The sequence below is a fragment of the Streptomyces sp. NPDC093586 genome (assembly GCF_044764905.1).
In the GTDB taxonomy this organism is placed as follows: domain Bacteria; phylum Actinomycetota; class Actinomycetes; order Streptomycetales; family Streptomycetaceae; genus Streptomyces.
This window is the reverse complement of the sequence record NZ_JBIWJA010000026.1, coordinates 1-57,671: the sequence shown is the minus strand read 5'-3', so window position 1 is coordinate 57,671 and position 57,671 is coordinate 1. Positions and strand designations below refer to the sequence as shown.

The window sequence follows — 57,671 nt, the reverse complement described above, 5'->3', positions numbered from 1 at the left end:
GGCGGCGACGGCGGAGTCGACTCCGCCCGACATGGCGGCGAGGACGCGGAGGGGGCGGGTGCGCTGCGGGGTCTCAGTCATAACCCTTCCAGGGTACGGGGACGCGGGAACCGGATCGCGCGCGTGTGCGTTGGAGATCGCATGGGGGCGAAGAGCGGGTCCGCGGGCGGATCCAAGGACGCGGACCGGCACCTCGGGCGCCGGGCGCTGATCGTCGGCGGCACGGCGGCGGCCCTGGGCACGGCGGTGCTGGCGCGCGACGAGCTGGCGCGGCTGTGGTGGCGTACGCCGGGCGTGGAGAAGCCGCGCGAGGAGGGTGCCGTGGACTACGCGGGCGCCCGGTGGGTGGCGGCGTCGGACGCCAACTGGCGGCGTGCGGACCGGCCCGACGACTTCGGCATCGACATGGTGGTCGTCCACGTGACGCAGGGCAGCTTCGCGAGCGCGGTGAAGGCGTTCCAGGACCCGGGGCACAAGGCGGCCACGCACTACATCGTCGGCCAGGACGGGCACGTCACCCAGATGATCCGCGAGCTGGACGTGGCCTATCACGCGGGCAACCGGGACTACAACGAGCGCAGTGTCGGCATCGAGCACGAGGGCTTCGTGGACCGGCCGCGGGACTTCACGGACGCGATGTACGCCGCCTCGGCCCGGCTGACCGCCGGTGTCTGCGCGCGGTACGGGATACCCGTGGACCGCGAGCACATCATCGGGCACGTGGAGGTGCCGGGCACCGACCACACCGATCCGGGGCCGCACTGGGACTGGGACCGGTACCTGAAGCTGGTCCGGCGGGCGGCGACGAGCGGCCCGTCGTCCGGCCCCACGCCCGGGAAGGCCGGCCACACCGGCGTCTGACCCCGGGCCTCTCCTCTCGGGCTCCTGCTCCGGGCCCCCGTCCCCACCCCGGTGCTACGACAGCCCCGCCGCCCGCGCGCGTTCCACCGCCGGGCCGATCGCCGTGGCGAGCGCCTCGACGTCGGCCTTCGTGGAGGTGTGGCCGAGGGAGAAGCGCAGGGTGCCGCGGGCGAGGTCGGGGTCGGTGCCGGTGGCCAGCAGGACGTGGCTGGGCTGGGCGATGCCGGCGGTGCAGGCGGAACCGGTGGAGCACTCGATGCCCTGGGCGTCGAGCAGCAGGAGCAGGGAGTCGCCCTCGCAGCCGGGGAAGGTGAAGTGGGCGTTGGCCGGCAGCCGGTCCACCGGGTCGCCGCCCAGGACGGCGTCCGGAACGGCCGTGCGGACCGCGTCGACCAGGTCGTCGCGCAGGGCGCCGATCTCGCGGGCGAACCACTCGCGCTGCTCGGTGGCCAGGCGCCCGGCGACCGCGAAGGAGGCGATGGCGGGCACGTCGAGGGTGCCGGAGCGGACATGGCGTTCCTGGCCGCCGCCGTGCAGGACGGGCACGGGGGTGTACTCGCGGCCCAGCAGCAGCGCGCCGATGCCGTAGGGACCGCCGATCTTGTGGCTGGTGACCGTCATCGCGGCGAGCCCGGAGGCGGCGAAGTCGACCGGGAGCTGGCCGACGGCCTGGACCGCGTCGGCGTGCAGCGGAACGTCGAACTCGGCGGCCACATCGGCGAGTTCGCGGACCGGCATGACCGTGCCGATCTCGTTGTTGGCCCACATGACGGTGGCGAGGGCGACGTCGCCGGGGTCGCGGGCGATGGCCTCGCGCAGCGCCTCGGGGTGGACCCGGCCGTACGTGTCGACCGGCAGGTACTCGACGGTCGCGCCCTCGTGCTCGCCGAGCCAGTGGACGGCGTCCAGGACGGCGTGGTGCTCGACGGGGCTGGCCAGGACCCGGGTGCGGGCCGGGTCGGCGTCGCGGCGGGCCCAGTACAGGCCCTTGACGGCGAGGTTGTCGGCCTCGGTGCCGCCGGAGGTGTAGACGACCTCGCTGGGGCGGGCGCCGAGGGCGTCGGCGAGGGCCTCGCGGGCCTCCTCGACGGTGCGCCGGGCGCGGCGGCCGGACGCGTGGAGGGAGGAGGCGTTGCCGGTGGCGCCCACGTGCGCGGTGAGTGCCTCGACCGCCTCGGGGAGCATCGGGGTGGTCGCGGCGTGGTCGAGGTAAGCCATGGTGGGGCCGATTCTACGGGGCGGCACCACCCGGCCTCGGGTCAAGGGCCGCTTCGTCGGCGAACCGGGGCCCCGCTGTGCGGCGGGTGACTCACAGACTCCACGACATCGTGTTGTCCGCGGACATGAACGCCACCAGGACCACCAGGTCGGCGACGCCCAGGCCGAGGCCGAGCAGGGCCCGGCCGCGGCGGGCGGTGCCCCGCCACAGGGCGACGGCGGCCAGCACGATGGCGAGAGGGCCCAGGAAGACGTTGAGGACGAGCAGGCCGAGGAGTCCGAGGACGAAGGACGCGACGGCCATGCCGTCGGTGTCCCGGATACCGGTCCGGCGGGTGGCCGGTGCGGTGAGCTGCACGGTGTTCTCCTTACGGTGCGTCGGTGGACCGGACGGTGCGCCGGTGGGCCGGCGGCGGTCAGTGGGCGGAGCTGCTCCGGCGGCGGCCGTGCCGCTCGCGGATCGCGAAGACGCCGAGCCAGACGGCGATGACCAGGCCGACGGTGACGGAGAAGGTGAGCGGCGCGTGGGCGACGGTGCCCAGGAGGACGCCGAGGAGCAGAAGTGCGACGACGAGAAACAGCATGGTGCGGATCCCCCAACCTTCGGTGAACGATTGTAGTTACACTTGTTCACTGACTTCCCAGTCTAGCGCGCCCCATGGCTTTTCAATTCCAGAGAACAGTTGTTAACTACATGGCATGAGTCACACCCTCGGCGTCCGGCAGGCCCAGAAGCAGAAGACCCGTCAGGCGCTCCTGGACGCGGCGCTCGCGCTGCTGGAGGAGCAGAGCCTGAGCAGCCTGGGCCTGCGCGAGGTCACCCGCGCCGTCGGCGTCGCCCCGACCGCCTTCTACCGGCACTTCCGCTCCACGGCGGACCTCGGCGCGGCACTGGTCGAGGAGGCGCTGGGCAGCCTGCACCCGATGGTCCGGACGGCGGTGTCCACGGCGGACGACAGTGAGCAACGCATCGAGCGCGCCGTCGGACTGATCGCCCGTCACGTGGCCGAGTACCCCGCCCACGTCCGTTTCATCGCCCGGGAACGGCACGGCGGGGTACGGCCGGTGCGCGAGGCCATCCGCGAGCAACTGGGCAGGTTCGCCCACGAGGTGAAGGACGAGCTCGCCAAGGACCCCCAGGCGGTGGGCTGGAGCGACGACGACCTGCTCATGCTCGCGCATCTCTACGTCGACCAGATGCTGGTCACCGCCTCGCTCTTCCTCGAGGCCCTGGACGCCCCGCCGGCGGAGCGGAAGCGCGTCACCCGGCTGGCCGTCCGGCAGTTGCGATTGATCAACATCGGTCGGCAGCACTGGCCGGCCTGACGCTCAGGTCCCGGCCGCCCCCATCGACCCAGCCGTCCCAGTCGCCCTGGCCATCTCAGCCGTCCCGGCGGTCCCGGCCGTCCCGGCGGTCCCGGCCGCCGCGCCCTCGTCCCCGCGCCGGTACAGCTCCGCGACGGCGGCGGCCGCCGCCCGCAGCTCCGCGCGCGCCTCGGGCGGGGAGAGCACCTCCACCTGATCGGAGAAGCCGAGCAGTTGGCGGACCGCGCGGAGCACACCGTAGGACAGCCGCACGGTCACCCACTCGCCCTCCCCGTCGTCCTCGACCGGGGCGGCCAGCGACGCGGCGTGCATGCGCAGGAACATGTCGAGGCGGGCGCGGCGCACCCGGGCGGTGACCTCCAGGCCGTCGGGCCGTTCCTCGACCCGGCGGCGCAGAACCTCCCAGACATCGGCCAGTTCGACGCCCGGACGGCGCCGCACGGGGTCGTCCAGAAGCCGGGCCGAGTGCACCCGGTCGGCCCGGAACAGCCGCGGGCGCGCCCGCCGGTCGGCGACCAGGTACCAGACGCCCGCCTTGGCGACCAGGCCGTAGGGGTCGACGGTGTACGTCCGGGGCTCCCGCTCGCCACTGTGCCGGTAGCGCAGCCTGAGCCGCCGGTCGGCGAAGACCGCGTCGCGCAGCGCGTCGAGGTCGACGGCCCGCCCGGGGCCGCTCTTCCAGCGGGTGGCGTCCACCAGGATGCGCCGGCTGGTGGCCTCGGCGGCGGGGCGGTGCGGGGCGGGCAGCGCCGCCATCACCTTGCGCAGGGCCGAGCCGAGCGCCGCGTCCAGTCCGAGCGCGGCGTGCGCGCCCTGCGCGGCCAGGACGAACAGCGCCCGGGACTCGTCGGCGGTCAGGCCGGTGACGTCCGTGCGGAACCCGGCGAGCAGTTCGATGCCGCCGTACCGGCCCCGCTCGGCGTAGACCGGGACGCCGGAGGCCGACAGCGCCTCGACGTCGCGGTAGACGGTGCGCACCGACACCTCCAGCCGCTCGGCGAGTTCCCGGGCGGGCACGCGCCCGCGGGTCTGCAGGAGCAGCAGGATCGACAGCAGGCGGTCGGACTTCACGCCCCCAGCATCGCGCCCGCGGCGGACCCGGAACAAATGGTGACGGCAGGTGTCAGGTTTTCGGTCGATCCTCGGAGCATCACCGGGCCGGCGCCGTCAGGCGCACGGACCGGCACCGATGTCACCGGCACCGAGAAGAGGAAACGGATGAACACCATCGACCCCCGCCCCGTCTACGCCCGCGCCACCGAGCAGGCCGCCGCGCTGATCGCGACGGTGCGGCCCGAGCAGCTCACCGGACCGACGCCCTGTACCGAGTTCGACGTCCGCGGCCTGCTGGGCCATGTCGTCGGCGGCAGCCGGCGGATCGCGGTGGTCGGCGAGGGCGGCGACGGTCAGGCGGTGGACCCGTCCACGGCCGATGTCCCGGACGACGGCTGGCCCGCCGCCTACGAGGAGGTCCGCACCCGCGTGCTGAAGGCCTGGGAGAGCGACGAGCGCATGGCGGCGCCGGTGCGCGTGCCGTGGGGCGAGGTGCCCGGCCGCGCGGCCCTGTCCGGCTATGTGATGGAGCTGGTGACGCACACCTGGGACCTGAACGAGGCCCTCGGCCGTCCCCTCGGACTCGACCCGGAACTCGCCGAGTTCTCCCTCGCCACCGCCCGCCGGGTGCTGGCCGACCCGGAACGGGACGCGCAGACCCCCTTCGACTCCGCCCGGCCGGCCCCCGAGGGGGCCGGCGTGTACGAGCAGCTGGCGGCCTGGCTGGGCCGACGGCCCTTCAGCCGAGTCTGACCCGCGCGAGCTGACGGGACTGCGCCACCAGCCGGTCGGCGCTGTCCCACACCTCGGCGTCCTCCTCCAGGAAGCCGCCGGCGAGGTTGCGGGTGGTGATGGAGACCCGCAGCGGTCCCGGCGCCGGACGGCAACGCACGTGGACGGTCAGCTCGACGGTCGGCACCCAGCCCTTCAGCCCGAGCTCGAAGGCGGTCGGGGGCAGCGCGTCCACCGCGAGGAGCAGCGAGAGGGGGTCGGCGTCGCGGCCGTCGGCGAGCCCGAACCAGGCCCGCATCTCCCCCTTGCCCGAGGGCTGTCCGAGGGCCCACCCCAGGGTCGCCGGGTCGAGCTTGAGCATCAGCCGGTCGGCGATGGCGGAGCTGCCCTCCACGGGCGCGGGGCCGTCCTCCGGGCCGAAGCACTGCTCCGGGGGCGGGATCGCGGGCGGCTTCGCCGACGTGCGGACGTCGTCGGGCAGCGCGTCGAGGTCGCCGTAGGAGGCGAGGACGCGGATGCGCTCGACCTCGTTGCCCTCGTCGTCGTACTGGAAGAGGGACGCCTGGCCGGTGGAGAGCGTACGGCCGGTGCGGACCGTCTCCGTGCGGACGACCGCCGGGCCCGGCCGGGACGCGGTGAGGTAGTGCGCCGAGACGGTGAAGGGGTCGGGGTGCGGCAGGGCGTCCCCGAGGGCGCGGCCCAGGACGGCCAGCAGATAGCCGCCGTTGACGGCGCTGATGATCGTCCAGCCGGCGGAGAGGTCGATGTCGTAGACGCCGGGTGCGCGCCGGGTGACACTGGTGTCCCGGTCGAACTCGCTGTCGCCGATGGTGGCCCGGGTGGCCGGTGCGGAGGCTGCTTCTGGCATGGCTGCACGGTACAACAGGAAACTACTAAGCGGTAGCTTTTTCGGTGGCCCCGAGCAGACCCTCACTCCCCTTCGACGACCGTCGACCGCCGGTTCCACGCACGCGGCGCCCGCCAGTGAAAGCGCATCGCCAGCAGGCGCAGCACGAAGGCGGTGACCACCGCGAGGCCGCTGGTGAACGGGCCCAGGACGTCGAAGCGGATGCACAGGGCGACCATGGTGGCGCCGACGACGGCCGGGACGGCGTACAGGTCGCGGTCCCAGCGCAGCAGCGACGGCACCTCGTTGGCCAGCACGTCGCGCAGCACACCGCCGCCCACCGCGGTGGCCAGGCCCAGACAGGCGGAAGCGGTCAGGCCCAGCCCGTAGTCGTACGCCTTGGTCGTGCCGGCGACGCAGAACAGGCCGAGGCCGGCCGCGTCGAAGACGTTGACGCCGGTCTGGAGGCGCTCGACCTGCGGATGGAGGAAGAAGACCAGCACGGTGGCCAGCAGCGGGGTGAGGAAGTACCCGAGGTCCGTGAAGGCCGCGGGCGGCACCGCCCCGATGATCAGGTCCCGGAACAGCCCGCCGCCCAGCGCGGTGACCTGGGCGAGAACGGCTATGCCGAACACGTCGAAGTTCTTGCGGACGGCCAGCAGCGCACCCGAGATGGCGAAGACGAAGATGCCGATCAGGTCGAGCGTGTGCTGCACGGTCGGGCTGAAGAGTTGCTCGTACACCGTGACATTCTCACCTGCCGGTGAGCCCCCGCCTTACAGAGGAAGGCGGGGGCTCACCGGTGGGGGCGAGGTCACTTCTCCTTGGCGGGAGACTCCTTGCCGGCGCCCTTCGCGGCGGACTCGTCGGCGCCCTTCGCGGTGGGCTCGTCGGTGCCACCGGCCGCAGGCTTGTCGCCGCCCTCGGCCGCGGGCTCGTCGCCGTCCGCGACGTCCGCACCGCTGTCCGGGGTGCCTTCCGCGCCCTCGGCACCGGGCTCGTCGCCGTCCGCCGCACCCTCCGCGTCCGCGGCCTCGGCCTCGGCCTGCGCGGTCAACGCCGCCGAGGTCTCCGCCGACTCGGCCAGCGCCTCCTCGGACACCAGCTCCGCCGCCTCCTTGGCGTCGGACAGCAGGACGACGTCCTGCGGGGCCTGGTCCGCGAAGTTCTCCGGGTGGTGGCAGGCCACCCGCTGGCCGGGCCGCAGCTCCTTCAGCGGCGGCTCGGTCGTCCTGCAGATCTCCGTCGCCTTCCAGCACCGCGTGTGGAAGCGGCACCCGCTCGGCGGGGAGATCGGCGAGGGCACGTCGCCCTTGAGCAGGATGCGCTCGCTCTTGGTCGACTTGCGCGCCGGGTCCGGGATCGGCACCGCCGACATCAGCGCCTTGGTGTACGGGTGCATCGGCGTCTTGTAGAGCAGGTCGCGGTCGGCCAGCTCCACGATCTTGCCGAGGTACATCACCGCGATCCGGTCCGAGACGTGCCGGACGACGGACAGGTCGTGCGCGATGATCACGTACGTCAGGCCCAGTTCCTGCTGGAGGTCGTCGAGCAGGTTGACGACCTGGGCCTGGATCGACACGTCGAGCGCGGAGACCGGCTCGTCGGCCACGACCAGCTTGGGGTTCAGCGCGAGCGCGCGGGCGATGCCGATGCGCTGGCGCTGGCCGCCGGAGAACTCGTGCGGATAGCGGTTGTAGTGCTCGGGGTTGAGACCGACCACCGACAGCAGCCGCTGCACCTCCTTCTTGACCCCGCCCTCGGGCTCGACGCCCTGGAGCTTGAAGGGGGCGCTGACGATCGTGCCGATGGTGTGGCGCGGGTTCAGCGACGAGTACGGGTCCTGGAAGATCATCTGCACGTCGCGGCGCAGCGGACGCATCCCGCCGACCCCGAGGTGGGTGATGTCCTTGCCCTCGAACTCGATCCGGCCGGCCGTCGGTTCCAGCAGCCGGGTGATCAGCCGGCCCATGGTCGACTTGCCGCAGCCCGACTCGCCCACGACACCGAGGGTCTCACCGGACCGGACCTCGAAGTCGAGACCGTCGACGGCGCGCACCGCGCCGACCTGGCGCTGCAGCAGGCCCTTCTTGATCGGGAAGTGCTTCTGCAGCCCGGTCACCTTCAGCAGGGTCTCGCCGGGGGCGGCGTCCTGGGTGAGGGTGGCGGCACCGCTGCTCTGTGCCGGGATGGCCACTGCTTCGTCCTTGGCTTTTTCGTCCTTGGCCTTCGCGCTCTTGTCGCTCACAGCTTCGGCGCAATCTCTTCGGTCCAGATACGCTCCCGCTGCTCCTGCGACATGTGGCAGGCGGCCCAGTGCTTGCTGCCGACCTCGGTCAGCTCGGGGCGGACCGTGCGGGTGATGTCGTCCTTGGGGACGTCGGCGTACGGGCAGCGCGGGTTGAAGGCGCAGCCGGACGGCAGGTTGATGAGGGAGGGCGGGGAGCCCTTGACCGGGATGAGGCGTTCCTGCTGGTCGCGGTCGAGCCGCGGCATCGAGCCGAGCAGGCCCCAGGTGTAGGGATGCCGGGGCTCGTAGAACACCTTCTCCGCCGGGCCGCGCTCGACGCAGCGGCCGCCGTACATCACCAGGAGGTCGTCGGCGAGCTCGGCGACGACGCCCAGGTCGTGGGTGATGATGATGACCGCGGAGCCGAACTCCTTCTGCAGATCCCGGATCAGGTCGAGGATCTGCGCCTGCACGGTCACGTCCAGGGCCGTGGTCGGCTCGTCCGCGATGAGCAGTTCGGGGTTGTTGACCAGCGACATCGCGATCATCGCGCGCTGGCGCATACCGCCGGAGAACTCGTGCGGGTAGTTGTCCACCCGCTTGTCCGGCTGCGGGATGCCGACCCGGTCGAGCATCTCCACGGCACGGCGCTTGGCGGTCTTCTTGTCCACGTCGTGGTGGATGCGGTACGCCTCCACGATCTGCTGGCCGATCGTGTAGTACGGGTGCAGCGCCGACAGCGGGTCCTGGAAGATCATCGCCATCTGCCGCCCGCGCAGCTTGCGCACGTGGTCCGGGTCGGCGGACAGCAGCTCGGTGCCGTCCAGCCAGATCTCGCCCGATATCTGCGCCTTGCGCTTGCCGTACTGGCCGGCGGTGTGCAGCCCCATGATGCCGAGCGAGGTCACCGACTTGCCGGAGCCGGACTCGCCCACGATGCCGAGGGTCTTGCCCTTCTCCAGCTCGAAGCTGAGCCCGTCGACGGACTTGACCAGGCCGTCGTCGGTCGGGAAGTGCACCTTGAGGTCGCGGACCGCGAGGAACGCGTCGGGCACGTCCGAGGGCGAGCGCGTGGGCTCTCCCACGGCGGCTCCGCTCTTGCTGAGTTCGGTCATGTGAGCCTCACCCGGGGGTCGATCACGGCGTACAGGACGTCCACCACGAGGTTGGCGATCAGCACCGCGAGAGAAGTGATCAGGACGACGCCCAGGATAAAGGGCAGGTCCTGGTTCCTGATGGCGTCCAGCACCTTCTGGCCGAGGCCGGGGAGGCTGAACGTGGTCTCGGTCAGGATCGCGCCGCCCATGAGGGCGCCGAGGTCCATGCCGAGCATGGTCAGCAGCGGGGTCAGGGTCGACCGCATGGCGTGCTTGCGGATGACGACCTGCTCCTTGAGCCCCTTGGCGCGCGCGGTGCGGATGTAGTCCTCGCCGAGGATCTCCATCATGGTCGCCCGGGTGATCCGGGCGTACATCGCGGCGTAGAGGAAGGCCAGCGTGATCCAGGGGAGGATCATGCCGCCGAGCCAGCCGGTGAGGCTGTCCTCCAGGGGCACGAACTCGGCGTTGATCCAGCCCAGGCCGTGGGAGAAGATCGCCAGGCTGAGCAGACCGGTGAAGTAGATGGGGAGGGAGACACCCGACAGCGCCACGATCATCGCGCCGCGGTCCCACAGGGAGCCCCGCTTGAGCGCGGAGAGCACGCCGGCGGCGAGACCGAAGATCAGCCACAGGACGGCCGCACCGAGCGCGAGAGCCAGGGTCACCGGGAAACGCTCGGTCAGCACCGGCCAGACGGCCTGCTCGGTACGGAAGGAGTAGCCGAAGCACGGCGCGGAGCACTGGGTGACGTCGCCGCCGCCCGAGTAGGTCCGGCCCACGAAGATGCCCTTGAAGAACTCCCAGGCCTGGACGAAGACCGGGTCGCCCAGACCCAGCTTCTGCCGCACACCCTCGACGGCGGCGGGGTCCGCCTGCTTGCCGACGAAGTTCAGGGCGATGTCGACACCCGCCCACTTGGGGACGAGGAAGAAGATGCTGAAGACCACCAGGATGATGATCACCAGCATCACTGCGGCGGCGAACAGCCGCCTGATGAGGTAAGCGAGCACAGCTTACGGCCCGCTGCGGACCGCGGGCCGCCGGAGGTCTTCCGGCGGCCCGCCATCACGCCGCGCCGGCCTTCACCTGCCTTTCGTGCCGTACGGCGGGTGTACCGGTTACTTCGTGGACTTCAGACCGAGGTTGACGAAGTCGTACATACCGCTGTACGCGTCGGTCGTGTACACGTTCGCCAGTCGGTTGGAGCGCCAGTTGATGAACTTCTCGAAGACGAAGGGCAGGTAGTAACCGCCCTCCATGACCTTGTGGTTGATCTCCGAGGCGACCTTGGTCTTGCCGGCGTCGTCCTTCTGGACGAGGTACTGGGCGAACAGGCCGTCGATCGTCTTGTCGTTGATCATCGCGAAGTTGTTGTTCGCGCTGTCGAGGATGTACTTGCTGTGCCACAGCGGCAGACCGTAGCCCTGCACGGACGGGAAGTCCGGGCCCCAGCCCATGATGATGATGCCGAAGCCCTTCTTCTGCACGTTCGAGGGGCTGCCGATGACGCTGGAGGTCTGCGAACCGTCGTACTGGGAGATCTCGACGTCGATGTTGATCTTCTTCAGCGACGCCTGGAGGGACTCCGCGGTGGCCACCTCGACCGGCTTGTTGTTGCGGACGGCGATGGTGGTCTTGAAGCCGTCGGGCTTGCCGCAGGCCTTCAGTTCTTCCTTGGCCTTCTCGATGTTGCCGTTCTTGTTGGCACCGGCCATCTCGTACGGGTCGTACTTCTGGCCCTCGGCGCCCGGGACGGCCGGCGGCAGCATGTTGGTGCCGATGTCGCCACCGGCGACCGGGCCGCCGCGCGCCGTCTGCAGCGAGACGTGGTCGGCCCCGTAGATCACGGCCTTGCGGCAGTGGATGTTGTCGAAGGGCTTGACGGTCTGCGGGAAGACCGCGTACCGGATGTAACCGGAGACCGGGTTGTCCAGGTTCCCCTTGTGCTCCTTCAGGGCGGTGGTGCGGCCCTGCGGCGACAGGCCGGTCTGCCCCAGGTCCAGGTCGTAGTCACCGGAGAGCAGACGGGCGTCCATCTCGTTGGCGTTGGAGAAGAACTTGATCGTGATCTTGTCCGGGTACGCCTTGCGGACCGGGTCCGACTCCTGCTTCCACTCGGTGTTGCGGACCAGGGTGAGGTCCTTGCCCGGGTTGTAGGACTCGAACTTGTACGGGCCCGAGGAGAACGGGTGCAGCGCGTACTTGGCCTTGGTGTCCTTGTCCTGGCGGACGGGGGACGCCGAGGTCAGCGCGAGCATCTCCTCGAAGTCGGAGTTGGCCTGCGGCAGGTGGAAGACGATGGTCTTGTCGTCCGGCGTCTCGATCGCCTTCAGGCCGAGCTTGTCCTTGTCCGTGTCCTTGTACGGGCCCTTGTACTCGCCCTTGGGGTCGAGCACCTCCTTGAGGTACGTCGGACCGCCGGACAGCACGTCCTGCGCCCAGACGCGCTCGATGCCGTACTTGACGTCCTTGGAGGTGATCGGCTTGCCGTCCTCCCACGTGATGCCGTCACGCAGGGTGTACGTGTAGGTCTTGCCGTCGGGCGAGACCTTGGCGAGCCCCGCGGCGAGGTCGGGGGTGACACCGGCACCGGCCTTGCCCGGCTCGGTCTTGTTCGTGACGAGCTGGCGGCTGTAGTAGCGGGAGAAGTTCCACATGAAGCCGTAGTAACCGCGGGTGGTGTCCCACGAGTCGGCGTCCTGCGCGCTGGCGAACTTCAGGGTCCCGCCCTTCTTGGCCTCGGAGGCCTGGGCGACCTTGTTGTTCGCGGCGTCGAAGCCGGCCGCGCCGTTCTTCGAACCGCTGCCGCTGCCGCCGTCATCACCGCCGCCGCCGCACGCCGCCGTGGTCAGCAGCGCGGCGACCACTGCGGCAGCGGCCAAAGCCTGCTTGCGCCGCCCTGAGGTGCGTTGGGTAGTCACGATCTCGGATCCTCCGGATTAGATGAGATACCCCGTGCAGGTGCCACGGGTCGCTTTGCGGTACGGCAGGGTCAGCGGGAGCCCTTCGGGTCCAGCGCGTCGCGTACGCCGTCACCGAAGAGATTGAAGGCAAGAACGGTGATGAAGATCGCCACACCCGGGATCACCATGTACATGGGATCCGACTTGTAGTAGTCGATCGCGTTCGACAGCATCTGTCCCCAGGAGGAGGTGGGCGGCTTGACGCCCACGCCCAGGAAGCTGAGCGCCGCCTCGGTGAGGATGTTGGTGGGGATCATCATCGTCGTGTAGACGATGATCGGCGCCACCAGGTTGGGCAGCAGTTCCTTGAACAGGATGTAGAACCGTCCGGCTCCCAGGGACCGGGCCGCCTCGACGTACTCCCGTTCACGCATCGAGAGCGTCTGGCCGCGGACCACGCGACCGATGTAGGGCCAGCCGAAGAAGCCGATGACCAGGATCATCATCAGCAGCCGCACGCCCGTGCCGCCCAGTCCCAGCATGTTGTCGGGCATCACGGAGACCAGCGCGATGATGAAGAGCAGCTGGGGGAAGGCCAGCAGGCCGTCCATGACCCGGCTGATGAGGGAGTCGACCCAGCCGCCGAAGAAGCCCGCCAGGACGCCCAGGACGGTGCCGATGACGACGGCGACCAGCGCGGACAGGAAGCCGACGAGCAGCGAGATGCGGGCGCCGTGGACGACGCGGGCGAAGATGTCGCGGCCGTTCACCGGCTCGACCCCCAGCCAGTGGTCGCCGCTCATGCCGCCCAGCGACCCCTTGGGGGTGCCGAACAGCGGGTCGATCATGCCTTCGTTGTAGGCGTCGGGCTCCTGCCCGTAGAGGGAGGTGATCAGGGGCGCGAGCACCGCGATCAGGATGAGGACGAGCACCACGACGCCGCCCGTCAGGGCGAGCTTGTCCCGTTTCAGGCGCTCCCAGGCGATCCGGCCCAGGGAACGCCCCTGCACCGCCTTGGTCTCGGCGCCGGCAACCGCCGCTTCCTCGGCCGCACTCGGGGCCGCTTCCGCGGTCGGCTCGTGCAATGGTGCCGTCATCTGGCAGGGACCCCTCTCAACCGGCGGTAGCCGGCCCGCACTTGCCGCTGTAGCGGCGTGATCAGTCCGTCGTACACAGGGGTGAACATTCCGCCCCTTGTTGCGGGGAGTCTTCAACGCTTTGGCGACCCGTAGCCAGACTTGACGGGGAAAGGATGCGCAACCGTGATGCTGTTCGAGGTGTTCCGTTATCCGGACGCCGGGTAACGGGGGCCGGACGCGGGCGAGTTGGACATCACGGACGGAGCACCTCTTACCCCCTCCTCTACGCGCGAAGAAATGTGTTCGCCCGGTGGAGGCGGGAGAACACCGTCGGCACATCCGACGGAAGTCCGCCGGTTCGTCAGTAACCCCCGCGGGCCGGCGGGTAGCCGTACCCGGCGGCGGGCGCCTGGGCGGGGGCCGCGTGGGCCTCGCGGTCGTAGAAGGGGCGGGCATGGGCACGCATCCACAGGGCGACCGGATCGTGCGCGTCGGTCATCGCCACCGTCGACACCGGCAGCCCCTCCGGCACCGCGCCGACGGACTGCTGCATCATCGCGCGCACCGCGTCCACGGCCGGCGGCGACGTGTCGTACACGTCCAGGCCGATGGCGAGATAGGGCGCGCCCAGCGACGGCTGCACCCAGGCGCGGCGCAGCGCGCGGACCACCGGGGTGCGGTGGGCGTTCTGCGCGAGCAGGGCGTAGAACTGCGGGATCTCGATGGCCGGTTCGGACAGGCGCAGCGGTCCGGCGGGCTGGCGGTCCAGGCCGGAGGCGATGCGGCGCAGGTCGAGCCAGGGGATGCCGACGCCGCCGCCGGGGGCGTGCGGATTGAGCCAGAGACCGTAGTGGTCCGGGTAGAGGGCCCGGGCCACTTCCAGGCCGTCGACCACCTCGTACGACCGGCTCCAGCCGCTGGCGGAGAGCTCCTGGGCGGAGGTGACGCAGGGCGCGTAGCCGTAGCCGTCGACCTCCATGCTCCCGTACTGGGCGTCCGGGGAGCCGGCCTGGCCGTGCCACAGCAGCATCCAGACCTGGCCGGTGGCGGGGGTGGCGAGCGCGCGCAGCAGGGCCTCGTAGGCGTCGTAGCGCCCGGGCGTCACCTGGCGCAGCATGTGCTCGACCTGCCCGGCCGCGGCGGTACCGCTCGCGCTCACCTTTTACCGACCCTTCGAGAATCGTCCCCTGTTGAGGAACCAGCTTAGGGCTCCGCCCCGAGCGGCGGCCCCGGTGTCCGCCGACGGATGCGGGGGCGCCGTGGCGTGTCGCGCCCACGCGGCTCGGCCGCGTGCCGTCACGGGCCCGCGCCCCTTGCCGGCCTCGCTCACACGTCCTTCGTGTAGAACGGCCGGACGTGATCCCTCATCCAGTCGCAGACCGGGTCCTGGGCCGCTTCCAGGAGGACCAGGTTGACCGGCCATTCGACCGGGACCGCGCCGAGGGCGCGGCCGAGGGCGTCCAGGGGGAGCGCGCGGGCGTCGCCCTCCCAGTGGGACAGTTCCACGCCGACGAACATCACCGGGTCGGCGGTCTCGACGGCGGCCAGGCAGCGGCGGGCGGTGCGGACGACGCCGACGGCGGCGAACTCGGCACGGGCCGCGGCCAGGAAGTCGACCGGGTCGTCCTGCCAGTCGGGTTCGAACAGGCGGACCCGGCCGCCGGACGCGGACCCGTCCAGCGGGGTGCGTCCGGCCCGGCACAGCTCGGCCACGGCGGCCGGCGGCAGCGGGACGCCGACCACACCGTCGGGGTTCACGGCGATGCCGACCTGCGGGGGAAGGCCGCGGGCGAACTCGACGGCGGGGGCGATGGTGTACCCCATGTGGGGGCCGGCGACCCGGCGGAGCTGCTCCTCGGAGCTGAACACCGGCACGTACGCCTGGCCTTCCATCTCCACCGTGGGCAGGTCGAGGGGGCCGGTGCCCGGGCCGCCGCCGTTGGGGAGCGGGACCCAGACGAAGCTGCGGCCGAGCACCTCGACGATCCGGCCGCCGGCGCCCGGCACGCCGAGGGAGGCGGACAGCACCTCCTCCAGCTCGTTGCCGGGCCATCCACCGTGCGGGTGGGGATGCGCCTGCGTCGGGAACCCCGGTGAGAGGTCCGCCGGGAAGTCCGCTGGGAAGTCCATCTGCCTACCGCCTGCCTGGGTACCGCTGCTGTGGCTGAAAAGGCTAACCCGTTCGGCCCCACCGGCCCACGGACCGTCACCTCAGCCGGTGAAGGCGATCCGGCGCAGCGTGTCCGCCGCCGCCCGGTCGAGGAGGACCGCCGAGGCGCAGCCGGCGGGCAGGGTGCCCTCGGAGACGGAGGCCAGCAGGCGCCCGGTCGCCGCGCGGTGCCGCAGGAAGGCGTACCGCGAGACGCCCCGGCCGCGCTCTCGCTGGCCCGCCAGGGCGTCGTCGGCGCCGACGTCGAGGAGCAGCAGGTGCAGGGCGCCGCCGCGACGGCGGGCCCCGCGGGCCAGCCAGCCGCGCACCCAGGCCTGCGTGCCGCAGTCGTGCACGACGAGGCCCTCGCCGGAGCGCAGGGCGCGGCGCAGTCCGGCGTAGTGGGCGAGGCGGACGAGGGGCCGGTAGAGGGCGTACGGGAGGAGGCGCGGCATGCGGCGGTCCCAGCGGTCGCGGGTGTCCTGGGAGTCGACGCGCAGGCCGCGCACGGTGCGCCGCATCAGGGTGGACTTGCCGCTGCCGGGCAGGCCGGTGATCACCACCACGTCGCGGGGCCCGAAGAGCAGGGCGTGCGGGCTGCGGCCGTCGCGGTCGCGCAGGTCGCGGACGACGGGTGCGGGCAGTCCGGCACACGCCTCCCCGGCCGGGGCGGGCCGCTTCGGCAGTGCGATGCCCGAGGTCGTTGCGTAAGCCGTGGTCCTGTTCACCGTGATCGTCCTCCCCTGGGGCGGTTCACGAGTTCCCGTCCCCGTCGAGTGTAAAGAGAAGGCAATACGACGGTCTCGCGTTTTCGTGCGCTTACCGCCACAAGCCGGTTACAGATCACCGTCTGCCGCGAACAGGCCCGGCGTGCGATGATGGCGGCGCCAACTGCATACCGGCCGTTTGAATCCGCGCGGGAGAGTCCCCGGCCTTGACCGGGGCGCCGAAGGAGCAAGTCCCTCCCTTGAATCTCTCAGGCCCCGTCACCGCGCGGGCGAGGCACATCTGAAAAGCGGGCCGCCGTTCGACGGCTGCCCCACCCAAGGTGCAAGTCCTGACCACCGCGCTCCGGCGGTCATGGCGAACCTCTCAGGTTCCGATGACAGATGGGGAGGATTCCCCCTCGCCCGTGCCGTCATGCCCTGGGAGACGACCGACCGATGAGCAGTACCGAACTCCGCCGTACCGCGCTGGACGCCACGCATCGCGCGCTGGGCGCGACGATGACCGACTTCGCCGGCTGGGACATGCCCCTGCGTTACGGCTCCGAGCGTGACGAGCACGTCGCGGTGCGTACCCGGGCCGGGCTCTTCGACCTCTCCCACATGGGCGAGATCACCGTGACCGGCCCGCAGGCCGCGGCCCTGCTGGACCACGCCCTGGTCGGCAACATCTCCGGCGTGAAGCCGGGCCGCGCCCGCTACACGATGATCTGCCGCGAGGACGGCGGCATCCTGGACGACCTGATCGTCTACCGGCTGGGCGACACGGAGTACATGGTGGTCGCCAACGCCTCCAACGCCCAGGTGGTGCTGGACGCGCTCACCGGGCGGGCCGCCGGCTTCGACGCCGAGGTGCGCGACGACCGCGACGCCTACGCGCTGCTGGCCGTACAGGGACCGGAGTCCCCGGGCATCCTCGCCTCGCTCACCGACGCCGACCTGGACGGCCTGAAGTACTACGCGGGCCTGCCCGGCACGGTCGCCGGCGTCCCGGCGCTCATCGCGCGCACCGGCTACACCGGCGAGGACGGTTTCGAGCTGTTCGTGAAGCCCGAGCACGCCGTGGAGCTGTGGCAGGCGCTGACCAAGGCGGGCGAGGGCGCCGGGCTGGTCCCGTGCGGCCTGTCCTGCCGGGACACGCTCCGTCTGGAGGCGGGCATGCCGCTGTACGGGCACGAGCTGACGACGGAGCTGACGCCCTTCGACGCCGGGCTCGGCCGGGTGGTGAAGTTCGAGAAGGAGGGCGACTTCGTGGGCCGCGCGGCGCTCGAGCGGGCCGCCGCCCGGGCCGAGGAGAACCCGCCCCGCGTCCTGGTCGGCCTGGTCGCCGAGGGCCGCCGGATCCCGCGCGCCGGGTACGCGGTCGTCGCCGGCGGCGAGGTGGTCGGCGAGGTCACCTCCGGCGCCCCCTCCCCCACGCTGGGCAAGCCGATCGCCATGGCGTACGTCGACGCCGCGCACGCGGCTCCCGGCACCGCCGGGGTCGGCGTGGACATCCGGGGCACCCACGAGCCGTACGAGGTCGTGGCGCTGCCTTTCTACAAGCGCCAGAAGTAGACGCCGGGCGGGCGGGGCCCTTCGTCGCCTCCGCCCGGCCCACATCGCTCACCGGCGGTCTCAGCCGTCCCCCCGTCATCAGCACTCCCCCGCGTACAGGAGAATTCAGGCCATGAGCAACCCCCAGCAGCTGCGCTACAGCAAGGAGCACGAGTGGCTGTCGGACGCCGAGGACGGCGTCTCGACGGTCGGCATCACGGAGCACGCGGCCAACGCGCTCGGTGACGTCGTCTTCGTCCAGCTCCCCGAGGTCGGCGACACCGTGTCCGCGGGCGAGACCTGCGGCGAACTGGAGTCGACCAAGTCGGTCTCCGACCTGTACTCCCCCGTCTCCGGCGAGGTCACCGAGGTCAACGAGGACGTCGTCAGCGACCCGTCGCTGGTGAACTCGGCGCCCTTCGAGGGCGGCTGGCTGTTCAAGGTGCGCGTCAGCGAGGAGCCGGGCGACCTGCTCTCCGCCGACGAGTACACCGAATTCGCCGGCGCCTGAGGAGTCACGGACCCATGTCGCTTCTGAACACCCCCCTGCACGAGCTCGACCCCGACGTCGCCGCCGCCGTCGACGCCGAGCTGCACCGCCAGCAGTCCACCCTCGAGATGATCGCCTCCGAGAACTTCGCGCCGGTCGCGGTCATGGAGGCGCAGGGCTCGGTCCTCACCAACAAGTACGCCGAGGGCTACCCCGGCCGCCGCTACTACGGCGGCTGCGAGCACGTCGACGTGATCGAGCAGATCGCCATCGACCGCGTCAAGGCGCTCTTCGGCGCCGAGCACGCCAACGTGCAGCCGCACTCCGGCGCCCAGGCCAACGCGGCGGCGATGTTCGCGCTGCTCAAGCCGGGCGACACGATCATGGGTCTGAACCTCGCCCACGGCGGGCACCTGACCCACGGCATGAAGATCAACTTCTCCGGCAAGCTCTACAACGTCGTCGCCTACCACGTCGGCGACGACGGCCAGGTCGACATGGCCGAGGTGGAGCGCCTCGCCAAGGAGAACAAGCCGAAGCTGATCGTGGCCGGCTGGTCGGCCTACCCGCGGCAGCTCGACTTCGCCGCGTTCCGCCGGATCGCGGACGAAGTCGGCGCGTACCTGATGGTCGACATGGCGCACTTCGCCGGTCTGGTCGCGGCGGGCCTGCACCCGAACCCGGTCCCGCACGCGCACGTGGTGACGACCACCACGCACAAGACGCTGGGCGGCCCGCGCGGCGGTGTGATCCTCTCCACGGCCGAGCTGGCCAAGAAGATCAACTCCGCCGTCTTCCCCGGTCAGCAGGGCGGTCCGCTGGAGCACGTGGTGGCCGCCAAGGCCGTCGCCTTCAAGGTCGCGGCGAGCGAGGACTTCAAGGAGCGCCAGCGTCGTACGCTGGAAGGCGCCCGGATCCTGGCCGAGCGCCTGGTGAAGGACGACGCGAAGGCGGCGGGCGTCTCCGTCCTGACCGGCGGCACGGACGTCCACCTGGTCCTGGTCGACCTGCGCGACTCCGAGCTGGACGGCCGGCAGGCCGAGGACCGCCTGCACGAGGTCGGCATCACGGTCAACCGCAACGCCGTCCCGAACGACCCGCGCCCGCCGATGGTGACCTCCGGTCTGCGCATCGGTACGCCGGCCCTGGCGACCCGCGGCTTCACGGCCGAGGACTTCGCCGAGGTCGCGGACGTGATCGCCGAGGCGCTGAAGCCGTCCTACGACGCCGAGGCGCTGTCGGCCCGGGTGAAGGCCCTGGCCGACAAGCACCCGCTGTACCCGGGTCTGAACAAGTAGACACCGTACGTCCGGGGGTGCCGTGCCCGTCACGAGCGGGCCGGCACCCCGCCTTTTCGCAGCACCCTCTGCACCACCCCCGTTCTGAGGAGTCCCCGTGGCCATCTCGGTCTTCGACCTGTTCTCGATCGGCATCGGCCCGTCGAGCTCGCACACGGTCGGCCCGATGCGCGCGGCCCGCATGTTCGCCCGCCGTCTGCGCAACGAGGAGCTGCTGGACTCCGTCGCCGCGGTCCGCGCCGAGCTGTACGGCTCGCTCGGCGCCACCGGCCACGGCCACGGCACGCCCAAGGCGGTGCTGCTCGGCCTGGAGGGCGCCTCGCCGCGCACGGTGGACGTGGAGACGGCCGACGAACGCGTCGAGACGATCAAGGACTCGGGCCGCATCCGTCTCCTCGGCGAGCACGAGATCGCGTTCTCCTACGACGACGATCTGGTCCTGCACCGCCGCAAGGCCCTCCCGTACCACGCCAACGGCATGACGCTGTGGGCGTACGACGCGGACGGCACCGAAGTGCTGACCAAGACGTACTACTCGGTCGGCGGCGGCTTCGTCGTGGACGAGGACGCGGTCGGAGCGGACCGCATCGTGCTCGACGACACGGTGCTGAAGTACCCCTTCCGCACCGGCGACGAGCTGCTGCGCCTGACCCGGGAGACGGGCCTGTCGATCTCCGCGCTGATGCTGGAGAACGAGCGGGCCTGGCGCACCGAGGAGGAGATCCGCGCGGGCCTGCTGGAGATCTGGCGCGTGATGCGGGCGTGCGTGGACCGCGGCATGTCCCGGGAGGGCATCCTGCCGGGCGGCCTGAAGGTCCGCCGCCGCGCCGCGAACACCGCGCGCAAGCTGCGTTCCGAGGGCGATCCGCAGGCGCTCGCCATGGAGTGGATCACGCTCTACGCGATGGCCGTGAACGAGGAGAACGCGGCCGGCGGCCGGGTCGTCACGGCGCCGACGAACGGCGCGGCCGGCATCATCCCGGCGGTCCTGCACTACTACATGAACTTCGTCCCCGGCGCCGACGAGGAGGGCGTGGTCCGCTTCCTCCTCGCCGCCGGCGCGATCGGCATGCTCTTCAAGGAGAACGCCTCCATCTCCGGCGCCGAGGTCGGCTGCCAGGGCGAGGTCGGCTCCGCCTGCTCGATGGCCGCGGGCGCGCTCGCCGAGGTGCTGGGCGGCAGCCCCGAGCAGGTCGAGAACGCCGCCGAGATCGGCATGGAACACAACCTGGGCCTGACCTGCGACCCCGTCGGCGGCCTCGTCCAGATCCCGTGCATCGAGCGCAACGGCATGGCCGCGGTGAAGGCGGTCACGGCCGCCCGGATGGCGATGCGCGGCGACGGCTCGCACAAGGTGTCCCTCGACAAGGTCATCAAGACCATGAAGGAGACCGGCGCCGACATGTCGGTGAAGTACAAGGAGACGGCGCGGGGCGGACTGGCGGTCAACATCATCGAGTGCTGAGGCCGCGGGCCCTGACCGGCGCTCTCGTGTCCGCCGGTGCCGTCAGGGGCTTCCTCGACTCACCGTCGCCCGTGCCGTAACGCTGTGCGAGGAGCCGGAGACCTCCCCTCCCGGCCGCCGGGCGTTCTCCCGCCCGCCGGCGCCTCCTCGTCCAGCCCCGCCCCGGCCTCGTGGCCGGGCGGCGGCACGGGAAGCGGCGACGGACGGTGCGCGAGGCCCGGTGTGGCGGCTCCCGGACGGGGCAGCACGAAGGAGATCGCGCTGGACACGGCGCGGGGAAGCACGGTACGAGCGGAGGTTCACGCGTGGACTGGCTGTTCATCGTCAAGCCTGGGGACACCGCCCCGGACGGCGGATCATCCGCCAAGAGCCACATGCTGGAACTCGCCGAGACCGAGCCCCACCGGGAGTGGTGCCTGTCCAGGTGGCGGCGGATGGCCGCGGGCGACCGCCTGTGGATCTATTTCGCCAGTCCGGTGCGGGAGGTCGCCGCGGTGGCCGAGATCGAGGACGAGCCGTTCGAAGCGGCCGGGAATCCCCGTCAGCCGTGGCGCGTCCGGGCGACGCTCAGCCCGGCGGCGACACGTCGCCTGAACCGCGACCCCGTCCCGTTGCACATGCTGACCAACAGGCACCCGCAAGGGGTCACCCGCGTGAAGGACGCCGACCTGGCGCTTCTGCTGCGGCACGCCGGCCTGTAGCACCGCCTCGGGCCCCTTCGGCCTTCCCGGCTCGACCGGTACCTACGGGAGCGCTCCACCTCGGAGCGGGCGAGACGGCCGATCCGGGCATCGGGCTCCGGCTCGGCCCTCGGGCGGCGTCCCCCGGCCCCGGCAGGCCGCCTGCTCCCTCGGAGACCTTCCGCGTCTCACATCGTGGCATCGACTTTCCGTCAGGTAAGACACCTGAGATCGTTGCAGCGCACACACATGTTCCACGCGTGAAAGACCGAGCCATGCCCGCATCCGCCACCGGTTCAGCCGCGGCACCCGTCAATCCGCGGTCCCGTGTCCTCATCGCCAGCCTCATCGGCACGACGATCGAGTTCTACGACTTCTACATCTACGCGACCGCCGCCGTACTGGTCTTCCCCGCGCTCTTCTTCCCGAACAGCGACCCGACCACGGCACTGCTGTCGTCCTTCGCGGTCTTCGGTGCCGCGATGGTCGCCCGCCCGATCGGCGCCGTCTTCTTCGGGCACCTCGGCGACCGGCTCGGCCGCAAGAAGACGCTGGTGGTCTCGCTCCTCACCATGGGCATCGCCACCTTCCTCATCGGCGTCCTGCCGACCTACGCACAGGTCGGCTGGGTCGCCACCGCGCTGCTCGTGCTGATGCGGCTCGCGCAGGGCTTCGCGCTCGGCGGCGAGTGGAGCGGTGCCGCCCTGGTCGCCACCGAGAACGCGCCCAAGGGCAAGCGCGCCCTGTACGGCACCTTCCCCCAGCTGGGCGCCCCGCTCGGCTTCATCATCGGCAACGGCCTGTTCCTGATCATCGGCGCACTGCTGCCGTCCGCGGCCGGCGCCGACCCCACGCAGCCCTCCGAGGCCTTCACCAGCTGGGGCTGGCGGATCCCGTTCCTGTTCTCCGCCGTGATGGTCGCGATCGGGCTGTGGGTGCGCTCGCGGCTGGTGGAGTCGGCGGTGTTCACCAAGACCCGGGAGACGGGCAAGGTGCGGAAGCTGCCGCTGGCCACCGTGGTCCAGGGCCACTGGAGGCAGCTGGTCCTGGGCACCTTCATCATGCTGGCGACGTACGTGCTCTTCTATCTGATGACCACGTTCTCGCTGAGTTACGGACGCACCGCCGAGGACGCCGCCGTGCCCGGTCTGGGGTACAGCTACACCACCTTCGTCCTGATGATGATCTTCGGGGTGCTGTTCTTCGCCGTGTTCACGCTGGTCTCCGGCCCGCTCGCCGACAAGTACGGACGGCGCACCACCCTGGTCTGGATCACCGCCGCGATCGTGGTCTTCGGTCTGGTCTGGGTGCCGCTGATCGGCCTGGGCACGCTCGGTGTGGTGCTGTGGCTGGTGCTCGGCTTCACCCTGATGGGCATGACGTTCGGCCCGATGGGCGCGCTGCTGCCCGAGCTCTTCCCGACGAGCGTGCGCTACACCGGTTCGGGTGTCTCGTACAACGTCAGTTCGATCCTCGGCGCGGCCGTCGCGCCGTTCATCGCGGTGGCGCTGTGGGAGGCCGGTGACGGCTCGCCGTGGCTGGTCGGCGTCTACCTCTCCTCGATGGCGGTGCTGACGCTGGTCGCGCTGCTCCTCTCCAAGGAGACCAAGGACGTCTCCCTGGACGAGGGGGAGGCCGCCGCGGAGGCCGACGGCACGCCGGCCCCGGCCGTGTCCTCCGCCTCCTGATCCGACCGGCGCACACCCGCCCCGTACGCCGAGCACCCTCACGCCCGGCGTACGGGGTGCCGATCCCGGGCATAACAACAACTCCCGCCCCCAGGGCACTTCAGCCCCAACGGCATCCGAGGGAGTCCTCATGCTGCGCGGCATCGACGTGAGCGCGTACCAGTCCTCCACCTACGACACGGACGGCCTCTCCTTCGTCTTCATCAAGGCGACGGAGGGCCGCTCGTACGTGAGTCCCAGACTCGCGGCCCAGACGGACCGGGCGCGCGACGCCGGGCTCGTCGTCGGCTTCTACCACTTCCTGTGGCCGGGCAACCTCACCGCCCAGGCCGAGCACTTCCTGTCCAAGGCCCCGGAGCGCAAGGGGGACATCCTCGCCGTCGACTGGGAGACGACCGGCGAGGGCACCCGTGCGAGCAACGGCGAGAAGGACCGGTTCATCCGGAAGCTGAAGGAACTGCGGCCGGACAACCGGATCGTCCTCTACTGCAACCGGCATTTCTGGCTGAACGTCGACACCACCTCGTACGCCGGCGACGGTCTCTGGATCGCCGACTACGTCACGGCGGGCAAGCCGCGCATCAAGGCCACGTGGCGCTTCCACCAGTACACCGACGACCCGGTCGACACGAACGTCGCCGACTTCGCGAGCAAGGAGGCGCTGAAGGAGTGGGCGCAGGGCGCCTGAGCCGCCGTCAGCCCCGGAAGGCCGCGGGGCGCTCCGGGGACGCCTGGGCCAGTGCCTCGGTGACGGCCTCCACGCCCGCGCGCAGGCCGTACACCGGGGTGTCGGGCTGCTGGCGCCAGGAGTCGTCGAGGCCGCCGGCGTCCACGGTGTCGAAGCCGAGCTCGTCGATCAGGGACCGGACCTTCGCCTTGGCCGCCTCGTCGTCGCCGGCCACCGGGAGGGCCATGCGGTCGGGATCGCCGGCCGGACACGGGCGGTCCAGGATGTCCTGGGCGTAGGTGCCGTTGAACGCCTTGATCACCGGGTGGCCGAGGTGGCGTTCGGTCCAGCGGCTCTCGGTGAGGCCCTCGTCCTCGATGCCGGCGATCCGGCCGTCGCGCTGCTGCGGGTGGTAGTTGCCGGTGTCGATGACCGCGACGTCGTCGGCGGCCCCGTCCAGGACGCCGGCCGGCAGGTCGGGGACCGCCTTGAGGGGGATCGTGACGATCACGACGTCGGCGCCGCGCGCCGCCTCCTCGACCGGTACGGGGGTGGCCCCGTCTCCTCGGCCAGCGCGGTGAGGGTGTGGGGGCCGCGGGGATTGGCGACGGAGACGTCGTACCCGAGGGCGGTGAGCCGCCGGGTGGGGTTGCCGCCGATGTTGCCCGCGCCGATGATGCCGATCTTCATGGTCCTGACTCGCCTGGCCTTCCGGAGGTCGTGTCCTGCGGGTCCGGCGCCTGTCGACCGCGCCGGTGACCAGCACCACCCCCGGGCCGGACCGGCTATTCCGGCGCCGCCCGGCTTCACCGCTTCGGAGCAGCGCGGGCCTCCCCTCCCGCAGCACGACGAGGGGGCGCCCGCCGGAGGTCCGGACGGGCGCCCCCTCGGGCGTCGCCTACTTGTTGAGGTGTGCCCAGAACTCGTCGAACGACAGCACCTTGTCGCCGTTGAGGTCGCGGCCGGCGATGATCGCCTCGGCCACCGACTCGGTGACGTTCCAGTCACCGCCCTGGGCCAGCGCGGTCTTGAACTCGGCAGCGGTGATGAACCCGTCACCGTCCGTATCGATCCGCTCGAACTGCTTGCGCGCTTCCTCGATGTCCGCCACCGATCAGCCCCTCATCCGTGCTCCGGTCGTGCTGTCGCACGCCACTGACGCAGGTCAGATTAGCTGCCCGTCCGGGCCTCCAGTGCGGCGACCACCCACCCGAACTCCTCCTCGTACGTCGGCTGGGGTCCGAGACCGTTGACGACGGCCGACGGTTCGCGGTACCGGCCGACCCGGCTGTTCGTCATCGCGGTCAGGCGTTCGAGTACGGCGGCGGAGCCGGCGTCGCCGAGCAGCGGGCGCAGTACGTCCCCCGCCTCGGGTGCCTCGGGGGCGGTGCCCCGGCGCAGCGCGTCGCCCACGAGCTGCACGAGACGGCTGACGGACCACAGGGAGGTGCCGGCGGGGACGTCCGGCCCCCGGTCGGCCGCGTTGAACTCCACCATCCTGCGCATCTGCGTCCGGAAGCCGGGGTCCTGGATCAGCTCGGCCGACTCCGCCCGGGCGTCCACCTGCTCCGGCGTCGGACCGTCGGGCAGCGTGGCCGCCGTGAACCGCAGTCGGTTGCGGACGTCGGGATCCGCCGTGTCGATCCCTCGGTCCGGTGGCCCGCGCCGGCTCGCCGATGGTCATGAGTCCGGTGCCGTCGTCGGTCATGTCTGGGAGTCTGTGCCTTCCAGTGGGTGGAGACTCGAGGGGCACGGTGATGGAGAGCCTGCGGGAGATTCTGGATGCGGCGGCGCGGGGCGTCTTCCCGCCGCCGGACGGCGGGACGACGGTGGTCGCGCAGCCCGGTCCCCGGGACGCGGGTGTCATCGCCTTCACGGCGCACTCGGTCGTCTTCACGGACGAGGACGAGGGGTGGGTGCGCGAGACGCTGGGCTCGCTGGAGTGCGACGCGCTCGCCGCGACGATGCACGCGCGGTTCCTGGCGGCCCTCATGGAGCGGACGGGGCGGACGACCGACACGATCGACGTGCTGCTGGCCGGGGCGCCGCTCGCGGGGCGTCCGGAGCTCGCGCTGACGGAGATCGCCGATCCCGGGCATCCACGGGTGGTCTCCGCGCGCCGGCGGCGCGACGACGTACGGGTGTGGGCGGCGGACGGCGGGGTGCTCGTGCTGGGCCGCGGGGTCGCCGGGCGGCTGGAGGTCGCGGTGGAGGTGGCGGAGGGCGCGCGGCACCGGGGGCTGGGGCGGCGGCTGGTGACGGCGGCGCGGCAGCTGGCCGGGGGCGAGCCGGTGTGGGCCCAGGTGTCGCCGGGGAACGCCCGCAGTCTGCGGGCGTTCCAGGCGGCGGGTTACCGGCCGGTGGGGTCGGAGGCGCTGTTCCTCGCGCCCTAGGGCGACGGGTCAGTGCCAGGGCTTGTAGTGCGGGTTGCTCTCGCACTCGCTCATGATCTCGGTCTTGGTCTGCTTGTCGACCGGGCAGACGCCGATGATGTACTGCCGCCGGATGCCGCCGGGGAAGGCGACCTCGACCTGGTCGGCCCACTTGTGGGTGTCGCCGATGGTCTTGTTGACGTCGACGCCGCCGGGCGCGTCGATGTAGTAGTTGTAGCCGGACTTGTACCAGGTCTTGTACAGGTCGTGGTCGTAGGTCGTCGACACGTACGGCGAGGGCTGGTTGACCAGGACGTACTTCTCGATGTCGTACTGGCCGTCGTGGACGTCCTTGGCGTGGAAGCCCTCCTCGAAGACGACCTGCGGGCCGCGGCTGTCGCTGCGGTAGAGGGTGCCGCAGGTGGTGCGCCAGACCGGCTCGGGCGTGATGCGGGCGATGTCGACGTCCCGGTCGGCGGCGGCCTCGGTCTTGTCGTCGAACTGGGGGCAGGCGGGGGCGGCCTTCGCGGGTGCCGCCGCCGGGGCCGCCGCGCCGGGGACGGTGGCGGCACAGGTGGCGAGGACGGCGGCGGCGGACAGGACGGCGGCGGCGGCCCGGCGCCGCAGGCGAGTGGTGGTCATGCGCGTACGATCCCGGCTCCACGGGGACGGGAGCCGGATCGTCACCCGTTGGCGGCGTGTTGACCGAACTCCCTTGCCGTCAGCGGAAGATGCCGGTGTGGCCGAGCGAGTAGCGGCCGGGCTGCGGGTAGACGGCGAGGCCGTGCGGGCCCTGGCCGACCTTGATGCGGGCCAGCTGTTCGCCGGTGCGGGTGTCGATGGCGTACACCTCGGCGTCGTAGCGGCCGGTGAGCCACAGGACCTTGCCGTCGGCGGAGACGCCGCCCATGTCGGGGCTGCCGCCGCCGGGCAGGCGCCACTTCCTGGTGAGTTCGCCACGGGTGAAGTCGAAGACGGAGACGGTGCCCTCGCCGCGGTTGGAGACGTACATCTCGCGGGAGTCACGGCCGATGTAGAGGCCGTGGGCACCCTTGCCGGTGGGCAGGAGGGTGGGGGTGGTGAACGCGTCGCCGTCGAGCACCCACATGCCGTCGGCCTTCATGTCGGCGATGTAGAACCTCCTCCCGTCGGGCGAGATCTTGACGTCCTGCGGCATCGCGCCGTCGAGGGGGAGCTTCTGCTGGGCGACGACCTCCATCCTGCGGGTGTCGACCTTGAGCAGTTCGCCGCTGAACTCGCAGGAGACGATGAAGTAGCGCCCGTCGAGGGAGAAGTCGGCGTGGTTGACGCCGTAGCAGGTGACGGGGACGGTCTTGCGGATCTTCATGGTGTGCGGGTCGCGGAAGACCAGTTCCCGGTCGAGGGAGGCCATCACGACCGCGTACTTGCCGTCGGGCGTGAAGTAGAGGTTGTACGGGTCGTGGACGTCCACCGGCGCCCCCGCCCGGCCCGTCCTCGGGTCGATGGGGGTGAGGCTGTTGCCCTGGTCGTTGTTGACCCACAGGGTCTTCAGGTCCCAGGACGGCACCACGTGCTGGGGCTGCCGGCCGACCGGGATGGTTTCGACGACCTCGTAGGTCTTGGGGTCGATGACCGTGACGGTGTCGGACTCGGTGTTGGGGACGTAGACCCGGGAGGGGAAGTCCTCGACCACCGGGGAGAGCCGGTTCGGGCGGTCGGCGGCGTAGACGTCCTTCGGGTCGAGGACGGGCGGCATGCCGGGCAGGCCGTCGACGGCGGCCCTCCGCTCGGCGGGCGTGGCCTCGGCCTTGGCGGCGTGGGTGGCCGGGTGTGTCCCGCCGGCCTGCCGCTGCCCGTCGCCGCAGGCGGCGAGGGCGGCGAGGGCGGCGAGGGCGAGGGTCGCGATCAGGGTGCGGGTGAGGGTTCTGGCGTGCATCAGCCGATCAGCTCCGTGGTGGTCACCGCGTGCAGTCCGCGGCGGTCGAGTTCTTCCAGTACGGCGGGGAGCGCGGCGACCGTGTCCGCGTAACCGAAGTGCAGGCTCACCACGGACCCGGCGCGGACCGCGCCGAGCACGGTGCGGGTGACGGCGGGGGCGCCGGGCGAGGTGAAGTCGAGGGAGTCGACGTCGTAGGACAGGACGTGCGGGTAGCCGGCGCGGACGGCCAGCCGTTCGACGAGCGGGGAGGCGCGGACGGCGCGGGAGGGCCGGAACCAGGTGCCGATGGATCCGGTGAGGCGCGTCAGGCGCCGGGCGCAGTCGGTGATCTCGGTGTACGCCTGCGCCTCGGTCATGGCGTTGACGTCCAGGTGGTGCTGGGTGTGGTTGCCGAGGTCGTGGCCGCCGTCGAGGACGCGCCGGGCCAGTTCCGGGTGGGCGTCCAGCCAGGTGCCGACGGCGAGGACGGTGACGCGGGCGCCGTGCCGTTCGGCCTCGGCCAGGATCGCGCGGGCGGTGGCGGGGTCGCCCTGGCCGTGGAAGGTGAGGGCGACGCGGGGGCGGTCGCGGGGGCCGTGGGTGATCTGGACGGGGCGGCCGGGGAAGCGGCGGGGCGTGGGCGCGGTGGACGCGCCGGGCGTGCGGGACGGGGCCGACGCGGAACCGGTGGCGGAGGGGCGGGCGGCGGCGCCCTTCGTGCCGCATCCGGTGGTCAGCGCTGCGGCGGCGACGAGTCCGGCGCCCGCGGCCAGTGCGGTTCGGCGGTCGGTCGTGGTCACCGCACCATTTAAGGGGCGTGGCATCCGAAAGCGGGTGATTCGTCCGAACGGTGGCCGGTCCCGCGGGCGGCGGGTGTGCGGCGAGGCCGGCGGGCACGGTACGGGGTCGACGGGCCCCCGGTGGGGTCGAACAGGCCCGGTACGGGGTCGGCGGACACGCTGCGGGCCCGGCGGGCGCGGGCGGAGCGCTCGTCTCAGCGGTCCGTCACCCGGATCTCGAACCAGGTGGTCTTCCCGTACGGCAGCAGATCCACCCCCCAGCGGTCGGACAGCTTGTCGACCAGGCAGAGCCCGCGTCCGCTGATGTCCGTCTCCTGGACCGGCAACAGACAGGGCAGCCCCCGGGAGGGGTCGCGGACCTCGACGCGGATCCAGCCGGGGCGGCAGCGCATGCGGAGGCCGAAGACGCGGGCGCCGGTGTGGCGTACGGCGTTGCCCACCAGTTCGGAGACGAGCAGGACGGTGTCCTCCGTCACCTTGGGCGACGTCTTCCACTCGCGCAGGGCCACCATCTGGGCCAGTCGGCGGGCGGTGGCGGCGGACTCGGGGAGGGACGGTAACCGGACCTCGCACTCCGTCGGGCTGCCGTACAGCTCCAGCGCCCTGAGCCCGTGCTCGTCCTCGGCCGTCGGCGACCAGCGCGCCACGGTCGCACGTCCGGCTCCCCGCGGCTGTTCCGTACCCTCCAGCCCCGCCATGCCCCCATCATGGCCGCCCTCGACGGGCTCCGGGGCCGTTCCCGGCGAATGCGCCGGCGCAAAGCCGGGGTGCCGCGTGGGGCGTGTGGCATGTGCCAGGGGCAGTTCGGGACCGCAAACAGAGTCGGTGACCTGCGCGGACCGCTCGGCCGGAGACAATCGTCGGACTCCCTCGACAAGGCGCGCTTAATGGTGCGCCAAGGCTTCCATAAGCTTCCCCGCCGAGGGGCCCGTACCAGACACCGCGTCAATTACGGGTCGGCCGACCGGTTCTCAGACGAACTTCGCCTTGCCGGGGCCCTCCGCCACGAAGCTGCGCATGCCGCGTTCGCGGTCCTCGGTGGCGAACAGGCCCGCGAACCAGTTCCGTTCGACGGCGAGTCCGGTCTCGATGTCCGTCTCCAGGCCGGTGTCGATCGCCTCCTTGGCCGCGCGCAGCGCGATCGCGGGGCCCTTGGCGAGGCGGGCGGCCCAGGCGTGCGCCTGCTCGTAGACCTCGGCGGCGGGCACCACGCGGTCCGCCAGGCCGATCGCCAGCGCCTCGTCGGCCTTCACCTGGCGGCCGGTGAAGATCAGGTCCTTGGCCTTGGAGGGGCCGACCAGCCGGGACAGGCGCTGGGTGCCGCCGGCGCCGGGGATCAGGCCGAGCAGGATCTCGGGCTGGCCGAACCTGGCGTCGTCCGCGGCGATGCGGAAGTCGGCGCAGAGGGCGAGTTCGCAGCCGCCGCCCAGCGCGTAACCCGTCACGGCGGCGACGACCGGCTTGGGGATGCGGGCCACCGCGGTGAAGGAGTCCTGCAGGGCACGGGCGCGCAGGACCATCGCCGCGTGGTCCATCACCTGCATCTCCTTGATGTCCGCGCCCGCCGCGAACACCTTCTCGCCGCCGTGGATCACCACGGCGCGCACGTCCTCGCGCCGCGTGGCCTCCTCGGCGAGCTCCTTCAGCCGGTCCTGCGTGGCGATGTCCAGCGCGTTCATGGGCGGGCGGTCCAGGCGCAGCGTGCCGACGCCGTCCGCGACTTCCAGATGTACGGTCATGCACAGCAGGTTAACGGCGACTAACGGCTGTCGTCGGTGCCGTCGCTCACACTCGGCCGGGGGCCCGGGGGTTGCCCCCGGGCAGGCACAGCGCGGGGGTCAACGGTCGCGGCCCCGGTGCCGTACCTCACGTCGAGGGCACCGGGGCCGTGCGTCACGTCGTGCGGGCGGGGCTCAGGCCTTCCACTTCTCCCAGGACATGTTCCAGCCGTTGAGGCCGTTGTCCGGGGCGATGGTCGCGTCGTTGGAGTTCTTGACGACCACCACGTCGCCGATGAGCGAGTTGTCGAAGAACCACGCGGCGGGCGTCTTGCCGTCCCAGCCGCCCTTGACGTCGCGCAGGCCGACGCAGCCGTGGCTGGCGTTGCGGTTGCCGAAGGCGTCGCCGCCCCAGTAGTTGCCGTGGATGAAGGTGCCGGAGGTGGACAGGCGCATGGCGTGCGGGACGTCCTTGATGTCGTACTCGCCGCCGTAGCCGACCGTCTCGCCGTTCATGCGGGTCACGGAGAGCTTCTCGGTGATGACCATCTGACCGTTCCAGGTCTCGTACCCGGGGGCGCCCGTGGTGACCGGGACGGTCCTGAGGACCTTGTCGTCCCGCACGACCTGCATCGTGAGCTTCTTGGCGTCGACGACGGAGACCTGCTTGCGGCCGATGGTGAAGGAGACGGTCCTGTTCTGCTTGCCGTAGACGCCCTCGCGGCCCTCGACGCCGTCCAGGGCGAGGTCGACGGTGACCTTGGTGCCGGCCTTCCAGTACTGCTCCGGGCGGAAGTCCAGCCGGTCGTTGCCGAACCAGTGGCCCTCGACCTCGACGGCCGGCTCGGTCTTGATGCGGATGGCCTTCTCGACGTCCTCGGGGTGGGTGATGCCCCGGCTGAAGCGGATCGAGAACGGCATCCCGACGCCGACCTTCGAGCCGTCCTCGGGGGTGAAGGTGCCGGTGAAGGTGTTCTTCGGCGTCAGCGTGGTGAAGCGGGAGTCCTCCGCCGCGGTGCGGCCCTCGGAGTCCTTGGCGACCGCGTGCACGGTGTAGGCGGTGGAGGCGGCCAGGTGGGCGGACGGCGTCCAGGTGGCGCCGTCCCCGGATATCTTCCCCTCGACCGGGCGGCCCTCGGCGTCCTTGACCACGACCTCGGTCAGCTTGCCCTTGGCGGCACCGACCTTGAGGGCGCCGCTGGTGTCGACCGACTTCGCGCCGTTGGCGGGCGCGATGGTGACGACCGCCTCGGACTGCTTGCTCTGGGCGGCGGTGGCGTCCTTGCCGGCCCCGCCCTTGCCGTCCCCGGAGCCCGAGTCCGTACCGCCGCCGCACGCGCTCACCGCCAGCAGTACGCCGAGCATCAGCGCCGGCAGTCCCCTGCGGGTTCCCCTGCCGCTCCGCCCCCGGATGCCGGCCGACGACGTCCTCGATATCGGACGCACGTTCACCTTGTCTCCCCTCGCCGGGCCTCGTCCGGCCCGCGCCCCAGTGCGCACACTCACGCACCGGCGCATCGTAACCGCAGGCCAGGGACTTGGTGACCAAGGGAATTGTCACTGTTCCGTACCGAGTTGGCGCCGTGGGCCCCGGGTCACCCGACCGCGCTGCCCGCCTTCCACGCCGCCCAGCTCATGTTCCATCCGCCGAGGCCGTTGTCGGGGGCGACCGTCTTGTCCCTGCTGTGGACGACCTCGACGACGTCGCCGATCAGGCTGCGGTCGAAGAACCAGCCCGCCGGGGTGTCGGATCCGCCGCCCTTGACGTCGCGCAGGCCGACGCAGCCGTGGCTGACGTTGGCGCGGCCGAAGGTGTCGGCGGGCGCCCAGTAGTTGCCGTGCAGGAAGGTGCCGGAGCTGGTGAGGCGGATGGCGTGCGGGACGTCGGGGATGTCGTACTCGCCGCCGAAGCCGACCGTGCGGCTGTTCATGCGGGTGACGTCGAGCATCTCGGCGACCACCATCTTGCCGTTGTAGGTGGGGGTCGTCGGCGCCCCCGCGGTGATCGGCACGGTGGCCAGCAGGGTGCCGTCCCGGCGTACCTCCATGGTCCGCTTGACGGCGTCGACGAGCGAGACCTGGCTGCGGCCGACGGTGAACGAGAACGTCTTGCGCTGGAGCCCGTAGACCCCCGGCGCGCCCTCCACGTCCCGCAGTCTCAGGGCGACGGTGACCCTGGTGCCGGGCTTCCAGTAGTCCTTGGGCCGGAAGTCGAGGCGGTCCTTGCCGAACCAGTGGGGGCGGACCTCGGTGGCGGGCTTCGCGGTCACGGAGACGGCGCGTTCCACGGCGGCGCGGTCGGTGATCTCGCGGCTGAACTCCAGCGAGACGATCATGCCGGTGCCGACGACCGAGCGGTCCTCGGGGGCGACGTAGCCGACGAAGCGTTCCTCCGGGACGTAGGTGGTGAAGGTGGTGTGCCGGGCTGAGCGGCGGCCGTGGCCGTCGAGGGCCACGGCGTCGACGGTGTACTTCGCGGCGAGCGCGAGCCGTTTCCCGTCGGGCTTCCAGCTACGGCCGTCGGCGGAGATCCGGCCGGGCACCGGGGTCTCCTGGGCGTCCTGCGACTTGACGACCTTCACCGACTCCAGACGCCCCTCGGGCACCCGCACCGACAGTCCCCTCTCCGGCCGGACGCCCTCGCTCTCGTCGTCCGGGGTGACGCGGATGACGTCCTCGGGGGAGGGCGGCTTGCCGAACACCTCCCCGATCCCGGAACCGATGCCGGAGCCGATGCCGCTGCTGCCCGCGGTGCATCCGGCGGCCCCGGCCAGCAGTCCTGCCCATGTCATGACGGCGGCCAGGACGGCCCCCGCGCGCCGTGCGCGCCCGTGTACGTGCCTCACACCCACCCGTAACGACCGGCCGGCCCTGGGGAAACGTGAGTGCGAGCCACGGGGTGGGAAGAACAGGGGGGAGGACGACGCGACGGGGAGCGGCGGTCGGGACACCGTGCGCCCTCTTTCCCGTCTCCGCCACGTCGTTCCACGAGCCGCAGGAGGCTGACAGGTGTCCAGCGCAGCCGAGCAGGAGGCGGTGGCCGGGAAGCGGGCCGCCGAGGACGGGCGCCCCGCCGTCGTGGTGACCGGCGCACGGCGTGCCGCGCCGCCGCCCGCCGTGCCGGCCCGGCCGGGTACGCCGGTGCCGCTGGGCGCCCGGTTCCGGACGGGGCCGGACGGGGTGCCGGGGACCAATTTCGCCCTGTGGGCGGGCGGGGCGGAGGCGGTCGAGCTGTGCCTGTTCGACGAGCGGGGCCCCGGGAGCGCGGAGAGGCGGGTGCGGCTGACCGAGCTGACGCACGGGATCTGGCACGGCTTCGTGCCGGGCGTGCTGCCCGGGCAGCGCTACGGCTTCCGGGTGCACGGCCGCTGGGACCCGTGGACCGGCGCCCGCTGGAACCCGGCGAAGCTGCTGCTCGACCCGTACGCCCGCGCGGTGGACGGCGACTTCCGGCTGCCGCCCGAGGTGTACGGGCACGTCCGCGACTGGCCCGAGCAGCATGTGGCGGACACCGTGCGCGACGACCGGGACTCGGCGCCGTACGTTCCCAAGGGCGTCGTCGTCCACGACGACGACGACTGGTCGGACGACCGCAGGCCCAAGACGCCGTGGGCGGACTCGGTCATCTACGAGCTGCACGTGCGCGGCTTCACCAAGCTGCACCCCGGCATACCCGAGGAGCTGCGCGGCACGTACGCGGGCCTCGCGCACCCGGCGGCGATAGAGCACCTGACGCGGCTGGGCGTGACGGCCGTCGAACTGCTGCCGGTGCACCAGTTCGCGCACGAGGACCACCTGCTGAAGCGGGGCCTGAGGAACTACTGGGGCTACAACTCGATCGGCTACTTCGCCCCGCACGCCGCCTACGCGGCCTCCGGCACCACGGGCCAGCAGGTCGGCGAGTTCAAGCGGATGGTGCGCGCGCTGCACGCGGCCGGTATCGAGGTCATCCTCGACGTGGTCTACAACCACACGGCGGAGGCGGGCGAGCTTGGCCCGACGCTCTCCCTCAAGGGCATCGACAACCGCGGCTACTACCGCCTCCAGCCGGACGCGCGCCGCTACGCCGACTACACCGGCTGCGGCAACACCCTGCACGTCGTCCAGCCGCATGTCCTGCGCCTGATCACCGACTCCCTGCGGTACTGGGTGACGGAGATGGGCGTGGACGGCTTCCGTTTCGACCTGGCGGCGGCGCTGGCCCGCTCGATGCACGACGTCGACATGCTCTCCCCGTTCCTCGCGGTGATCGCGCAGGACCCGGTGCTGCGCCGGGTGAAGCTGATCGCCGAGCCGTGGGACGTCGGCTCGGGCGGCTACCAGGTGGGCGCGTTCCCGCCGCTGTGGACGGAGTGGAACGACCGCTACCGGGGCGCCGTACGGGACTTCTGGCGGCACGCCCTGCCGGACGTGCGGGAGATGGGCTACCGGCTGTCCGGCTCCAGCGACCTGTACGCCTGGGGCGGGCGGCGGCCGTACGCGTCGGTCAACTTCGTCACCGCGCACGACGGTTTCACGCTGCGCGACCTGGTGACGTACGAGCGCAAGCACAACGAGGCCAACGGCGAGGGCAACCGGGACGGCTCGGACGACAACCGGTCCTGGAACTGCGGCACGGAGGGCGAGACGGACGACGAGGGCGTCCGCGCGCTCAGGCGGCGCCAGCTGCGCAACCTGCTGACCACGCTGCTGCTGTCGACCGGCGTGCCGATGCTGGTCGCGGGCGACGAGATGGGGCGCACCCAGCGCGGCAGCAACAACGCCTACTGCCAGGACAACGAGATCAGCTGGGTGGACTGGAGCCTGCTGGACGACCCGGACTGGCGGCCCCTGTTCGAACTGACCTCCCGGCTGATCGCGCTGCGCCACCGGCACCCGGTGCTGCGCCGCCGCGCCTTCTTCTCCGGCCGGGCGCACTCCGCGGACGGTCTGCGCGACCTGGCCTGGTTCACCGCCCGGGGCACGGAGATGACGGAGGACGACTGGTACGCCCCCGCCGCCACCCTCGGCATGTACCTGTCCGGGCGGGACATCCCCGGCCGCGACGAGCGCGGCGCGCCGATCACCGACGACAGCTTCCTGGCCGTCCTGCACGCCGGCGACGGACCGGTGGAGTTCGTGCTGCCGGCGGCGCCGTGGGCCGAGCGGTACGAGGTGGTCGTGGACACCGGCCGGGAGGAGCAGTCACGGCCGCCCGGCGAGGAGTACGCGGCGGGCGCCCCGATCACGGTGCCGGGGCGGACGGTGCTGTTGCTGCGTGTCGTCTGCTGAGCACTCGTTTCCGGCTCCGTGAACTCGGCAGTGATCTTCTTGACCGGCATGTCGCCCGGCCGACAGCGTCCGGGGGCGTGAGGTCCCCCGCTGCCCGGCGCCGCGTGGGTGTCGCACTGGTGGTGTGTCACCACGTCGACCTGTGCCGCCAGTCCAGCGCCGTCTGTCGCTGAGCCGCGCGCTCGCACGTCCTTCTTCCACCTCTTCCTCTCTCACCTGGATCACGCATGCCCGAGATATCCCGTCGTGTCTTCGGTGGTCTGGTCGGTGGCGGGGCGGTGACGGCCGTCGCCGGCACGTCCGCCACCGCCTCGGCAGCTCCCGCCGCTCCCGCCGAGCGTCCGTTCCGGTCCCGCCCGCCGCCGACCGTCCGCGCAGACGCCCGAACATCCTGTTCATCCTGGGCGACGACCTGGGCTGGGCCGACCTGTCGTCGTACGGCGCCCCGCACATCCGGACGCCGAACCTGGACCGGATCGCCGCGCAGGGGGTGCGGTTCACCGACGCCTACTCCGGGTCGGCGACCTGCTCCCCGACCCGGTTCAGCCTCTACATGGGCCGCGCCAGGGGCGGGCTGGCCGAGGCCATCGGCAACCGCACCCGGGGCCTGGACCCGAATCACCCCGCCCTGGTCTCGCTGCTGAAGAGGGCCGGGTACGCGACCGCCCTGATCGGCGAGTGGCACTGCGGTTACCTGCCGGACTACAGCCCCACGAGGTCGGGCTGGGACGAGTTCTTCGGCTACTTCGGCGGCGCCCTGGAGTACTTCTCCAAGCTCGGGGGCATCGGCGAGTACGACCTGTACGAGGGCGACGCCGTGTACCAGGACCTGCGCTACTACACCACCGTCCTGACCGAGCGGGCCGTCGAGTACGTCTCCCGCGGCCACGACCGGCCCTGGCTGCTCAACCTCAACTTCACCACCCCGCCCTGGCCGTGGCTGACCGAGGACGACGCCGAGACGGGCGCCGGGATCGCGGCGAAGGTCCGGGCCGGGGGCGGGGTGCGCGCCCTGGCGCACAGCGACGGCGGCTCGGTGGAGAAGTACCGGGCGGTGGTCGAGAACCTGGACGCCTCGGTCGGCAAGGTGCTCACCGCGCTGCGCCGCTCGGGCCAGGAGGAGGACACGCTCGTCGTCTTCGCCAGCGACAACGGCGGTGAGCGCTTCTCGTACCAGTGGCCGCTCAGCGGCGGGAAGGGGGAGCTGCTGGAGGGCGGTATCCGGATACCGACCGTTCTGCGCCGGCCGGCGTCGACGCCCGCCAGGTCAGCCACGTCCCCGTGTACTCCCCCGACTGGACGGCCACCCTGCTGGAGCTGGGCGGTGCCCGGCCGGACCCGGCGTACCCGCTCGACGGTCACAGTCTCGCCGGCTACCTGCTGCACGGCGAGAGAGTGCCCGAGCGCGACCCGTTCCGGCGGGTGCGGGGCAACCGGGCGCTCAGGCGCGGCGACTGGAAGTACCACCGGGACGCGGACGGCAAGGGCCACCTGTTCGACCTGGCCGCCGACGCCCGCGAGCAGGCCGATCTCGCCGCCGACCGGCCGCAGCCGCTGGCCGAGCTGAAGGCCGTCTGGGAGAAGGTGAACGGCACGCTGCTGCCGTACCCGTCGCCGTCCTGGCCGCGGGCCCGGTCTCAGCCGAGGATGCCCCGGTCGTAGGCCGTCGCCACCGCCGCCGCGCGGTCCTTGACGCCGAGCTTGGCGTACAGGTGGGTGAGGTGGGTCTTCACGGTGGCCTCGCTGATGAACAGCTCGCGGGCGATCTCCTTGTTGGAGGTGCCCCGGGCGACCAGGGCGAGCACCTCGCGCTCGCGGGCGGAGAGGGGCTCGCCGCCGGGGGTCCTGGGCGTGCGGACCGCGGAGACCAGGCGGGTGGCGACGGCCGGGGAGAGGACGGTGCGGCCCTGGGCGGCGGCGCGGACCGCGGTGAACAGCTCGTCGCGGGGCGCGTCCTTGAGGAGGTAGCCGGTCGCGCCGGCCTCGATCGCGGGCAGCGTGTCGGAGTCGGTGTCGTACGTGGTCAGGACCAGGACCTTGGCGCGGGCGCCGCGGCGGGCCAGTTCCCGGATGGCGTCCACTCCCCCGCCGCCCGGCATGCGCAGGTCCATGAGGATCACGTCCGGGTCGAGCACGGCGGCCTTCTCCACCGCCTCGACGCCGCCGGCCGCCTCGCCGAGCACGGTGAATCCGGGTGCGGCCTCGAACATGCCGCGCAGGCCGTCCCGTACGACGGGGTGGTCGTCGACGATCAGCAGGGAGATGGGCGGGTCATCGGTCACCCACCAACGGTACGCGAGCCGAGACCGCCGTACCGTGGCCGGGCTCGGACTCGACCGTCAGGGTCCCGGCGATGCGCTCGGCGCGGGCGCGCATGCCGTCCAGGCCGAAACCGCCGGTCCGGGTGCGCGGACGTACGAGATGGAGGTCGAAGCCCCGGCCGTCGTCGCGGATGTCGAGGGTGACCTCGTCGTCCATGAAGGACAGGGTGACGCCGACCCGGGAGGCGTGGGCGTGCCGGGCGGCGTTGGACAGGGCCTCCTGGACGATGCGCAGGAGAGTGGCCGCCACCTCGTCGTGCAGCGGCCGGACGGTGCCGGTCACGGTGAAGTCGGCGCGGTGTCCGGTGCGTTCGCCCCACTGGGCGACGGTGGTCTTGAGCGCCTCGGGCAGTCCGGCGTCCGCCAGGTCCACCGGAGCGAGGTTGTGCACCGACCGGCGGGCCTCGCCCAGGCTGTGCCGGGCCAGGTCCATGGCGCGGCCCACGTGCTTGCGGGCCGTCGTCTCGTCCGGGGTGGCGGACACCGCCTGGAGCTGCGCGATGATGCCGGTCAGTCCCTGGGCGAGGGTGTCGTGGATCTCGGCGGCCAGCCGCCGGCGCTCGTCGGCGACGCCGGCCTCGCGGGCCTGGACGAGGAGCTGGGCGTGCAGGGCGGCGTTCTCGTCGAGGGCCTGCTGCAACGCGGTGTTGGTGCGCTCCAGTTCGGCGATGGTCTCCACCCGGGCCCGGCTGCGGGCCTCTTCCAGGGCGGCGAAGTGGGCGAAGAGGGCCAGCAGCATGCTGTTGACCGTGAGGATGGCGCCGAAGAGGACCCACCCCATGACCCCGTGCGGCGGCAGTCCGCCCGACTGCGAGCCCGCGAGCGTCACGGCGGTGGCGAACAACCCGACCCCGACCAGGCGCCGCGGCAGCAGGTGCTGGGCGCCGAAGTAGCCGACGACCGCGTAGAAGGCGAACAGCGGGTTGAGCCAGGTGAGGGCGAAGCCGATCGCCCAGCGGACGGCGTAGTAGCAGCCGCCGGCCACGGACGGTTCCCGGCGGGTGCGGGCCGCCCGGTTCCAGCACAGTTGCAGGACGGCGGCCACGGCGACGAGGACCGCCGCCACCCGGCGTTCGGCCGTGGTCATGTCGATCGCGTCGGCGGTCGACCAGGAGACCAGGGTTCCGACGGCCAGCAGCCCGTAGGGTCCCCAGCGGTGGAACACCGCCCACCGCTCGTCAACCGCTGTCGTGTCCGTCATGACGCCATTGTCGAACACGCCCGTACCCTTCCCGGCCGGCTCATTCCCAGCGGAACCAGCGCGAGGCCGCCGCGGTGAGCAGCACCGTCCAGGCGACCAGCACCCCGAGGTGCGTCCAGCCGGGCCAGTCGCCCGCGGCGGCCGCGTCGAGGGCCTTCGCGGCGGCACCGAACGGGGTGAAGCCGACGATGCGGGCGAGCAGGTCCGGCATGGCCTGCACCGGCAGCCACACGCCCGCGCAGAACATCGCCGGGAACATCGCGGCCGATCCGATCGCGCCGGCGATCTTCGTGGTGCGGGACAGGGCGGAGACGACGGCGCCCAGGGCGAGGGCGGAGACCACGGCGAGCAGCAGCGCGAGGAGGTAGCCGACGGGCTGTGCCGGGAGCGTCACGTCGAAGGCGAGCCTGCCGACCGCGAGCGCGAGCAGTGCGGAGAGCACCGAGGCGCCCCCGAACACCAGCATCTGCGCCGACAGCAGTGCCGAGGGCCGTACCGGTGTGGTGGACATCCGGCGCAGGACGCCGCGTTCCCGGTAGCCGGTGAGGGTCTGCGGCATGCCCTGGAGCCCGCCGAGGATCAGACCGAGCAGGACGGCCACCGGTACGTAGGCGTCGACCGGGCGCAGGCCGCCGAAGGAGGGGTCGGCCTCGCGGAAGGACGGGATGGAGCCGAGGATCACCAGCAGCAGGGTGGGGAAGACCAGCATCCAGAAGACGGCGCCGGGTTCGCGCCGGAAGAGGCGGATCTCCGTCTTCAGTACGGCGCGGTCGAGGATGTGCATGCTCATGCCGTGGTCTCCGTGAGGTCCAGGAAGGCGTCGTCCAGTGTGGCGTCGGTGACGCGCAGCTGGTGGGCGGTGACGCGGGTGCGGGCGAGGAGGGTGAGGACGGCGTTCACCGTCTCGTCGGTGCCGGACAGCGTCAGGCGGCCGTCCTTGTGCTCGACCGAGGCGAGCTGCGGCAGCGCGTTCAGGTCGTCTGCGTCCAGCGGCGCGGACGGGGTGAAGCTGATGACGGTGGCGCCCGCCGAACGCCGGATCAGGCCCTGCGGGGTGTCCAGGGCGGCGACCCGGCCCTTGTCGATCACCGCGATGCGGTCGCAGAGGCGCTGGGCCTCCTCCATGAAGTGCGTGACCAGCAGGACGGTGACGCCGCTCGCCCGGACGTCCTCGATGAGCTGCCAGGTCTCGCGGCGGGCGCGCGGGTCGAGGCCGGTGGTCAGCTCGTCCAGGACGACGACCCGGGGGTCGCCGACGAGGGCCAGCGCGATGAACAGGCGCTGCTTCTGGCCGCCGGAGAGCTTGGCGAACCGGGTGGTGAGCTTGTCGGTGAGGCCGAGCCGCTCGGCGAGCGGGCGCCAGTCGGCGGGGCGCGGGTAGAAGGAGGCGTACAGCTCCAGGGCCTCGCGGACGGTGAGCTTGGGCTGCAGTTCGCTCTGCTGGAGCTGGGCGCCGAGGACCCGGGCGACCTTCTCGTGGTCGGCGACGGGGTCGAGGCCGGTGACGCGGACGCGGCCCGCGTCGGGGACGCGCAGTCCCTCGACGCACTCGACGGTGGTGGTCTTGCCGGCGCCGTTCGGGCCGAGGATGCCGAAGATCTCGCCCTCCTCGACGGCGAACGACACCCCGTCGACGACGGGGCGGCCCCCGTAGGACTTGCGCAGGTCGGTGACTTCGATGACGGGCATGGCACCAGCGTCCCGGGAAAGGGGTGCCCGCCACATCGGCCGTCGCGCTCGAAGGCGCATCAGCCGATCGGTCGATGCCCCCGTACGACCCCGGCGCGCGCGAAAACTCGCTGGGCACTGTCAGTGGTGAACCGTAGGCTCGCTGCTGATGTCCACGACACGTGTATCCGCCAAGGACCGTTCCGCCGTGCGTTCCCTGCTGCGCCTGTGGCCGTACGTGCGACCCGTGCGGGTGCGGCTGTCCACCGCCGCGTTCGTGGCGGTGCTCGCCTCCTGCGTGGGGCTGGTGATCCCGCTCGTCCTGAAGTGGATGGTGGACGGGCCGGTCGCCGACCGGGACCCGGCGGGCGTGTGGCTCGGCGCGCTGTACCTGCTGCTCCTGGGGTTGGCGGAGGCGCTGCTGTTCGGGTTGCGGCGGTGGCTGGTGGCCCGGCCGCTGGCGGGCGTCGAGGCGGGGATGCGGGCGGATCTGTACCGGCACCTGCAGCGGCTGCCGGTCGCCTTCCACGACCGGTGGGCCTCGGGGCAGTTGCTGTCCCGGGGGACGACGGATCTGATGCTGCTGCGCATGTTCCTCGCCTTCCCGCTGACGTTCCTGCTGGTCAACGGGGTCACGATCCTGATCGGCGTGGGCATCATGCTGGTGCAGGACTGGACGCTGGGGCTGGTCGTCCTCGGGCCGGCCGTCCCGGTGATGATCACGTGCGCGGTCTTCGAGAAGAAGTACTCCGAGGTGGCGCGGCGCGCGCAGGACCAGGTCGGGGATCTGACGACCGTGGTCGAGGAGAGCGTGCTCGGCATCCGCATCATCAAGGGCTTCGGGCGGCACCGCAGCCAGGCCCGCGCCTTCCACGAGCTGTCGCACACGCTGCGGGGGACGGAGCTGCGCAAGGCGCGGCTGCTGGCGGCGATCTGGGCGGTCATCGTGACGCTGCCGGAGCTGGCGATCGGGGCGGCGCTGGTGGTGGGTGCGGTGCGGGTGGCGGACGGGGCGTTGTCGGCGGGGACGCTGGTGGCGTTCCTGTCGACGGCGCTGGCGCTGCGGTGGCCGGTGGAGTCGATCGGGTTCCTGCTGGCGATGAGTCAGGAGGCGGCGACGGCTACGGATCGGTACTTCGAGGTGATGGACGCGGAGGTCGAGTCGCCGGGGGGTGTCGGTGACCGTGCCCCGGTGTCGGGGGGTGGGGACCGCGGCCCGGCGTCGCGGGGTGCCTCCCCCACTCTCGGCTTCGCTCGAGCGGGGGGACCCCCACCACCCACCCGTGCCGCCCCTGGGGGTACCTCCCAGGCCGTTCAGGCACTGGGGGAGGCACGACTGCCCGCAGCGGAGGAGGGGGCGGGCGGCCTGCGGTTCGAGGGCGTCCGCTTCCGGTACCCCGACGCTCCCCCGGACTCCCCGCCCCTCCTCGACGGAGTCGACCTGCACATCCGGCCCGGCGAGTCCATGGCCCTGGTCGGTGCGACCGGCAGCGGCAAGACGACGCTGACCGCGTTGATCCCCCGGCTGCACGAGGTGACCGGGGGACGGATCACGCTGGACGGCGAGGACATCGCCGCCCTGCCCCGCGAGGAGCTGCGCGCCCTGGTCGCCGTGGCCTTCGAGGAGCCCACGCTCTTCTCGGCGAGCGTCGGCGAGAACGTGCTGATGGGAGCCGGGGAGGGCACCGGGCCCGACGCGCTGGGGCGGGCGCTCGCCGTCGCGCAGGCCGACTTCGTGCACGCCCTTCCGCAGGGCGTCGACACCCAGGTGGGCGAGCAGGGCCTCAGCCTGTCCGGCGGGCAGCGGCAGCGCCTCGCGCTGGCCCGGGCCGTGGTCGGCGGGCCGAGGTTCCTCGTCCTCGACGACCCGCTGTCCGCGCTGGACGTGCACACGGAGGCCGCCGTCGAGGCCGCGCTGCGCCGGGTGCTCGCCGACACCACCGCGCTGATCGTGGCGCACCGCCCCTCCACGGTCCTGCTCGCCGACCGGGTGGCCCTGCTGTCCGGGGGCCGGATCGCCGCCGTCGGCACCCACCACGAACTGCTGCGCACGAACGCCGAGTACGCCCATCTGATGTCCGGCGCGGGAGAACAGGAGGAAGACCGGCGATGACGGCCCCCATCACGTCCCCGCCCGCTCCCGGCGAGGCGGAGGAGCCGCCCCGGACCGACGGCGCGGAGCGCACCGGCGACGACTTCGACCGCGACGTCCTGTCCAGCCCGCCGGGTGCCACGGCGGCCCTGCTGCGGTCGCTGCTGGCGCCCATGCGGGCGCGCGTCGCCGTCACGGTGCTGCTCCTGCTGCTCCAGCAGGCGGCCGTGCAGGCGGGCCCGCTGCTGGTGGCGTACGCCATCGACCGGGCCGTGCCGGCCTTCCGCGACCACGACCACGGGCCGCTGGTCGCGGTCGGTGCCGGGTACCTGCTGTGCTCGCTGACCGGCGGTGCCCTGCAGTACGCGTTCATCGCCGCGTCCGCCCGCGTCAACCAGGACGTGCTGCTGGACCTGAGGGGCCGGATCTTCCGGCACGCGCAGGCGCTCAGCGTCGACTTCCACGAGCGCTACACGTCGGGGCGGCTCATCTCCCGCTCCACCACGGACGTCGAGTCGCTGCGGGAGCTGCTCAGCGAGGGGCTGCAGGAGCTGGTCACGGTCGTCCTGTCGTTCGTCTACATCTCGGCGATGCTGCTGTGGCTGGATCTCGGCCTCGGGGCCGTCGCCGTGGCGTCGTTCGTGCCGCTGTACGGGCTGATCCGGATGTATCAGCGGCGCGCGGGGCGCGTGTACCGGCAGCGGTCCACGGCGATCGCGGCGGTGATCGTGAAGTTCGTGGAGACGATGAACGGCATCCGGCCGGTGCGCGCCTTCCGCCGCGAGGCCGCCAACGACGCCGGCTTCGCCGTGCTGAACCGGCGCCACGAGCGGACCAACGGCGACGCGCTGCTGGAGATGGCCCGGTACGTCGTCGGCTCCCGGCTGGTCGCCAACACGGCCGTCGCGGGGATCGTGCTGTGGGGCGCGTACCGGGTCGCGGACGGCACGCTGGCGCTGGGCGTGCTGGCGGCGGCGGTGCTGTACCTGCGCCGGCTGTACGACCCGATCGACCGGCTCGGCATGTTCCTGAACTCCTACCAGTCGGCGGCGGCCTCGCTGGAGAAGATCGCCGGGCTGCTGGCCCAGACGCCGTCCGTGCCGGAGCCGGCCGCGCCGAAGGAGCTGCCGCCGCCCGTGTCGGAGCACCCGGGCCGCGAGGTCGTCTTCGACGGGGTCCGCTTCGGCTACCGCACCGGCGGTGAGGTGCTGCCCCGCTTCGACCTGACGATCCCGGCCGGGCAGACCGTCGCCGTGGTCGGCTCGACGGGCGCGGGCAAGTCGACGCTGGCCAAGCTGCTCGCCCGGTTCTACGACCCCTCCGACGGGCGGGTCCTGCTGGACGGCACCGATCTGCGCGACCTCGCCGTGCCCGAACTGCGGCGCGGGGTGGTGATGGTGACGCAGGAGGCGTTCCTGTTCTCCGGCACGGTCGCCGAGAACATCGCCATCGGGCGTCCGGAGGCGACGCGGGAGGAGATCGAGCGGGCCGCGAAGGCGATCGGCGCCCACGACTTCATCGCCGCGCTGCCCGACGGCTACGACACCGACGTCCGCAAGCGGGGCGGCCGGATCTCGGCCGGGCAGCGGCAACTGGTGGCGTTCGCGCGGGCGTTGCTCGCCGATCCGGCGGTGCTGATCCTGGACGAGGCGACCAGCTCGCTGGACGTCCCCGGGGAGCGGGCGGTGCAGCGGGCCATGGCGACGGTGCTGAAGGGCCGTACGGCGGTGGTGATCGCGCACCGGCTGTCGACCGTGGGGATCGCCGACCGGGTGCTGGTGATGGAGCACGGCCGGATCGTGGAGGACGGCGCCCCGGCCGAACTGATCGCGGGGACGGGCCGGTTCGCGGACCTGCACCGGGCGTGGCGGGACTCTCTCGCGTGAGCGGCGCCGGGGGGTGGCGGACGGGCGGCGCCTCGATCGACGCGTACGAGGATCCCGGCACGCCCGACCGCCGAGGCGGCTGGCGGTACCTGTGGTGGCTGGTCGGGCGGCAGTGGCGGCGCTGTGCGGCGGGGGCGGTGCTCGCCAGCGTGTGGATGGTGCTGCTGGCGGCGACGCCGTACCTGATGGCGCGGGCGGTCGACCACGGGCTGGAGCGCGGTGACCTGGGCGCGCTGGCCGGCTGGGCGGCGGCGCTGGTGGCGGCGGGGGCCGTCAACGCGTGGCTGGGCATCCTGCGGCACCGCGTGATGACGCGGGTCAGGATGGACGCCAACTTCCGCACGGTCAAGGTCGTCGTCGGGCACGCGACCCGGCTCGGGGCGGCGCTGCGCCGGCAGGTGGGGACCGGTGAGGTCGTCACCATCGGGGTGGGCGACGTGCAGACGATCAGCCAGTCGCTGACGGCGGTCGGGCCCGGTGTCGGCGCTGTCGTGGCGTACGCGGCGGTCGGCGGCCTGATGCTGTCGGTGTCGGCGCGGCTCGCCCTGGTGGTGCTGCTCGGGGTGCCGGCGCTGGGGGTGCTGCTGGGGCCGCTGATGGGCCGGCTGCAGGGCCGGGAGGCCGAGTACCGGGAGCGGCAGAGCGTGCTGACGGCGCGGATCGGCGACCTGGCGGGCGGGCTGCGGGTGCTGAACGGGCTGGGCGGCAAGAACCTGGTCGCGGACGCCTTCCGCCACGACTCGGCGCGGCTGCGCGCGCAGGGCTACCGGGTCGGGGCGGTGACGAGCTGGATCCAGGCCCTCGGGGTGGGGCTGCCGATGCTGTTCCTGGGGCTGGTGACCTGGCTGGGTGCCCGGCTGGCCGCGCGCGGGGAGATCAGCGTGGGCGAGCTGGTGTCGGTGTACGGCTATGTCGTGGCGCTGGGCTGGCCGGTGATGTTCCTGATCGAGATGAGCCACCAGCTCAGCCGGGGCGTGGTGGCCGCCCGCCGCGTGGTCGCGTTCCTGCGGCTGGAGCCCGAGCCGGACGAGGGCATGCGCGAGGCCCCTTCCGAGCCGTCGGTGCTGTACGACCCGGAGTCCGGGGTGCGGGTGCCGCCGGGGCGGCTGACCGTGCTGGCCGGGGCGCGGCCGGCCGACGCCGCCGCCGTGATCGACCGCCTCGGCCGGTACGCCCCCTCCGACGCGACCTGGGGGGAGGTGCCGCTGAGGGAGATCCCGCTGGCCCGGGTGCGGGAACGCATCCTGGTCGCCGACGCCGAGGCCGACCTGTTCGCGGGCACGCTGCGCGAGGTGATCGGCGCCGCGGGGCCCCGCCGGGCCGACGAGCGCCTGTCCCGGGCCGTCCGCGCGGCCGCCGCCGACGACATCGTCCGGGGCCTGCCCGAGGGGCTGGACACGCCCGTCGCCGCCCAGGGCCGCAGCCTCTCCGGCGGTCAGCGTCAGCGCGTCCGGCTCGCCCGCGCGCTGCTGGCCGACCCGGAGGTGCTGCTCGCCGTCGAACCGACCTCCGCGCTGGACGCGCACACCGAGGCGACGGTGGCACAGCGGCTGCGGGCGGCGCGCGAGGGCCGTACGACCGTGCTGGCCGGCACGTCCCCGCTGGTGCTGGACCGGGCGGACGTCGTGCACTGGCTGGTCGACGGCAAGGTGGCGGCCACCGGCGGCCACCGCGAACTGCTCGACGCCGAGCCGGGATACCGGCGGCTGGTCGCGCGAGCCACCGACGACGCCGACGCCGAGGACGCCGACGGCACCGGGGACGCCGAGGACGAGGAGGCCGTGCGATGACACCGCGGGTGCCGGGCACACCGGGGCAGCTCCCCGTCGCCGAACGCGCCGCCGTGCGCCGGGCGATGGCCGGCCTGGTGCGCGCCGACCGGCGGGCGTTCGCCGCGCTGCTCGGCCTGAACGCGCTCGCGGCCCTCGCCGGGCTGGCCGGGCCGTGGCTGCTGGGCCGGATCGTGGACGAGGTGCGGGCCGGTGGCGGGGTGGACGCCGTGGACCGGATGGCGCTCGCCATCCTGGTCTGCTCGGCGGCCCAGCTGCTGCTGGCCCGCTGGGCCCGGTACGTGGGGCACCGCTTCGGCGAGCGGACGCTGGCCCGGGTGCGGGAGCGGTTCGTGGACCGGGCCCTGGCGCTGCCGGCGTCCGCGGTGGAGCGGGCGGGTACCGGGGACCTGACGACGCGGGGCACCTCGGACGTGTCCACCGTCGGCACGACGCTGCGCGACGCGGGTCCGGAACTGCTGGTCAACGCCGTGCAGGCGCTGTTCCTCGGCGCCGCGGTGTTCGTGCTGTCCCCGGTGCTCGGCGGGGTGGCGCTGGTGCTGCTGTTGCCGATCCGGTCGGCGATGCGCTGGTACCTGCGGCGGGCCCGCGACGGCTATCTCGCCGAGGGCGCGGCCAATTCGGACGTCGCCGAGGTCGTCGCCTCCACGGTGGCGGGCGCCCGCACCATCGAGGCGTTCCGGCTGGCCGGCGAGCGGGTCGCGGCGAGCCGCCGGGCGCTGGCGGTCTCGCGGCGCACCCGCTTCCACACGCTGTATCTGCGCACCGTGTTCTTCCCGGTGGTCGAGGTGTCGTACGTCGTGCCCGTGGCGGGTGTGCTGCTGACGGGCGGGGTCCTGCACGCGCACGGAAGGGTGAGCGTGGGTGCGGTGGTGGCCTGTGCGCTGTACCTCCAGCAGCTGACCGTGCCGCTCGACGAGGTGCTGATGCGGTACGAGGAACTCCAGCGCGGCGGCGCGTCGTTCGCCCGGGTGGAGGGGCTGGCCCTCGCTCCGCGGGCCGCGGCGGACGACTCGGCGGTCCCGGAGCACGACCGCATCGACGTGTCCGGGGTGCGTTACTCGTACGACCGGGGCGGCGAGGTGCTGCGCGGGGTGGACCTGACCGTGCGGCCGGGTGAACGGCTGGCGGTCGTCGGACCGTCCGGGGCGGGCAAGTCCACGCTGAGCCGGCTGCTGGCGGGCATCGACGCGCCGGACGAGGGCTCGGTGACGGTGGGCGGGGTGCCCGTGGCCGCGCTCGCCCCGGAGCGGCTGCGCCGTCAGGTCGTGCTGGTCACCCAGGAGCACCACGTCTTCCTGGGCACGGTCCGCGACAACCTGCTCATCGCCGAGCCGGACGCGACCGACGACGAGCTGTGGGCCGCCCTCGCCGCGGTCGGCGCCGAGGAGTGGGTGCGGGAGCTGCCGGAGGGCCTGGACACCGAGCTGGGTGGCGACGGCGGCCGCGCCGACGGCTCCCGGGCCCAGCAACTGGCCCTCGCCCGGGTGGTGCTGGCCGATCCGCACACGCTGATCCTGGACGAGGCCACCGCCCTGCTGGACCCGACGACGGCCCGGCACACCGAGCGCGCGCTCGCCGCCGTACTGGCGGGCCGTACGGTCATCGCCATCGCGCACCGGCTGCACACCGCGCACGACGCCGACCGCGTGGCCGTGATGGAGGACGGCCGGCTGACCGAACTCGGCACGCACGACGAGCTGGTGGCGGCCGGTGGCGCGTACGCGGCGCTGTGGGAGTCGTGGCACGGCCGGGCGCCCTCCGTCGATGACGCGGCGGCGGCCGGCCGACTGAGCGGGCGGTCAGTAAAGGACACGCACGGCAACCATTCCGTATATCGAACATGAACGCCCGGACAACGAACGATTTCCGGCCAACTTACTGACGCGGTCCTGACAAGGGTCCGGATCTCCTGCCACTCTTCCCACGGCCGCTCCACAGCGCCCCCACAGCTTCCTGTCAGCGCTGTGCCGCGGCCGGCTCTTGGCACGTGGTTCTGCGTACCGCCCAGCTCTGCCCGGACGGCTCATCCGCCGCCCGGTCTCTCCCGGCCGCGCGACCCGCGGCCACGCAGAAGGAGTCAGTGTTGAGCAGCAGCACTCCCCACAGACGCACCTCCCACACCACGCACCGCCGCGCGGCGGGCATCGCCCTGGCCGGTGTCGCCGCGCTGATCGCCACGGCCTTCCAGGCCGGCGGCGCCACCGCCGCCCCGCGGCCGGCCCCCGCCCCGGGCGCCGAATCCGTCAAGCTCACCCCGGCCCAGCGCGCGGAACTGATCCGGGAGGCCGACGCCACCAAGGCCGGGACGGCCGGTGACCTGGGCCTGGGCGCCAAGGAGAAACTGGTCGTCCGGGACGTGGTCAAGGACCGCGACGGCACCCTGCACACCCGCTACGAGCGCACCTACGACGGACTGCCCGTCCTCGGCGGCGACCTGGTCGTCACCACCGCCGCGTCGGGGAAGACCGAGCGGGTCGTGAAGGCCACGGCCAAGGCGATCAAGCCGGCCACCGTGACGCCGAAGATCACCGCCGCCAAGGCCGAGCAGCAGGCGGTCTCCGCCGCCAAGGCCGCCGGCGCCGAGAAGCCGGACGCCGAACGCGCCCCGCGCAAGGTGATCTGGGCGGGCAACGGCACACCGGTCCTGGCGTACGAGACGGTCGTGGGCGGCCTCCAGGAGGACGGCACGCCGAACGAGCTGCACGTCGTCACCGACGCGGCCACCGGCGCCAAGCTCTACGAGTACCAGGCGATCCACCAGGGCACCGGCAACACCATGTACAGCGGCACGGTGACGCTGGGCACCGCGCAGTCCGGGTCGTCGTACACGCTGACCGACACGGCGCGCGGCAACCACAAGACGTACAACCTCAACCGCGGCACCTCCGGCACCGGCACGCTGTTCTCCGGCACCGACGACACGTGGGGCAACGGCAGCGCGTCCAACGCGGAGACCGCCGCCGCCGACGCCCACTACGGGGCCGCTCTGACCTGGGACTACTACAAGAACGTCCAGGGCCGCTCCGGCATCCGCGGCGACGGCGTGGGCGCGTACTCCCGGGTCCACTACGGCAACAACTACGTCAACGCCTTCTGGTCGGACAGCTGCTTCTGCATGACGTACGGCGACGGGTCGGGCAACACCCACCCGCTGACGTCCATCGACGTGGCCGCGCACGAGATGACCCACGGCGTCACCTCCAACACCGCCGGCCTCAACTACAGCGGCGAGTCCGGCGGCCTCAACGAGGCGACCAGCGACATCTTCGCCACCTCGGTCGAGTTCTACGCGAACAACCCCTCGGACGTCGGTGACTACCTCATCGGCGAGGAGATCGACATCAACGGCGACGGCACCCCGCTGCGCTACATGGACAAGCCCAGCAAGGACGGCGCGTCCAAGGACTCCTGGTACTCCGGCCTCGGCAACATCGACGTGCACTACTCGTCGGGCCCGGCCAACCACTTCTTCTACCTGCTGAGCGAGGGCAGCGGCACCAAGACCATCAACGGTGTCACCTACGACTCGCCGACCTCGGACGGGCTTCCGGTCACCGGCATCGGCCGCGCCAAGGCGGAGAAGATCTGGTTCCGCGCGCTCACCACGAAGTTCACGTCGACCACCAACTACGCGGGCGCCCGCACCGGCACCCTCGCGGCGGCCGGTGAGCTGTACGGCACCGACAGCGCCGAGTACAAGGCGGTGCAGGACGCGTGGGCGGGCATCAACGTCGGCTCGCGTTCGGGCGGCGGCGGCGGGGGCGGCACGACCCTCGAGAACACCGCGAACGTGAACATCCCCGACTACGGGTCCGCGGTGACCTCCTCGATCACCGTTTCCGGCCGCACCGGCAACGCGCCGAGCAACCTCCAGGTGGGCGTGGACATCGTGCACACCTGGCGCGGTGACCTGCAGATCGACCTGGTGGCCCCGGACGGGTCGACGTACCGCCTGAAGAGCAGCGGCTACGACCCGGCGGAGGACGTGCACGAGACCTACACGGTCAACGCCTCGTCCGAATCGGCCAACGGCACCTGGAAGCTGCGCGTCCAGGACAAGGGCTCGCAGGACACCGGCTACATCGACGCCTGGCGCCTCACCTTCCCGTAGGCCGCGGGTCCACGAGGCCGCCGGCGCACCGGTCCGCGCGGCCGCACCACAGTCAGGGCGCCGTTCCCGGAGGTTCGACTCCCGGGGGCGGCGCCCTCTCCATGGCCACCCGTTTTTTGCCAAGCCCATACGTGGCCGAGGTTGCGGTTTTACCGAGGTCACACGGGTTCACGTTCCCGCAACATGCGCCCGGGCATCGACTTTCGGCCAACATCATTCGACCCCGATGACATGTACGCGGCATGAGTGCCACTCTTCCGTCACTCACCGCACAACTTCGCAGTCACCGCCGGCCGGCACCCCCACGCCGGCCGGACTCCCCACCGAAGGAGCTTGTGTGTCCTCCCTCTTCGCCCGCCACAAGCGCACCACGCTGGCCGCCGCCACCGCCGTCGCGGCCGGCGCCCTGCTCACCACCGGCCTGACCGCCGGCAGCGCCGCCGCCGGCCCCTCCGGCCCCTCCGCGCCGCGGGCTCTGCCGGGCGCCCCGGTGCTGCTGTCGGACTCCGCCCGCACCGCGCTCGTCCAGGAGCAGCAGCGCTCCGCGACCGCCACGGCCCAGGAGATAGGCCTCGGCGCCAAGGAGAAGCTGGTCGTCAAGGACGTCGTCAAGGACGTCGACGGCACCGTGCACACCCGCTACGAGCGCACCTACGACGGGCTGCCCGTCCTCGGCGGCGACCTCGTGGTGCACCGGGCGAAGTCCGGCGCGACCCAGGGCGTGACCAGAGCGACGAACGCCGCCATCGAGGTCGCCACCGTGACGCCGAAGATCGCCGCGGACCGGGCCGAGCAGCAGGCGCTGGGCGCCGCGAAGGCCGCCGGGTCGTCGAAGACCGCGGCCGACTCCGCGCCCCGCAAGGTGATCTGGGCGGCCGACGGCAAGCCGGTCCTCGCCTACGAGACCGTCGTCGGCGGCCTCCAGGACGACGGCACCCCCAACGAACTGCACGTCATCACCGACGCGGCCACCGGCGCCAAACTGCACGAGTACCAGGGCATCGAGACCGGCTCCGGCAAGAGCCTGTACTCGGGCACGGTCACCCTCGGCACCTACAAGTCGGGCACGACGTACCAGCTCTACGACACCGGGCGCGGCGGCCACAAGACGTACAACCTGGCCCGCAAGACCAACGGCACCGGCACCCTGTTCACCGACGCCGACGACGTGTGGGGCACCGGCACCGCCTCCAGCTCCTCCACCGACCAGACGGCCGCCGTGGACGCCGCCTACGGCGCCCAGGTCACCTGGGACTTCTACAAGAACAGCTTCGGCCGCAACGGCATCAAGAACGACGGCAAGGCGGCCTACTCCCGGGTCCACTACGGCAACCAGTACGTCAACGCCTTCTGGTCCGACAGCTGCTTCTGCATGACCTACGGCGACGGCTACGGCAACACGAACCCGTTGACCTCGCTGGACGTGGCCGGGCACGAGATGAGCCACGGCGTCACCTCCAACACCGCCGGCCTCAACTACAGCGGCGAGTCCGGCGGCCTCAACGAGGCGACCAGCGACATCTTCGGCACCGGTGTGGAGTACTACGCGAACAACTCCGCCGACAAGGGCGACTACCTCATCGGCGAGAAGATCGACATCAACGGCGACGGCACCCCGCTGCGCTACATGGACAAGCCCAGCAAGGACGGCGCGTCCAAGGACTACTGGTCCTCCAGCCTCGGCAGCGTCGACGTGCACTACTCGTCGGGCCCGGCCAACCACTTCTTCTTCCTGCTCGCCGAGGGCAGCGGGGCGAAGACCATCGACGGGGTCAGCTACAACTCCCCGACGTACAACGGCGCCACCGTCACCGGCATCGGCCGCGCCAAGGCGCTGCAGATCTGGTACAAGGCGCTGACCACGTACATGACGTCGACGACCAACTACAAGGGCGCCCGCACGGCGACCCTGAACGCGGCCTCGGCCCTGTACGGCTCCACCAGCACCGAGTACAAGACGGTGGCCGCGGCCTGGACCGCGATCAACGTGAACTGACCGGCACGAGCACCGGCACCGGCACGACGGGCGGCACCCGGAACCACCGGTTCCCGGGTGCCGCCCTAGTCTTGGTGCCCATGTCCTTCACGTACGACGACGTCGGCGCCACCCGCGAGCAGGCCCCCTGCCCGCCCGGCTTCCGCCCCATGCACGTACGCACGCGCCTCGGGGAGGGCGAGCCGGTGTTCCGGCGCGCGGCCGAGGCCGTGCTCACCTGGGAGATGCACCGGGCGATGGGCGTCGGCATCGACGCGAGCGCGGACCGTGCCGCGCCCGGCGTCGACGTCACCGTCACCCTCGCCGGGATGATCAAGGCTCCCTGCCGGGTGGTGTGGACGCTGGAGGAGCCGCGCCGGGCCGGCTGGGCGTACGGCACGCTGCCCGGCCACCCCGAGTCCGGCGAGGAGGCCTTCGTCGTGGACCGCACCGGCGACGGCACGGTCTGGCTGACCGTGACCGCCTTCAGCCGCCCGGCCAAGTGGTACGCGAAGGCGGGCGGACCGGCGACCCGGGGCTTCCAGCACGCCTACGCCCGCCGCTGCGGCACCGTGCTGCGACGGCTGAGCGGCGGGGACGACGCGGACTGAGCCGCACCCGCCGCTTTCGGGCGTTCACCGCATCAGCAGCCCCGCCGCCTCCCCCAGCTCGTCCGACGCCACCGCGACCAGCCCCATCTCCGCGGCGGACGCCAGCAGCCGGTGGGCCGGCAGGATGCGGACCGTGTAGCCGAAGGGACCGGTGCGGTCCAGGGCGAGTGGGCCCTCGTACATCCAGCGGCCCTCCAGGTCGGGGCCGCCCACCGGTTTCAGCGGCACGGTCGCCGCGTCCGTGATGCGGTCCTCGGAGTCCACCCGGCCGAAGGCCGCCTGGACCTCCACGTCGTCCGGGGCGAGGTCGCCGAGGTTCACCCGCACCCGCAGCCCGAGCGTCGTGCCGAGCTCCGCCGTCGCGGCGGGCGCGGACGTCTCGACGTGGTCGACGCTCACGCCGGGCCAGGCCGCCCGCAGGCGGGCCTTCCACTCGGCGAGCGCGCGGGCCGCGTCCGGGTCCATGGCGCGGTGCGCCTCGGCCGCCGGCGCGTACAGCCGCTCGACGTACTCCCGGACCATGCGGCCGGCCAGCACCTTCGGCCCGAGCAGGCTCAGGGTCCTGCGGACCATCTCGATCCACCGGTCGGGCAGCCCGCTCGCGCCCCGCTCGTAGAAACGGGGGGTGATCCGCTGCTCCAGCAGGTCGTAGAGGGCGGCGGCCTCCACGGCGTCGCGCCGGTCGGCGTCCTCCCCCACCGCCGAGAGCGTGGAGGCGCCCCCGTCGGCACCGTCGGCGGTGGGGATCGCCCAGCCGAAGTCCGGCTGGTACCACTCGTCCCACCAGCCGTCCAGCACCGACAGGTTGAGGCAGCCGTTGAGCGCCGCCTTCATGCCGCTGGTCCCGCACGCCTCCAGGGGCCGCAGCGGGTTGTTCAGCCAGATGTCGCAGCCCGGGTAGAGCTTCTGCGCCATCGCCATGCCGTAGTCGGGCAGGAACACGATGCGGTGCCGCACCCGCGGGTCGTCCGCGAACCGCACCAGCTCCTGCACCAGCCGTTTGCCGCCGTCGTCCGCCGGGTGCGCCTTGCCGGCGACGACGATCTGGACCGGCCGCTCGGGATGCAGCAGCAGCTCCCTCAGCCGGTCCCGGTCGCGCAGCATCAGCGTGAGGCGCTTGTACGACGGGACGCGCCGCGCGAAGCCGATGGTGAGCACGTCCGGGTCGAGGACGTCGTCGATCCAGCCCAGCTCGGCCGTCCCCGCGCCGCGCTGCCGCCAGGAGGCGCGCAGGCGCTCGCGCACCTCGGTCACCAGCTGCTCGCGCAGGGTGCGGCGCAGCTCCCAGATGTCCTGGTCGGGGATGTCGGCGACCGAGTCCCAGCGGTCCGAGCCGCCGACGGTCAGGGCGTCCTCGGCGCGCTGCACGCCGATCTGCCGGGCGCCGAGCCGGAAGACCTCGGGGGCGACCCAGGTCGGGGCGTGGACGCCGTTGGTGACGGAGGTGATCGGCACCTCGTCGGCGTCGAAGCCGGGCCACAGCCCGGCGAACATCTGACGGCTGACGCCGCCGTGCAGCAGGGAGACGCCGTTGGCGCGCTGGGCCAGGCGCAGCCCCATCACGGCCATGTTGAACAGGCCCGGATCGCCGCCGGGATAGGTCTCCATGCCGAGCCCGAGGACGCGCTCGACGTCGATGCGCGGGAGTTCGGCGCCGGGGCCGAAGTGGCGGGCGACCAGTCCGCGGTCGAAGCGGTCGATGCCGGCCGGGACGGGCGTGTGGGTGGTGAAGACGGTGCCCGCCCGCACCGCCTCCAGTGCGGAGTCGAACTCCAGCCCCTGGTCGCGGAGTTCGGCGATGCGCTCCAGACCGAGGAATCCGGCGTGGCCCTCGTTGGTGTGGAACACCTCCGGTTCGGCGTGGCCGGTGAGCCGGCAGTACGTCCGCACCGCCCGGACACCTCCTATGCCCAGCAGCATCTCCTGCAGGAGCCGGTGTTCACTGCCGCCGCCGTAGAGCCGGTCGGTGACGCCGCGTTCACCGAGGTCGTTCTCCTCGACGTCCGAGTCCAGGAGCAGCAGGGGCACCCGGCCGACCTGGGCCAGCCAGATCCGGGCCCGCAGCTCCCGGCCGCCGGGCAGGGCGAGGGCGACGCGGGCGGAGGTGCCGTCGGGCTCCTTGAGCAGGGTCAGCGGCAGCTCGTGGGGGTCGAGGACGGGGTAGTGCTCCTGCTGCCAGCCGTCCCGGGACAGGGACTGCCGGAAGTAGCCGTGCCGGTAGAGCAGGCCGACGCCGATGAGCGGCACCCCGAGGTCGCTGGCCGCCTTCAGGTGGTCGCCGGCCAGGATGCCGAGGCCGCCGGAGTACTGGGGCAGGGCGGCGGTGATGCCGAACTCGGGTGAGAAGTAGGCGACGGCGGCGGGCAGTCGGCCCGGCCGGCCCTGGTACCAGCGGTCGCCGGTCATGTAGTGGTCGAGGTCGTCGGCCGCCGCGGCCAGCCGGCGCAGGAACCGGCGGTCCTCGGCCAGCTCCGCCAGGCGCGCGGGCGGGACGGTGCCGAGCAGCCGCACCGGGTCGCGGCCGGAGGCCGCCCAGCATCCGGCGTCGACGGACCGGAAGAGGTCGCGGGTCTCCGCATGCCAGGACCAGCGCAGATTGCGGGCCAGATCGCTGAGGGGCCGGAGGGGGTCGGGGAGAACAGGACGGACGGTCAGTCGACGGATCGCCTTCACACTCCACCTCTGCGCGTTCGCTCGATTGGACGGGGTGTGGGCCACCTCGTCGCTTATGACGGTACCGGCGTCACTCCGTCCCCCGCCGGGCGCTTCGCCCCGAGACTCCCGAATCGGCCTGAACGGCTCTGTTCCCGAACTCCCCCGGAGGGGGTGCCCGCAGGACGGGCCGCCCGTACCGGCGCGTCGATATGGCCGGATCTTTCCCCATCGACCTCCTTGTGACAGGTCGCCCCCGCGCGAAAAGCTGCACATGTCGCGGAGGCACTGATTGCGGGGGCGCCGCGCGGGAAGGCGTTCGGTCAGGGACCACCGCATGTGTCGACATACGCGCGAGTAGTTAACAAAGTGCCGGATTGCCCACCCGAACAGTGTGGGAAGGCTCCTGCGGTACGCACGGGGGAACCCCCGCAGGACCCACCTCCCCCAGAGTCATCCGCCCACCCTCGTTGACGCGGACAGGAGCGGTCATGCCCGCCACGCACCACTCGTCAGCCCCCACCGCCTCCGGCGCCGAAGCGGTCCCGGAGCGCCCGGCCGACGCCGGCCCGCCGGTCCCCGGGCCGCCCTCGGCCGGGGACTCGACCGCCGTCGGGCGCATCCCCGTCCTCGACGTGCGCCCCGTCGTCCTGCGGGGGCGCCGGCCCGCGAAGGCCGTGACCGGCGAGGCGTTCGAGATATCGGCCACCGTGTTCCGGGAGGGACACGACGCGGTGGCGGCCAACGTCGTCCTCAGAGACCCCCGGGGCCGGCCGGGCCCGTGGACGCCGATGCGGGAGCTGGCGCCGGGCACCGACCGCTGGGGGGCCACGGTGACCGCCGGGGAGCCCGGCCTGTGGTCGTACACCGTCGAGGCGTGGGGTGATCCGGTCACCACCTGGCGGCACCACGCGCGGATCAAGATCCCGGCCGGCCTCGACACGGAGCTGGTCCTGGAGGAGGGCGCGCGGCTGTACGAGCGCGCCGCCGCGGAGGTGCCGGAGAGCGAGGGGCGCGCACAGCTCCTGGCCGCCGTCGACGCGCTGCGGGACGAGTCCCGTCCGGCCGCGTCGCGGCTGGCGGGGGCGTTGACGCCGGAGGTGGAGGCGGTGCTGGCCCGGCACCCGCTGCGGGAGCTGGTCACCTCCTCCGACCCGTTGCCCCTGCTGGTCGAGCGCGAACGCGCCCTGTACGGCTCCTGGTACGAGTTCTTCCCCCGCTCCGAGGGCACCCCCCAGCAGCCCCACGGCACC

The 57,671-nt window shown here is 72.3% G+C and carries 48 protein-coding genes, 3 pseudogenes and 1 riboswitch (1 of these 52 running past the window's edge); of the genes and pseudogenes, 21 read left to right on the top strand and 30 right to left on the bottom strand.

All coding sequences use genetic code 11. From position 1 onward, the window contains the following. Positions 1–81, bottom strand: partial view of a tRNA 2-thiouridine(34) synthase MnmA gene (gene mnmA, locus ACIRFH_RS24875; RefSeq protein WP_403524758.1) — the start only. Its footprint begins 1,050 nt before the window's first position; the window shows 81 of its 1,131 coding nt (coding positions 1–81); the start codon lies at positions 79–81; its stop codon lies beyond the left edge, outside the window. A gap of 60 nt (positions 82–141) precedes the next feature. Here mnmA and ACIRFH_RS24870 point away from each other — a divergent pair, with 60 nt between their 5' ends. Further along, positions 142–861, top strand: coding sequence for an N-acetylmuramoyl-L-alanine amidase (locus tag ACIRFH_RS24870; protein WP_403524755.1), 720 nt, complete (start codon positions 142–144; stop codon positions 859–861). 54 nt (positions 862–915) lie between these two features. On the opposite strand, the gene ACIRFH_RS24865 is transcribed toward ACIRFH_RS24870, so the two are convergent. The 3 genes from ACIRFH_RS24865 to ACIRFH_RS24855 all read right to left on the bottom strand — a co-directional run bounded on the left by ACIRFH_RS24865 (position 916) and on the right by ACIRFH_RS24855 (position 2,663). Further along, on the bottom strand, positions 916–2,079 hold the full coding sequence (locus ACIRFH_RS24865) for a cysteine desulfurase family protein (protein WP_403524752.1): 1,164 nt from the start codon (positions 2,077–2,079) through the stop codon (positions 916–918). Between the two features lie 91 nt (positions 2,080–2,170). Then, positions 2,171–2,437, bottom strand: coding sequence for a DUF4190 domain-containing protein (locus tag ACIRFH_RS24860; RefSeq protein ID WP_403524749.1), 267 nt, complete (start codon positions 2,435–2,437; stop codon positions 2,171–2,173). A 58-nt stretch (positions 2,438–2,495) separates the two neighbouring features. Beyond that, entirely contained in the window at positions 2,496–2,663 is a 168-nt protein-coding gene (locus ACIRFH_RS24855) for a hypothetical protein (RefSeq protein ID WP_403524746.1), read from the bottom strand. 115 nt (positions 2,664–2,778) lie between these two features. On the opposite strand from ACIRFH_RS24855, the gene ACIRFH_RS24850 reads away from it, so the two are divergent. Next, positions 2,779–3,405, top strand: coding sequence for a TetR family transcriptional regulator (locus ACIRFH_RS24850; protein WP_403524743.1), 627 nt, complete (start codon positions 2,779–2,781; stop codon positions 3,403–3,405). Positions 3,406–3,408: 3 nt separating this feature from the next. Here ACIRFH_RS24850 and ACIRFH_RS24845 read toward each other — a convergent pair whose 3' ends face one another. Then, positions 3,409–4,476 (bottom strand): helix-turn-helix transcriptional regulator, encoded by a 1,068-nt coding sequence (locus tag ACIRFH_RS24845; protein ID WP_403524740.1) that lies wholly within the window; start codon positions 4,474–4,476, stop codon positions 3,409–3,411. A gap of 147 nt (positions 4,477–4,623) precedes the next feature. On the opposite strand from ACIRFH_RS24845, the gene ACIRFH_RS24840 reads away from it, so the two are divergent. Then, a complete protein-coding gene (locus ACIRFH_RS24840) occupies positions 4,624–5,211 on the top strand; it encodes a TIGR03086 family metal-binding protein (RefSeq protein WP_403524737.1) in 588 nt (195 codons plus the stop codon). Here ACIRFH_RS24840 and ACIRFH_RS24835 read toward each other — a convergent pair. From ACIRFH_RS24835 to ACIRFH_RS24790, 10 genes are all read right to left on the bottom strand, one after another. Further along, complete coding sequence (locus ACIRFH_RS24835) at positions 5,198–6,058, bottom strand: thioesterase family protein (protein WP_403524734.1); 861 nt, start codon at positions 6,056–6,058, stop codon at positions 5,198–5,200. The genes ACIRFH_RS24840 and ACIRFH_RS24835 overlap by 14 nt on opposite strands. 62 nt (positions 6,059–6,120) lie before the next feature. Further along, a complete protein-coding gene (locus ACIRFH_RS24830; protein WP_403524731.1) occupies positions 6,121–6,780 on the bottom strand; it encodes a trimeric intracellular cation channel family protein in 660 nt (219 codons plus the stop codon). A gap of 71 nt (positions 6,781–6,851) precedes the next feature. Beyond that, on the bottom strand, positions 6,852–8,234 hold the full coding sequence (locus tag ACIRFH_RS24825) for an ABC transporter ATP-binding protein (protein WP_403524869.1): 1,383 nt from the start codon (positions 8,232–8,234) through the stop codon (positions 6,852–6,854). 47 nt (positions 8,235–8,281) lie between these two features. Beyond that, positions 8,282–9,382: an ABC transporter ATP-binding protein gene (locus tag ACIRFH_RS24820; RefSeq protein WP_403524728.1), complete on the bottom strand. Its 1,101-nt coding sequence runs from the start codon at positions 9,380–9,382 to the stop codon at positions 8,282–8,284. Next, positions 9,379–10,377: an ABC transporter permease gene (locus tag ACIRFH_RS24815; RefSeq protein ID WP_403524725.1), complete on the bottom strand. Its 999-nt coding sequence runs from the start codon at positions 10,375–10,377 to the stop codon at positions 9,379–9,381. The genes ACIRFH_RS24820 and ACIRFH_RS24815 overlap by 4 nt, the downstream gene beginning before the upstream one ends. A 108-nt stretch (positions 10,378–10,485) precedes the next feature. Then, the gene (locus tag ACIRFH_RS24810) at positions 10,486–12,288 is read right to left on the bottom strand and encodes an ABC transporter substrate-binding protein (RefSeq protein ID WP_403524723.1); all 1,803 of its coding nucleotides are present in this window, start codon (positions 12,286–12,288) and stop codon (positions 10,486–10,488) included. Between the two features lie 71 nt (positions 12,289–12,359). Continuing rightward, positions 12,360–13,367 carry an ABC transporter permease gene (locus ACIRFH_RS24805; RefSeq protein WP_403524720.1) on the bottom strand — a complete coding sequence of 336 codons (1,008 nt, stop codon included), beginning with the start codon at positions 13,365–13,367 and terminating at the stop codon, positions 12,360–12,362. 343 nt (positions 13,368–13,710) lie between these two features. Then, positions 13,711–14,508 carry an enhanced serine sensitivity protein SseB C-terminal domain-containing protein gene (locus ACIRFH_RS24800; RefSeq protein ID WP_403524717.1) on the bottom strand — a complete coding sequence of 266 codons (798 nt, stop codon included), beginning with the start codon at positions 14,506–14,508 and terminating at the stop codon, positions 13,711–13,713. A 167-nt stretch (positions 14,509–14,675) separates the two neighbouring features. Beyond that, positions 14,676–15,479 (bottom strand): enhanced serine sensitivity protein SseB, encoded by an 804-nt coding sequence (locus ACIRFH_RS24795; protein WP_403524714.1) that lies wholly within the window; start codon positions 15,477–15,479, stop codon positions 14,676–14,678. An 81-nt stretch (positions 15,480–15,560) separates the two neighbouring features. Further along, complete coding sequence (locus tag ACIRFH_RS24790) at positions 15,561–16,226, bottom strand: AAA family ATPase (RefSeq protein ID WP_403524711.1); 666 nt, start codon at positions 16,224–16,226, stop codon at positions 15,561–15,563. 179 nt (positions 16,227–16,405) lie between these two features. Continuing rightward, positions 16,406–16,500, top strand: a riboswitch (glycine riboswitch). Between the two features lie 161 nt (positions 16,501–16,661). On the opposite strand from ACIRFH_RS24790, the gene gcvT reads away from it, so the two are divergent. From gcvT to ACIRFH_RS24755, 7 genes are all read left to right on the top strand, one after another. Next, the gene (gcvT, locus tag ACIRFH_RS24785) at positions 16,662–17,780 is read left to right on the top strand and encodes a glycine cleavage system aminomethyltransferase GcvT (protein WP_403524708.1); all 1,119 of its coding nucleotides are present in this window, start codon (positions 16,662–16,664) and stop codon (positions 17,778–17,780) included. Positions 17,781–17,892: 112 nt separating this feature from the next. Continuing rightward, the gene (gene gcvH, locus ACIRFH_RS24780; RefSeq protein ID WP_403524705.1) at positions 17,893–18,270 is read left to right on the top strand and encodes a glycine cleavage system protein GcvH; all 378 of its coding nucleotides are present in this window, start codon (positions 17,893–17,895) and stop codon (positions 18,268–18,270) included. A 14-nt stretch (positions 18,271–18,284) separates the two neighbouring features. After that, a complete protein-coding gene (glyA, locus tag ACIRFH_RS24775) occupies positions 18,285–19,547 on the top strand; it encodes a serine hydroxymethyltransferase (protein ID WP_403524702.1) in 1,263 nt (420 codons plus the stop codon). Positions 19,548–19,644: 97 nt separating this feature from the next. After that, the gene (locus tag ACIRFH_RS24770; protein WP_403524699.1) at positions 19,645–21,012 is read left to right on the top strand and encodes an L-serine ammonia-lyase; all 1,368 of its coding nucleotides are present in this window, start codon (positions 19,645–19,647) and stop codon (positions 21,010–21,012) included. Positions 21,013–21,317: 305 nt separating this feature from the next. Further along, the gene (locus tag ACIRFH_RS24765; protein ID WP_403524696.1) at positions 21,318–21,713 is read left to right on the top strand and encodes a hypothetical protein; all 396 of its coding nucleotides are present in this window, start codon (positions 21,318–21,320) and stop codon (positions 21,711–21,713) included. A gap of 254 nt (positions 21,714–21,967) precedes the next feature. After that, positions 21,968–23,380 (top strand): MFS transporter, encoded by a 1,413-nt coding sequence (locus tag ACIRFH_RS24760; RefSeq protein WP_403524693.1) that lies wholly within the window; start codon positions 21,968–21,970, stop codon positions 23,378–23,380. 130 nt (positions 23,381–23,510) lie between these two features. After that, complete coding sequence (locus ACIRFH_RS24755) at positions 23,511–24,068, top strand: glycoside hydrolase family 25 protein (RefSeq protein WP_403524690.1); 558 nt, start codon at positions 23,511–23,513, stop codon at positions 24,066–24,068. A 7-nt stretch (positions 24,069–24,075) separates the two neighbouring features. Here ACIRFH_RS24755 and ACIRFH_RS24750 read toward each other — a convergent pair. The 3 genes and pseudogenes from ACIRFH_RS24750 to ACIRFH_RS24740 all read right to left on the bottom strand — a co-directional run. Further along, positions 24,076–24,737, bottom strand: a pseudogene (locus ACIRFH_RS24750) (NADPH-dependent F420 reductase). A 208-nt stretch (positions 24,738–24,945) separates the two neighbouring features. Beyond that, entirely contained in the window at positions 24,946–25,158 is a 213-nt protein-coding gene (locus ACIRFH_RS24745; protein ID WP_403524687.1) for an EF-hand domain-containing protein, read from the bottom strand. A gap of 59 nt (positions 25,159–25,217) precedes the next feature. Further along, positions 25,218–25,694 (bottom strand): annotated as a pseudogene (locus ACIRFH_RS24740) (MerR family transcriptional regulator); the annotation flags it as partial. Positions 25,695–25,804: 110 nt separating this feature from the next. Between ACIRFH_RS24740 and ACIRFH_RS24735 the strand changes: the two are divergent. Beyond that, positions 25,805–26,440 (top strand): GNAT family N-acetyltransferase, encoded by a 636-nt coding sequence (locus ACIRFH_RS24735; RefSeq protein ID WP_403524684.1) that lies wholly within the window; start codon positions 25,805–25,807, stop codon positions 26,438–26,440. A 9-nt stretch (positions 26,441–26,449) separates the two neighbouring features. Here the strand turns inward: ACIRFH_RS24735 and ACIRFH_RS24730 are convergent, their stop codons facing one another. From ACIRFH_RS24730 to ACIRFH_RS24700, 7 genes are all read right to left on the bottom strand, one after another. Continuing rightward, positions 26,450–27,061, bottom strand: a complete 612-nt coding sequence (locus tag ACIRFH_RS24730; RefSeq protein ID WP_403524681.1) for an ADP-ribosyltransferase — start codon at positions 27,059–27,061, stop codon at positions 26,450–26,452. Between the two features lie 79 nt (positions 27,062–27,140). Beyond that, positions 27,141–28,337, bottom strand: coding sequence for a hypothetical protein (locus ACIRFH_RS24725; protein ID WP_403524678.1), 1,197 nt, complete (start codon positions 28,335–28,337; stop codon positions 27,141–27,143). Further along, the gene (locus tag ACIRFH_RS24720) at positions 28,337–29,119 is read right to left on the bottom strand and encodes a polysaccharide deacetylase family protein (protein WP_403524675.1); all 783 of its coding nucleotides are present in this window, start codon (positions 29,117–29,119) and stop codon (positions 28,337–28,339) included. Before ACIRFH_RS24720 ends, ACIRFH_RS24725 begins: the two co-directional genes overlap by 1 nt. Positions 29,120–29,313: 194 nt before the next feature. After that, a complete protein-coding gene (locus ACIRFH_RS24715; protein ID WP_403524672.1) occupies positions 29,314–29,817 on the bottom strand; it encodes an ATP-binding protein in 504 nt (167 codons plus the stop codon). Positions 29,818–30,090: 273 nt separating this feature from the next. Continuing rightward, positions 30,091–30,858, bottom strand: coding sequence for an enoyl-CoA hydratase/isomerase family protein (locus ACIRFH_RS24710; RefSeq protein WP_403524670.1), 768 nt, complete (start codon positions 30,856–30,858; stop codon positions 30,091–30,093). Between the two features lie 174 nt (positions 30,859–31,032). Then, positions 31,033–32,289 carry an Ig-like domain-containing protein gene (locus ACIRFH_RS24705; RefSeq protein WP_403524668.1) on the bottom strand — a complete coding sequence of 419 codons (1,257 nt, stop codon included), beginning with the start codon at positions 32,287–32,289 and terminating at the stop codon, positions 31,033–31,035. Between the two features lie 143 nt (positions 32,290–32,432). After that, positions 32,433–33,683, bottom strand: a complete 1,251-nt coding sequence (locus tag ACIRFH_RS24700; RefSeq protein WP_403524666.1) for an Ig-like domain-containing protein — start codon at positions 33,681–33,683, stop codon at positions 32,433–32,435. A gap of 163 nt (positions 33,684–33,846) precedes the next feature. Here ACIRFH_RS24700 and glgX point away from each other — a divergent pair, with 163 nt between their 5' ends. Next, positions 33,847–36,108 (top strand): glycogen debranching protein GlgX, encoded by a 2,262-nt coding sequence (gene glgX, locus ACIRFH_RS24695; protein ID WP_403524664.1) that lies wholly within the window; start codon positions 33,847–33,849, stop codon positions 36,106–36,108. Positions 36,109–36,335: 227 nt separating this feature from the next. Continuing rightward, a pseudogene (locus ACIRFH_RS24690) lies at positions 36,336–37,770 on the top strand (sulfatase). Here the strand turns inward: ACIRFH_RS24690 and ACIRFH_RS24685 are convergent. From ACIRFH_RS24685 to ACIRFH_RS24670, 4 genes are read right to left on the bottom strand one after another with little or no spacing between them, the layout of a single operon-like run. Beyond that, positions 37,746–38,390: a response regulator gene (locus ACIRFH_RS24685; protein ID WP_403524662.1), complete on the bottom strand. Its 645-nt coding sequence runs from the start codon at positions 38,388–38,390 to the stop codon at positions 37,746–37,748. The pseudogene ACIRFH_RS24690 and the gene ACIRFH_RS24685 overlap by 25 nt on opposite strands. Beyond that, positions 38,380–39,630, bottom strand: coding sequence for a sensor histidine kinase (locus ACIRFH_RS24680; RefSeq protein WP_403524659.1), 1,251 nt, complete (start codon positions 39,628–39,630; stop codon positions 38,380–38,382). Before ACIRFH_RS24680 ends, ACIRFH_RS24685 begins: the two co-directional genes overlap by 11 nt. A gap of 40 nt (positions 39,631–39,670) precedes the next feature. Then, a complete protein-coding gene (locus tag ACIRFH_RS24675; RefSeq protein ID WP_403524657.1) occupies positions 39,671–40,420 on the bottom strand; it encodes an ABC transporter permease in 750 nt (249 codons plus the stop codon). Beyond that, positions 40,417–41,319: an ATP-binding cassette domain-containing protein gene (locus ACIRFH_RS24670; protein WP_403524654.1), complete on the bottom strand. Its 903-nt coding sequence runs from the start codon at positions 41,317–41,319 to the stop codon at positions 40,417–40,419. The genes ACIRFH_RS24675 and ACIRFH_RS24670 overlap by 4 nt, the downstream gene beginning before the upstream one ends. Before the next feature lie 148 nt (positions 41,320–41,467). Here ACIRFH_RS24670 and ACIRFH_RS24665 point away from each other — a divergent pair, with 148 nt between their 5' ends. The 7 genes from ACIRFH_RS24665 (at position 41,468) to ACIRFH_RS24635 (ending at position 53,766) form a co-directional block, all read left to right on the top strand. Continuing rightward, the gene (locus tag ACIRFH_RS24665) at positions 41,468–43,411 is read left to right on the top strand and encodes an ABC transporter ATP-binding protein (RefSeq protein WP_403524651.1); all 1,944 of its coding nucleotides are present in this window, start codon (positions 41,468–41,470) and stop codon (positions 43,409–43,411) included. Continuing rightward, positions 43,408–45,276, top strand: coding sequence for an ABC transporter ATP-binding protein (locus ACIRFH_RS24660; RefSeq protein WP_403524648.1), 1,869 nt, complete (start codon positions 43,408–43,410; stop codon positions 45,274–45,276). Before ACIRFH_RS24665 ends, ACIRFH_RS24660 begins: the two co-directional genes overlap by 4 nt. Beyond that, positions 45,273–47,066, top strand: coding sequence for an ABC transporter transmembrane domain-containing protein (locus ACIRFH_RS24655; protein ID WP_403524645.1), 1,794 nt, complete (start codon positions 45,273–45,275; stop codon positions 47,064–47,066). Before ACIRFH_RS24660 ends, ACIRFH_RS24655 begins: the two co-directional genes overlap by 4 nt. Next, on the top strand, positions 47,063–48,913 hold the full coding sequence (locus ACIRFH_RS24650) for an ABC transporter ATP-binding protein (RefSeq protein ID WP_403524642.1): 1,851 nt from the start codon (positions 47,063–47,065) through the stop codon (positions 48,911–48,913). The genes ACIRFH_RS24655 and ACIRFH_RS24650 overlap by 4 nt, the downstream gene beginning before the upstream one ends. Before the next feature lie 239 nt (positions 48,914–49,152). Next, positions 49,153–51,180 carry a M4 family metallopeptidase gene (locus tag ACIRFH_RS24645; protein WP_403524639.1) on the top strand — a complete coding sequence of 676 codons (2,028 nt, stop codon included), beginning with the start codon at positions 49,153–49,155 and terminating at the stop codon, positions 51,178–51,180. Positions 51,181–51,517: 337 nt separating this feature from the next. After that, complete coding sequence (locus ACIRFH_RS24640) at positions 51,518–53,176, top strand: M4 family metallopeptidase (RefSeq protein ID WP_403524637.1); 1,659 nt, start codon at positions 51,518–51,520, stop codon at positions 53,174–53,176. An 80-nt stretch (positions 53,177–53,256) separates the two neighbouring features. Continuing rightward, on the top strand, positions 53,257–53,766 hold the full coding sequence (locus tag ACIRFH_RS24635; RefSeq protein WP_403524634.1) for a DUF1990 family protein: 510 nt from the start codon (positions 53,257–53,259) through the stop codon (positions 53,764–53,766). Positions 53,767–53,790: 24 nt separating this feature from the next. Here the strand turns inward: ACIRFH_RS24635 and ACIRFH_RS24630 are convergent, their stop codons facing one another. Then, positions 53,791–56,439, bottom strand: coding sequence for a glycosyltransferase family 1 protein (locus tag ACIRFH_RS24630; RefSeq protein ID WP_403524631.1), 2,649 nt, complete (start codon positions 56,437–56,439; stop codon positions 53,791–53,793). 470 nt (positions 56,440–56,909) lie between these two features. Here ACIRFH_RS24630 and ACIRFH_RS24625 point away from each other — a divergent pair. After that, positions 56,910–57,671: maltotransferase domain-containing protein (locus tag ACIRFH_RS24625; RefSeq protein ID WP_403524628.1), on the top strand; the 762-nt coding region annotated here is incomplete at its 3' end.

What these genes read in the sequence shown, in the direction of transcription:
- ACIRFH_RS24870 (WP_403524755.1), top strand. Translation starts at nt 142, where the DNA reads ATGGGGGCGAAGAGCGGGTCCGCGGGCGGATCCAAGGACGCGGACCGG.
- ACIRFH_RS24865 (WP_403524752.1), bottom strand. Translation starts at nt 2,079, where the DNA reads ATGGCTTACCTCGACCACGCCGCGACCACCCCGATGCTCCCCGAGGCG.
- ACIRFH_RS24855 (WP_403524746.1), bottom strand. Translation starts at nt 2,663, where the DNA reads ATGCTGTTTCTCGTCGTCGCACTTCTGCTCCTCGGCGTCCTCCTGGGC.
- ACIRFH_RS24850 (WP_403524743.1), top strand. Translation starts at nt 2,779, where the DNA reads ATGAGTCACACCCTCGGCGTCCGGCAGGCCCAGAAGCAGAAGACCCGT.
- ACIRFH_RS24840 (WP_403524737.1), top strand. Translation starts at nt 4,624, where the DNA reads ATGAACACCATCGACCCCCGCCCCGTCTACGCCCGCGCCACCGAGCAG.
- ACIRFH_RS24835 (WP_403524734.1), bottom strand. Translation starts at nt 6,058, where the DNA reads ATGCCAGAAGCAGCCTCCGCACCGGCCACCCGGGCCACCATCGGCGAC.
- ACIRFH_RS24820 (WP_403524728.1), bottom strand. Translation starts at nt 9,382, where the DNA reads ATGACCGAACTCAGCAAGAGCGGAGCCGCCGTGGGAGAGCCCACGCGC.
- ACIRFH_RS24805 (WP_403524720.1), bottom strand. Translation starts at nt 13,367, where the DNA reads ATGACGGCACCATTGCACGAGCCGACCGCGGAAGCGGCCCCGAGTGCG.
- ACIRFH_RS24795 (WP_403524714.1), bottom strand. Translation starts at nt 15,479, where the DNA reads ATGGACTTCCCAGCGGACTTCCCGGCGGACCTCTCACCGGGGTTCCCG.
- gcvT (WP_403524708.1), top strand. Translation starts at nt 16,662, where the DNA reads ATGAGCAGTACCGAACTCCGCCGTACCGCGCTGGACGCCACGCATCGC.
- gcvH (WP_403524705.1), top strand. Translation starts at nt 17,893, where the DNA reads ATGAGCAACCCCCAGCAGCTGCGCTACAGCAAGGAGCACGAGTGGCTG.
- glyA (WP_403524702.1), top strand. Translation starts at nt 18,285, where the DNA reads ATGTCGCTTCTGAACACCCCCCTGCACGAGCTCGACCCCGACGTCGCC.
- ACIRFH_RS24760 (WP_403524693.1), top strand. Translation starts at nt 21,968, where the DNA reads ATGCCCGCATCCGCCACCGGTTCAGCCGCGGCACCCGTCAATCCGCGG.
- ACIRFH_RS24755 (WP_403524690.1), top strand. Translation starts at nt 23,511, where the DNA reads ATGCTGCGCGGCATCGACGTGAGCGCGTACCAGTCCTCCACCTACGAC.
- ACIRFH_RS24735 (WP_403524684.1), top strand. Translation starts at nt 25,805, where the DNA reads ATGGAGAGCCTGCGGGAGATTCTGGATGCGGCGGCGCGGGGCGTCTTC.
- ACIRFH_RS24730 (WP_403524681.1), bottom strand. Translation starts at nt 27,061, where the DNA reads ATGACCACCACTCGCCTGCGGCGCCGGGCCGCCGCCGCCGTCCTGTCC.
- ACIRFH_RS24725 (WP_403524678.1), bottom strand. Translation starts at nt 28,337, where the DNA reads ATGCACGCCAGAACCCTCACCCGCACCCTGATCGCGACCCTCGCCCTC.
- ACIRFH_RS24715 (WP_403524672.1), bottom strand. Translation starts at nt 29,817, where the DNA reads ATGGCGGGGCTGGAGGGTACGGAACAGCCGCGGGGAGCCGGACGTGCG.
- ACIRFH_RS24710 (WP_403524670.1), bottom strand. Translation starts at nt 30,858, where the DNA reads ATGACCGTACATCTGGAAGTCGCGGACGGCGTCGGCACGCTGCGCCTG.
- ACIRFH_RS24680 (WP_403524659.1), bottom strand. Translation starts at nt 39,630, where the DNA reads ATGACGGACACGACAGCGGTTGACGAGCGGTGGGCGGTGTTCCACCGC.
- ACIRFH_RS24675 (WP_403524657.1), bottom strand. Translation starts at nt 40,420, where the DNA reads ATGAGCATGCACATCCTCGACCGCGCCGTACTGAAGACGGAGATCCGC.
- ACIRFH_RS24670 (WP_403524654.1), bottom strand. Translation starts at nt 41,319, where the DNA reads ATGCCCGTCATCGAAGTCACCGACCTGCGCAAGTCCTACGGGGGCCGC.
- ACIRFH_RS24665 (WP_403524651.1), top strand. Translation starts at nt 41,468, where the DNA reads ATGTCCACGACACGTGTATCCGCCAAGGACCGTTCCGCCGTGCGTTCC.
- ACIRFH_RS24660 (WP_403524648.1), top strand. Translation starts at nt 43,408, where the DNA reads ATGACGGCCCCCATCACGTCCCCGCCCGCTCCCGGCGAGGCGGAGGAG.
- ACIRFH_RS24650 (WP_403524642.1), top strand. Translation starts at nt 47,063, where the DNA reads ATGACACCGCGGGTGCCGGGCACACCGGGGCAGCTCCCCGTCGCCGAA.
- ACIRFH_RS24635 (WP_403524634.1), top strand. Translation starts at nt 53,257, where the DNA reads ATGTCCTTCACGTACGACGACGTCGGCGCCACCCGCGAGCAGGCCCCC.